Here is a 53,558-nt window from a genome sequence, read left to right as displayed (position 1 = left end):
GCCAGCGTTCGTCCTGAGCCAGGATCAAACTCTCCAAAGAATTTGATATAGCTCTTAAATTGACGAAGCTTGCGCTTCATTCAAAAATTGTAAAACTTATTTTTGCCTCATCGTTCAGTTTTCAAAGACCAATCGTTGTCGTGTTAGCGACTTTTTAATAATAGCGACTTGACTTGTGAAAGTCAACTACTTTTTATTATTTTTTTTGCTTTCTGATTATCGTTTCGTGAACAACATCAGCGACGTTTATTAATATATCAGCATCCTAAAAAACCGTCAACTGTTTTTCTAAAAAAACTTTATTTTTTTCTATTAACATCACTAAAAGAAAAAAACAGTCGTGGATCAACCCCTGACAAGGAGTAATCCACGACCGCTCGATCGTTAGGATGACTTAGAAGACATCTGCTTTTTTGTTTTCTTCTTTGCTGTTTCTGATGAAGTCGGCTCTGCAACTTGTCCAGTCTGTTGGAAACGATGAAGCATCAATACTTGATAGGCGTTCGCAAACACGAGTGTCGCGAGTGCTGGCCAAAGTAATGGGATTTCATCAGTTGTTTGAAGCGCTGGAATCCATTCGATTAACGTAATCACCGTCATTAAGAAGAGTGTCGGAATGAAAGCACTCATATTCGTTTGTTTCGCCTTACTTGCAGCAACTATCCAAGCAACAATTAATAACACGACCATCTCACCGATATAACGCCACATATGATCGTTCCCAAATGCGAGCATTCGTAAATAAACGGCATCAAAGATTGCAAAAGCAATCAGCAATACTTGAACACGATTCCATAGACGTGGTCCTCTAAACAAGTCGAGACCGACTCGGTGGATGATTAAATAGGCGAAGAAGCCCATCATGCTGATCCCGGTCCATGTACTCGAGTAACTAAGCGCCGTGACAATTGCCTCCCAGGACTGACTGACCAAATAACCCGGGTTCGCCAATAAATTCATCAGGAACCCAAACAACGTCCCAAAAACGAGCGTTGTCCAAAACAAACGTAAAAAACCTTGTACTTTCATCTCTCACCGATTCACCCTTCTATTTGTTGAATGACTGCTTGCGCCAACTCATCATACGTATGCTCAAACGGATGCCCATCACGATACACAGATGGTGCAAAGTCTTCTTCGTTGTCATACGGTTGACCGAGTGGGATTTGAGCGAGGAGTTTACTCTTCAGTGCTTCTGAGAGTTTTTCTCCACCACCATACCCAAATACGTATTCTTTCTCGCCTGTGACCTTACTTTCGAAGTAAGCCATGTTCTCAATGATGCCTAACACTTTATGGTTCGTTTTAATCGCCATTGCTCCTGCACGGGCAGCAACGAAGGCTGCTGTAGCATGAGGTGTCGTCACAATCAACTCTTGACATGATGGGAGCATAGAGTGGATATCGAGCGCGACATCTCCTGTTCCTGGTGGTAAGTCGAGCAATAGATAGTCAAGGTCTCCCCACTCCACATCATTAAAGAAGTTGTTGAGCATCTTCCCGAGCATCGGTCCGCGCCAGATAACAGGTGCATTATCTTCAACGAAGAAGCCCATCGAGATGACTTTTACACCAAATCGCTCAACTGGAATGATTTTTTCTCCACGAACGACCGGACGTTCTTCGATTCCGAGCATATCCGGAACGCTGAAACCGTAAATGTCCGCGTCAATCAATCCAACTTTCTTCCCAGCACGTGCAAGCGCAACCGCTAAGTTGACGGATACTGTCGACTTCCCTACGCCACCTTTACCTGAAGCGATAGCGATAAATGTCGTTCCTGAATTCTCACGAAGGATTGCCGGCTTCGTTGCCTCCTTCAAACTTTCATCGTTCAATGCTTCAAAGCGAAGCCCGACCGTCTTAAAGCCTTTCCCCTTGAGCAATGTGACGATCTCTTGTTGTAACTGAAGCTGTTCCCCGCTCCCTGTTTGTCCGAGTGCCACTTTCACACTGACGTAGTCTTCTTTAATGCGGATGTCTTTGACTCCCGCTGTATCTCCAAGCGTTCGGTTGATCGTTGGATCAACGAGCCCCGCCAATTCCTCGCGTACTTGCTCTACTGTAAGCATATCGCTTCCCCCTTATAACTGTTTCGATATCAGTATATCAAAAAAAGCGTTTTCTTGACGGCTTTGGAATCGACTAATTCAAACAAAAAACTCTCCACCCGAAAGGATGGAGAGTTCGAACCACTTCGCGAAGATTAACGCTTCGAGAATTGTGGTGCGCGACGTGCTGCTTTAAGACCGTATTTTTTACGTTCTTTCATACGAGCGTCACGAGTTAAGAAGCCTTTTTCTTTGAGGCTTGGACGGAATTCTGGGTCCGCTTGAAGAAGCGCACGTGATACGCCGTGGCGAATCGCTCCAGCTTGTCCAGTGTATCCACCACCGTTAACGTTAACGATTACATCGTATTTACCTTCTGTTTCAGTCAATACGAGTGGTGATTTAGCCATCATGATTAAAGTCTCATGACCGAAGTATTCTGAGATATCGCGGCCATTTACAACAACTTTACCGTCACCTGCAACGAGGTGAACGCGAGCCACCGAGTGTTTGCGGCGGCCTGTTCCGTAGTAACGTACATCTGCCATCGTTTAGTTCCTCCCTGTGTCTCGATTAACCGCGAAGTTCGTAAACTTCTGGTTTTTGTGCTTCATGCTTGTGTTCAGTTCCAGCGTAAACGTGGAGTTTGTTGAATTGTTGACGACCGAGTGATCCTTTTGGAAGCATCCCTTTGATCGCGAGTTCAAGCATACGCTCTGGACGTTTTGCGAGAAGCTCTTTTGCAGTTTGTGATTTCAAACCGCCTGGATGACCTGAATGACGGTAGTAGATCTTGTCATTCAATTTGTTACCAGTCAATTTGATTTTCTCAGCGTTGATGATGATGACGTGGTCTCCGCAATCAACGTGTGGTGTGAAAGTCGGCTTGTGCTTACCGCGAAGAAGTGATGCTACTTCACTAGTCAAACGACCGAGTGTTTTGCCTTCTGCGTCGATAAGGAGCCATTTGCGTTCTACTTCAGATGCTTTAGCCATGAATGTTGTGCGCATGTGGAATACCTCCTAAAATGTCTGTTCACTTAATTTTTTTGATGCTTTATCATAATCCTAGTTTACGGGGCTAAGATTGTGGTTCATCTCTAAATGTGAAAATGAAATGCCAATGAATATAATACGATTTTATAGAGGGAATGTCAATCTACTTTTTCATAATTCACATTCCACAAATACAAACCGTGTGGAGGCGCGGTAATCCCCGCCATACGGCGGTCTTTCGCTTCCAGCATTTCGGTGATGTCAGCTGGCTCATATTTGCCTCTCCCTACCTCAATAACCGTCCCCACCATGATACGTACTTGATTATATAAGAAACCAGAACCGACGAAACGGAATACGATCTCATCCCCCATTTCGAACACTTCTGCTTCATAGATCGTACGGACACGGTCCTCGACTTCCGCCTTTGTCACAGAAAATGACGTAAAGTCATGAGTTCCGACTAATCGTTCCATTGCCTCACGCATTCGACCAAGGCTAAGGTCATACGTCACCGTGGTAGCATAGTGCCTTCTGAATGGATCTTCGGTTTTACGGATATGATAGCGATACTCTTTTCGCTTCGCCCCATATCGCGCGTGGAACCCAGTGTCCGCTTCTTCTGCTTGTTTGACGAGGATGTCGTCGGGCAACATCGCGTTCAACGCTTTAACAAAACGCTCCGCGGGCATCTGTAACGAAGTGTCAAAATGAATCACTTGCCCTAAGGCATGGACACGAGCGTCTGTACGACCTGAGGCGACAATTTTGACGGGGTGGCGATGCATTCGTGTTAGAACTGCCTCGATCTCCGCTTGAATCGTATTCCCATTTGGCTGTACTTGATATCCCGCGTAGTGTGTCCCGTCATAGGCAACTGTCAGTTTAATCCGTCTCATCCAATCCCTCTCAATCCAAACAATATGAGTGTTAACGCGACAAAGATCAGCAATACTGCTGTATCACGCGTCTGCCACTCCATCTCACGCAACCTCGTCCGTCCTTCACCCCCACGATACCCACGAGCCTCCATCGCCGTAGCGAGGTCCTCAGCGCGCTTAAACGCCGAGATGAACAATGGAATCAATAAAGGGATGACTCCTTTTAAACGGGACTTCCATGGACCGCTCATCAAATCAACCCCTCGTGCTTGCTGGGCTTTCATGATTCGGTCTGTCTCGTCTGCAAGAGTTGGTAAGAAGCGAAGCGAGATCGATAACATCAAGGCAATCTCATGTGCCGGTACACGAATCCGCTCAAACGGTCGGAGACCTGCTTCAATCGAATCGGTCAATTCCATCGGTGTCGTCGTCAATGTGACGAGTGTCGTTAACATGACGAGATAGAAGAACCGGAGCGAGACAATCAGTCCCATCCGAATCCCTTCTGAGTAAATGGCAATCGGGCCAAATTCAAAAAGGAGTGTCCCGTCACGATTAAATAATAACTGCAAGATCAACGTGAAGACGATCAAGAAGAGAATCATCCGTAACCCATTCCATAAATAACGCCAAGATAGTTGTGATAGTTTCACCGCAAATAATGTGAACGCTAGTAGAAATAAGTTCGTCCATAAGTTATCCGCTAAAAACACGACCGGGATAAATCCTAAAATAAAGAGTGTCTTCGCACGGGCATCGAGTGAATGGAGCCAGGAATGACCCGGTATATATTGACCAATAATCATATGGCTCCCCCTCTCAAATGCTCTGCGATCCAATCCGCTAATTCGGCCTCCGTTCGTACGAGTGGAATGACCGCTTCTCCAAAAGCCGGTGCTAGATCACGGGCGAATCGGAGAACGTGCGGGATATCAAGCTGGAGACGACGTACGAGAGCTTCATCCTGAAACAACTCAAACGGATCGCCATCGAACGCTACCTGTCCACGCTCCATCACGACGACGCGTTCGGCGTAAGTGAGCACGTCATCCATATCGTGAGAAACGAGAATCAGCGTTAGATTCAGCTCTTCTCGTAATCGTTTAAATAATGCCAGCATATCTCGTCGGCCAATCGGATCGAGACCCGCTGTTGGTTCGTCGACGATGAGGACGTCGGGACGGCTCGCTAAGACACCCGCAATCGCGACGCGACGCATTTGCCCCCCGGAAAGGTCGAATGGAGAACGGTCCCATAGTGATTCATCTAAACCGACGAGACGAAGTGCCTCATGGGCACGCTCTTTTGCTTCGGCATCTGTCGCGCCAAAGTTGCGCGGACCGAACATGACGTCGCGTTCGACCGTCTCTTCAAACAATTGGTGCTCAGGATATTGAAAGACGAGCCCAACGCGACGCCGAAGCGGCAAGAGATTTTGTTTTTTATCACGACGCGTTCGAATCGGTGTGACCGTGATATCATCGACCACGACACGTCCATCAGTCGGTCGTAATAAGCCGTTCATATGTTGAACGAGTGTTGATTTCCCAGAGCCCGTATGCCCAAGAAACGCAACAAGCGCTCCCGACGGAATGGTTACATTCACATCGCGCAGCGCGGTTCGTTCAAACGGAGTATTCATTTGATATTGATATGTTACTTCTTCAATGCGTATCGGCATAGATGGTTCACCAACTCCGAATGTTGTAGCATCAGACGATCGAGTGGAATGCCACGTGCCTTCAGTTCGAGTTGCATCCGGACAATGAACGGAACATCCAATTGAATGTCACGAAGCGTATCGGGATGTTGAAACACGTCTTCAGGTGTACCGGTCATCGCAATCTTACCTTTCGATAATGCAATGATACGGTCGGCAAACAACACTTCGTCGAGCTCGTGTGTAATGGCGACAACGGTCATCCCTTCTGAGACGAGTTGTCTTACCGTTTGTAATACCTCTTGTCGCCCAATTGGGTCGAGCATCGAGGTCGCTTCATCGAGCACGAGGACACGCGGGCGCATTGCGAGAGCCGCAGCTATCGCAACGCGCTGCTTTTGTCCACCGGATAACTGATGCGGTTCACGGTCCGCTAGTTCCGATAATCCAACGCGCGCTAGACTGTCATCAATTCGACGAACCATTTCTTGACGTGGAAGTCCCATGTTTTCGAGAGAAAATGCCACATCATCGCGCACGGTCGCCCCGACAAATTGATTGTCGGGATTTTGAAAGACGACCCCGATCCGAGTTCGAACGTCCCACACGTCTGCGGCGTTCGATGGATCGAGTGTCTCGACGCGGACTTCCCCCTGTTCAGGAATAAGAAGTCCGTTCCACAACTTCGTCAGTGTCGACTTACCAGAACCATTATGGCCGACAATCGCAAGCCATTCCCCTTTATATACATCGAGCGACAGGCCGTTAAGTGCCGGCTCAGGCTGTCCAGGGTAATGAAATACGACGTCCCGTACCATAATTTGCGATTCCATAGGTCGACTCCTTTCTGATGTGGAAACAGGGCAATACGTCACCGCATGCCCTGTTGACTGCCTAATGAATTAGACGAGTTCGATGATTACAACTTCTGCACCATCACCGCGGCGTGGGCCGACTTTCATGATGCGCGTGTATCCACCTTGACGTTCAGCGTAGCGTGGAGCCACGTCTTCGAACAATTTTTGGATTGCGTCTTTTTCTCCAGCGTTCTCCTTACGAACGAATGAAGCTACTTGACGACGGGCATGAAGATCGCCACGTTTCCCAAGAGTGATCAATTTTTCAACGACTGGGCGAAGTTCTTTCGCTTTTTGTTCAGTTGTTTGAATGCGCTCGTTGATGATTAGGTCAGTTGCAAGATCACGCAAAAGCGCCTTGCGTTGCGAGCTTGTACGGCCAAGTTTCGAATAAGCCATTACATTTCCCTCCTTCGGTTGAACTTAGTCTTCTTTACGCAAGCCCAAACCGAGTTCGTCCAACTTGTGTTGAACTTCTTCGAGTGATTTACGTCCGAGGTTACGAACTTTCATCATCTCTTCCTCTGATTTGTTTGCGAGTTCTTGAACAGTGTTGATGCCAGCGCGCTTCAAGCAGTTGTACGAACGAACTGAGAGATCGAGTTCTTCAATCGTCATTTCGAGTACTTTTTCTTTTTGGTCTTCTTCTTTCTCGACCATGATTTCTGCGTTGAGAGCCTCATCTGTCAAACCAACGAAGATGTTCAAGTGTTCAGTCAAAATTTTCGCTCCTAATGATACAGCTTCTTCCGGACGAATTGAACCATCTGTCCACACGTCTAATAAAAGCTTATCAAAGCTAGCGTCTTGACCGACACGTGTTTTATCTACTTCGTAGTTCACGCGTTGAATCGGTGTATAGATCGAATCGATTGGAATGACCCCAATCGGCATATCATCACGTTTGTTATCTTCTGCCTGGACGTAACCACGACCACGGCGAGCAGTCAAACGCATGCGAAGCGTCGCATTGTCAGCGAGAGTCGCGATGTGGAGCTCAGGATTCAAGATTTCAACGTCGCTATCATGGGTAATGTCTGCCGCAGTGACAGCACCGGCACTTGAAACGTTAATCTCAAGCGTTTTCTCTTCTTCCGAGTACACTTTGAGTGCTAACTTCTTGAGGTTTAGTACGATTTGAGTAACGTCTTCGACGACACCGTCAATCGTAGAGAACTCGTGAAGCACGCCATCGATTTGAACCGCTGTTACCGCTGCACCTGGGAGCGATGACAATAGAATTCGACGTAGTGAGTTACCGAGAGTAGTGCCATATCCACGTTCAAGCGGTTCTACTACGAATTTACCAAACGTAGCGTCCTCGCTGATTTCGACCGTTTCGATCTTTGGTTTTTCAATCTCGATCATCTGAACCCCTCCTTGAGTATATCCTGCCGTGCAGTTTGAACTGCTAAAGTATAAGCTGTCGTGCTAGGTAAGCCCCTCACACGTTCAAGCGATTATACGCGGCGACGTTTCGGAGGGCGGCAACCGTTGTGCGGAACTGGAGTTACGTCACGGATTGCAGTAACTTCGAGACCAGTAGCTTGGAGCGCACGGATAGCCGCTTCACGTCCAGCACCAGGACCTTTAACGTTAACTTCTACTGTACGCATACCGTTGTCCATTGCAACTTTTGCTGCAGTTTCAGCAGCCATTTGCGCTGCGAACGGAGTCGATTTACGTGATCCTTTAAATCCAAGGTTACCAGAAGTAGCCCATGAGATCGCGTTACCTTGCGTGTCAGTGATTGTAATGATTGTGTTGTTGAATGTAGAACGGATGTGTACCACACCGACTTCAACATGTTTTTTAACTTTACGTTTAGAACGTACGTTTTGCTTACGTTTCGCCATTGTTCAATTCCCTCCTTTACTTCTTCTTGTTCGCTACTGTACGGCGTGGGCCTTTACGAGTACGCGAGTTGTTCTTCGTGTTTTGACCGCGAACAGGGAGACTACGGCGATGACGGATACCGCGGTATGCGCCGATCTCGATCAAACGTTTGATGTTAAGTGAAACTTCACGACGAAGGTCACCTTCAACTTTGATTCCGTCAATTGCTTCACGGATACGGTTGAGTTCATCTTCAGTAAGGTCGCGTGTGCGTGTCTCTTCAGAAACGTTAGCAGCCTTCAAAATTTCTTGTGCTTTTGTTTTACCAATACCATAGATGTATGTGAGCGAAATAACGATACGTTTTTCGCGTGGAATATCTACACCAGCAATACGTGCCATGTGTGCACCTCCTCTGAAATTAACCTTGTTTTTGTTTGTGTTTCGGGTTTTCGCAAATTACCATTACTTTACCCTTACGGCGAATAACTTTACATTTTTCGCAAATCGGTTTTACCGACGGTCTTACTTTCATGAGTATACCCTCCTCCTGGAAAAATCGGAGTTACTTATAACGGTACGTAATCCGCCCGCGAGTCAAGTCGTATGGAGACAACTCAACAGTTACGCGGTCACCTGGAAGGATCCGAATGTAGTGCATCCGAATTTTCCCTGAGACGTGCGCGAGCACCGTGTGGCCGTTTTCTAACTCCACTTTAAACATTGCGTTCGGAAGTGGTTCGACAACAGTGCCTTCCACTTCAATGACATCTTGTTTCGCCATCATTTATTCCCCTTTCTATATGAAGATCTTTAGGAGCACAGACGATCTATTGCCATCTACTGTGAGAGAAGGATCCAAAATGGATCAGTATGAAACAATAGAGCCTCATTCACCGGAATCGAGTTTCGTTAAAATCTCGTATCCATCGTCTGTGATGGCGATGGTGTGCTCAAAGTGGGCGCACATGCTACCGTCCACTGTGACAACTGTCCAGTTATCAGCCAGTGTTCGAACATAGCGTTGACCAGCATTAACCATTGGTTCAATAGCTAACGTCATCCCAGTCTTCAGGCGCGGCCCTTTCCCCGGTGGACCATAGTGTGGAATTTGCGGTTCTTCATGCAAATTTTGTCCAACACCATGACCGACGTATTCGCGGACGACAGAAAAATCGTGTGATTCAACATATGCTTGAATCGCATGTGAAATATCTGTCAATCGCCCTCCAGCCTTGGCGTGCTCCAATCCTTTATACAGACTTTCTTCGGTTACGTCAAGTAGCCGCTGTGTCTCTTCTGAGATTGTTCCCACTGGATAAGTCCAAGCGGAATCTCCATGGTATCCATTATAGTAGGCACCGATGTCGATTGAGATAATATCTCCATCTTTCAATACCCGTTTTCCTGGAATGCCATGAACAAGCTCTTCATTCACCGAAGCGCAAACACTACCGGTAAAACCGTTATAGCCTTTAAACGATGGCGTCGCACCTTGGCTGCGAATGTAATCTTCCGCAATCTGGTCGAGCTCAAGCGTCGTGATTCCTGGTTTTATGTGCTGTTTGAGCACCTGGTGCGTTCGAGCAACAATTTGCCCAGCCTCACGCATAATCGCAATTTCACGAGGCGTCTTCGTGATGATCATTCAGTATCACCGAGTAATGCTTTGACATCGGCATATACGACATCGATTGGACGATCTCCATCCAATGTACGAAGATACCCTTTTTCAGCGTAAAAGTCAATGAGTGGTTTCGATTGCTCGATGTTGACGTCAAGGCGACGGCGAACCGTTTCCTCTTTATCGTCTTCACGTTGCATGAGAGCCGACCCATCCACATCACAGATGCCTTCCACTTTTGGTGGGTTGAAGATCACGTGATATGTCGCACCACATGTTGGGCAGATCCAACGACCTGTCAAACGTGGAACGAGAATTTCCGCATCCACATCGATGTTGACGACGTGGTCAATCTGTTTCCCCAAATCTTTAAGCAAACTTTCGAGTGCCTCTGCTTGAGCAACAGTACGCGGGAATCCATCAAGTAAGAAACCTTTTTCAGTGTCATCTTGGCTAAGACGTTCGCGTACGATTCCGATTGTTACCTCATCCGGTACGAGTTCGCCTTTATCCATGAACGACTTGGCTTCTTTACCGAGTGGCGTTCCGCCTTTGATTGCCGCACGAAACATGTCGCCTGTCGAAATGTGAGGGATTTGGTACTCTTCTACGATTTTAGCAGCTTGAGTCCCTTTCCCAGCACCCGGTAAGCCCATGAGTACTAGATTCATCTCGGTTAGCCTCCAGTTTTGATTTTCACGAAGGGCTTGTAAACACGACAGGAAGGAAGGGTCAACCCTTCCTTCCGCTTTAACGGATAAAGCCTTTATAGTGTCGTTTTACAAGTTGACTCTCGATCTGTTTCATCGTTTCGAGGGCTACCCCGATGACGATCAATAAGCTCGTTCCTCCGATTTGAACGGAAGTTGGAAGACCGGCAAGCTTAATGAAGATTGTCGGCATGATCGCCACGAGCGATAAGAAAATCGCTCCGAAGAAAGTCAATCGATACAGCAACTTCGTGATGTACTGTTCTGTTTGCGCCCCAGGACGAATCCCAGGAATATAACCACCTTGCTTCTGCAGGTTTTCTGCCATCTGCTCTGGGTTGACCTGAACAAATGTATAGAAGTAAGAGAACGCAATGATTAACGCAACGTAAATCGACATTCCGATTGGCGCCGTCGTGTCAAAGTACGTCTGTAATTTTTGCGTTGTCTCTGGAGAAGCAATGAAGCTTGCAACAGTTGGTGGTGTTACCATGAAGGAAATCGCGAAGATTACCGGGATAACACCTGCAGCGTTTAGCTTGATCGGCAAGTGCGTCGACTGACCGCCCACTGGGGTACGGTTTGCCGTGCGTTTTGCATATTGGATTGGAATTTTGCGTGCCGCTTGTTGAACATAAATGATTCCAACCGTCACAGCCAAAATGACAAGGGCCAATACAACCAAGTAAACGATGTTAATGAACAATGCATCTCCAGCGTTTTGGAGTTTTGTTTCATAAATCTGCGTAAAGATTCTTGGGAACCCAGCGACGATACCAGCGAAGATAATGATGGAAATACCATTCCCAACACCTTTCTCCGTTGTCATCTCACCAAGGAACATCAAGAACGCTGTACCCGCAGTGAGTACAATCGCGATCACAAAGTAAGTTGCCGTTCCCCATGTTTCATTGACGAGACCTGGGTAGAGGCGGTTAAATCCAAACGACAATGAAGTCGCTTGGACAAAGCCTAAGATGATCGTCCCATAGCGCGTGACCGTCGCTAACTTTTTACGGCCCGCCTCTCCTTGTTTTGCCCATTCGGCAAACTTTGGAACGACGTCCATTTGTAAAAGTTGCACAACGATCGATGCCGTAATGTACGGCATGATCCCCATTGCGAACAAGGAGAAGTTCTGTAAAGCATTTCCTCCAAACAAGTTCAAGAAGTCAAGAAGACCTCCTGAGTCAAAACGCAACACATCCGTATTCACCATCGGCACCGGGATATGAGCCCCGATGCGGAAAATGATGATGATTGCGAGTGTGAAGAGAATACGCTGTCGAATATCTTTCACGCGCCACATATTGGAGATCGTCTGAAACATCAGATCACCTCAACTGTACCGCCAGCTGCTTCGATTGCTTCTTTCGCTGCACCCGAGAACTTGTTGGCTTTTACAGTCAATTTAGTTTCAAGCTTGCCGTTAGCAAGGACCTTGATTCCGTCTTTAGCAGAGCTGACTACACCAGTCTCGATTAAGAGTTCTGGAGTAACTTCAGTACCTGCTTCGAAACGGTTAAGCGTGTCTAGGGAAACAACCGCGTACTCTTTACGAGTTGGGTTGTTGAAACCGCGTTTTGGAAGACGACGGTAAAGTGGGTTTTGTCCACCTTCGAATCCTGGACGAACGCCACCGCCCGAACGAGCTTTTTGACCTTTGTGTCCACGGCCAGAAGTTTTACCGTTACCAGTCGCCATACCGCGACCGACACGGTTACGTTCGTGACGTGAACCTGGAGTTGGCTTCAATTCATGGAGTTTCATAGTGGCACCTCCTTATTTATTAAAATCTTTATTATTCGTTGATTTCTTTTACAGTCACAAGGTGCGACACTTTATTGATCATACCGCGCATCGCGACGTTGTCTGGGACAACGACCGTTTGATGCATTTTGCGAAGACCGAGTGTACGTACAGTAACACGCTGACCTTCCGGACGACCAATTGTGCTGCGTGTGAGGGTGATTGCGAGTTTCGCCATGTCTAGTTCCCTCCCTTAGTTAAGAAGTTCTTCTACGCTTTTACCACGTAGTTTAGCAACTTCCTCTGCTTTTTTGAGCTCAGTCAAGCCCTGTACCGTCGCACGGACGATGTTGATCGGTGTGTTTGAACCTAACGATTTCGAAAGGATGTCACCTACACCTGCAAGTTCGAGCACCGCACGAACTGGACCACCAGCGATAACCCCAGTACCTTCAGAAGCTGGTTTCATGAATACACGACCTGCTCCGAATACTCCTGTGATTTCGTGTGGAATTGTTGTACCAACCATAGGTACTTGTACCATGTTTTTCTTAGCGGCTTCAATAGCCTTGCGAATCGCTTCTGGCACCTCTTGTGCCTTACCTGTACCGAAACCGACGTGACCATTTTTGTCACCTACGACTACGAGAGCAGCAAAACGGAAGCGGCGGCCACCTTTTACGACTTTCGCGACGCGGTTTACGGTAACAACGCGTTCTTCAAGTTGTTCCATGTTAACGTCTAACTGGCGCATCGAGTGTCCCCTCCTTTTTATTAGAATTTAAGACCTGCTTCACGAGCTGCTTCTGCAACAGCTTTGACGCGGCCATGATAGAGGTATCCACCACGGTCGAACACAACTGTGTCGATACCTTTCTCGAGTGCACGTTCTGCAGCAAGTTTACCAACAGCTTTCGCTGCTTCAACGTTACCGCCATTTGTAAGATCGAGAGCTTTATCTTTCGAAGATGCAGACACAAGCGTTGTTTGTGCTGCGTCATCGATAAGTTGAACGTAAATGTGCTTGCTCGAACGGAATACGTTCAAACGTGGACGAGCTGCTGTCCCCGAGATCGTACGACGTACGCGAGCATGACGTTTTTTACGAACTGCATTTTTATCTGCCTTTGTGATCATTTATGCCACTCCTTTCCGTTCATTTCGTGACGAATTACTTACCAGTCTTACCTTCTTTACGGCGAATACGTTCATCAGAGTAACGAACACCTTTACCTTTGTAAGGTTCTGGAGCACGGTACGAGCGGATTTGAGCAGCAACGTGACCGACGCGCTCTTTGTTAATCCCTTTTACGATGATTTGCGTGTTTGAAGGAACTTCGATTTCGATACCTTCCTCAGCAACGTACTCGATTGGGTGCGAGTAGCCGAGGTTGAGGACGAGTTTGTTACCTTGCTTCGTAGCACGGTAACCAACCCCCGAGATCTCAAGTGTTTTTTGGAATCCGTTCGACACACCTTGTACCATGTTGGCAATAAGGGCACGTGTCGTACCGTGAATTGTGCGGCTTTCTTTCGATTCGTCTGGACGAACAACCGTCAATTCGTTCTCTTCAACTTTGATTTCCAATGCCGGGTTAGCTGAAAGCGAAAGTTCACCTTTAGCACCTTTTACTGTGACCGTGTTGTCATTAGCAACTGTTACAGTAACGCCAGCAGGAATCGTAACTGGTTTTTTACCAATACGTGACATTGATTACACCTCCGTTCTTGTTAGAAAAGTGACTTACCAGATGTAGGCGATCACTTCGCCGCCGACTTGTTGTTGGCGAGCTTCTTTATCAGTCATAAGACCTTTAGATGTCGAAAGAACTGCGATTCCGAGTCCTCCGAGTACTTTAGGCACTTCATCAGCTTTTGCGTATACGCGAAGACCTGGTTTCGAAATACGTTTGAGACCAGTGATTACACGTTCGTTGCTTGCTCCATATTTAAGGAAAAGACGAAGTGTACCTTGTTTAGCGTCCTCGATATATTCAACATCGCGAATGAAACCTTCACGCTTAAGGATTTCAGCGATCTCACGTTTAATGTTCGAAGCTGGAAGCTCCATTTTTTCATGGCGAACCATGTTAGCGTTACGGATACGTGTAAGCATATCTGCAATAGGGTCTGTCATTACCATGCGATGTACCTCCTTTCACACTGTTAGTGGATTACCAGCTTGCTTTTTTAACACCAGGGATTTGACCTTTGTATGCAAGATCACGGAACTTGATACGGCTGATCCCGAATTTACCCATGTAACCATGCGGACGACCTGTGATGCTGCAACGGTTGTGCAAGCGTACAGGTGACGAGTTACGTGGCAATTTGCTGAGTCCGATATAATCGCCTTCAGCTTTCAACTTCGCACGCTTTTCAGCGTACTGGGCAACGAGTTTCTCGCGTTTAAGTTCGCGATTCACCATTGACTTTTTAGCCATGTTGTCGACCTCCCTCTAGATTATTTTTGGAATGGCATACCGAGAAGTGTGAGCAATTCACGTGCTTCTTCGTCTGTGTTTGCTGTTGTAACAACAACGATGTCCATACCGCGTACTTTAGATACTTTATCGTAATCGATCTCAGGGAAAATAAGTTGCTCTTTCACGCCAAGCGTGTAGTTACCGCGTCCGTCGAATGCTTTCTTCGATACACCGCGGAAGTCACGTACACGTGGAAGTGAAACAGTTACCAATTTGTCGAGGAAATCGTACATACGCTCGCCACGAAGTGTAACCTTCGCACCGATTGGCATACCTTCACGAAGCTTGAAACCAGCGATTGATTTCTTCGCTTTCGTTACGAGTGGTTTTTGACCTGAAAGAATTGTTAATTCTTCAACTGCCATGTCAAGTGCTTTCGAGTTCGAAACAGCATCACCTACACCCATGTTGATGACGATCTTTTCGATTTTCGGTACTTGCATGACCGAGTCATAGTTGAATTTATCCATCATCGCTTTCACGATGTCGCTTTTATACTTCTCTTGCAAACGGTTCATAGTCGAATGGACCTCCTTTCGTCACGTTCTTCTTATTTATCGAGTGATTCGCCCGATTTCGCGACACGAACTTTTTTACCATCGACTACTTTGAAACCAACACGAGTTGGTTTGCCAGTTTTAGGGTCGAGTGGCATTACGTTCGAGACGTGAATTGGTGCTTCGATCTCAAGGATCCCGCCTTGTGGATTCGCTTGTGAAGGTTTTGAGTGTTTTTTCATCACGTTTACGCCTTCAACCACTACGCGGTTTTTGCTTGGCATAGCTTTGAGGATAACCCCTTGCTTGCCTTTATCTTTACCAGACATTACCTGGACTGTATCGCCTTTTTTAACATGCATCGTTTGCGCACCTCCTTATAGGATTGAAATTGGAAATTAAAGTACTTCCGGTGCCAACGAAACGATCTTCATGAATTCTTTTTCACGAAGTTCACGTGCAACTGGCCCGAAGATCCGTGTGCCGCGTGGGCTCTTGTCATCTTTGATAATGACTGCTGCGTTCTCATCGAAACGGATGTACGAACCATCTTTACGACGAGCGCCGCGTTTTGTACGAACGACAACTGCTCTGACAACGTCACCTTTTTTAACAACGCCACCTGGTGTTGCTTGTTTTACCGTAGCGACGATAACGTCACCGATGTTTGCAGTCTTACGACCAGAACCACCGAGAACCTTAATTGTCAACAGTTCACGCGCGCCAGAGTTGTCTGCTACTTTCAAGCGAGATTCTTGTTGAATCATGCGAGTGTACCTCCCTCCGGATGTTTAATAAATCCGAACTGTTATTAGATGATTACTGATTCTTCTACTACTGTTACAAGACGGAAACGTTTGTCTTTAGAAAGAGGACGTGTTTCCGCGATGCGAACGATATCGCCCACTTTAGCGACGTTGTTCTCATCGTGTGCTTTATATTTCTTCGTGTAGTTTACACGTTTGCCATAAAGTTTATGACGAACCTTTGTTTCTACTGCGACGACGATCGTTTTGTCCATTTTGTCAGACACGACGCGACCAGTGAACACTTTACGGTTGTTGCGTTCCATGAGTGTTACCTCCTCTCAAGAATCCGATGTAATTAGCCGTTGTTGATGCCGAGTTCGCGTTCACGAAGAATCGTTTTAGCACGCGCAATCGACTTGCGTACTTCACGGATACGAGCAGGATTCTCAAGCTGACCTGTAGCAAGTTGGAAGCGAAGGTTAAAGAGTTCTTCTTTCCACTCGCCCACTTTACCGTTGAGCTCTTCAGTTGTTGATTGACGGAGATCAGTTGCTTTCATTCGTATCACCACCATTTTCTTCACGTTTCACGAACTTACATTTTACTGGAAGTTTGTGCGATGCAAGACGAAGTGCCTCACGTGCCACTTCCTCAGATACACCTGCGATTTCGAACATTACTTTGCCAGGCTTAACTACAGCTACCCAGCCTTCTGGAGCACCTTTACCCGAACCCATTCGGACTTCGAGAGGCTTTTTAGTGTACGGCTTGTGTGGGAAGATCTTGATCCACACTTTACCACCACGTTTCATATAACGTGTCATTGCAATACGTGCTGATTCGATTTGACGGTTTGTAATCCAGCTCGCTTCGAGAGCTTGGAGACCGAACTCACCGAAGTGTACAGTTGTGCCGCGTTTAGCATTCCCGCGCATTTTACCACGGTGTACACGACGATATTTCACGCGTTTAGGTAACAACATAGTGTGTTGCCTCCTTCCTGAAAGAGTGTTTATTATTCAGCGTTTTTCGCTGTGTTGTTTTTTGTTGGAAGAACTTCACCGTGGTATAACCAAACTTTTACGCCGATTTTACCGTAAGTTGTGTCAGCTTCAGCTGTTCCGTAGTCGATGTCGGCACGGAGTGTGTGAAGTGGAACTGTTCCTTCCGAGTATTTCTCTGAACGAGCGATATCAGCGCCACCAAGACGACCAGAAACTTCTGTTTTGATCCCTTTGATGCCAGTACGCATCGAACGTTGAATTGATTGTTTCATTGCACGACGGAATGATACGCGACCTTCCAATTGACGAGCAATGTTTTCTGCTACAAGCTTCGCAACAGCGTCAGCGTTTTTCACTTCAACAACGTTGATGTGAACGCGTTTTCCGTCAGCGATTTTTGTAATGTGTTTACGGAGTGATTCGATTTCAGAACCACCTTTACCGATTACCATACCTGGCTTCGCAGTGTGAAGCGAAATGTTCACGCGGTTTGCAGCGCGTTCGATTTCAACTTTAGAAACACTAGCATCCTTCATTTTGTTTTCGATGTATTCACGAATAACGAAGTCTTCATGAAGGAGATCAGCGTAGTCTTTCTCAGCGTACCAACGCGAATCCCAGTCTTTGATAACACCAACGCGAAGACCGTGCGGATTTACCTTTTGACCCACTACATATCCCTCCTTATTTCTCAGTTACCACGATGTGGATGTGGCTTGTGCGTTTGTTAATACGGCTTGCGCGACCCATCGCACGTGGGCGGAAGCGTTTGAGTGTTGGACCTTCGTTTACGTAAGCTTCTGTTACAACGAGGTTCTCAATGTTCATATCGTAGTTGTGCTCTGCGTTAGCAATCGCTGATTTTAATACTTTTTCAACGACTGGCGATGCTGCCTTGTTCGTGTGAGCAAGGACAGAGAGCGCTTCGCCGACTTGTTTCCCGCGAATTAAGTCTACAACGAGACGTGCTTTGCGAGGAGCAAGACGGACCATATTAGCTGATGCTTTAGCTTGCATGGATTTGACCTCCCCTCAAATTACCGTTTCGTTTTCTTGTCTGATCCGTGACCTTTGTACGTGCGTGTTGGAGCGAATTCACCAAGTTTGTGACCAACCATGTCTTCTGTCACGAATACTGGTACGTGTTTACGACCATCGTGCACACCGAACGTGTGACCCATGAATTCTGGGAAGATCGTCGAGCGACGTGACCAAGTTTTGATGACTTGCTTCTCACCAGATTCGTTGAGTTTGTCAACTTTAGCGAGCAAGTGGTGATCTGCGAATGGACCTTTTTTCAAGCTGCGACCCATGTTAGAACCTCCCTTTGGAATGATTCGGGAACGGCCCTTTCGAACCGCCCGAGAATCATGTAGTAATTATTTCTTACGGCGACGAAGGATGTACATGTCGCTCGATTTGTTTTTCTTACGAGTCTTAAGACCAAGAGCTGGTTTACCCCAAGGAGTAAGTGGGCCCGAACGACCGATTGGCGCACGACCTTCACCACCACCGTGTGGGTGATCAACCGGGTTCATTACAGAACCACGTACTGTTGGGCGTTTGCCTAACCAACGTGAACGTCCTGCTTTACCGATATTTACGAGTTCGTGTTCTTCGTTACCAACTGAACCGATTGTCGCGCGGCAAGTGCCGAGGAACAAGCGTGATTCACCTGATTGAAGACGAACGATGACGTACTTGCCGTCACGTCCTTGGATTTGTGCCGATGCACCAGCCGCACGAACAAGCTGACCACCTTTACCAGGCTTAAGCTCGATGTTGTGGATTGTTGTACCGACAGGGATGTTTACGAGTGGAAGAGCGTTCCCCACTTTGATATCCGCTTCAGGACCAGACATGATTTCCATGCCTACTTTGATGCCCTTAGGAGCGAGGATGTAACGTTTCTCACCATCTACATAGTTGATGAGTGCGATGTTTGCTGAACGGTTTGGATCGTATTCGATCGTTGCTACGCGTCCTGCAACGCCATCTTTGTTACGTTTGAAATCGATGATACGGTATTTACGCTTGTGACCGCCACCTTGGTGACGAACAGTCAAGCGACCTTGGTTGTTACGTCCGCCTTTTTTCGAAAGCTTTTCAGTTAACGATTTTTCAGGGCGATTCGTTGTGATCTCTGCAAAGTCGAGAGATGTCATGTTACGACGACCGTTAGTGGTCGGCTTAAACTTTTTGATTGCCATCGAGGATTCCCTCCTTTTCTTCTAAGGTAGTTAATTAACCGAGGAAGTCGATTGTGTTGCCTTCTGCAAGAGTTACGATCGCTTTTTTACGGCGAGCTGTGTAACCAGCGTGACGACCGACACGTTTCGCTTTCGGTTTGTAGTTCATTGTGTTTACCGAAGCAACTTTCACATTGAAGATTGTTTCGATAGCGTGTTTCACTTGCGATTTAGTCGCTTTTACGTCGATTTCGAAAACGTATTTGTTAGCTTCCATGAGGCTAACTGAACGCTCAGTGATGATCGGACGTTTGATGATATCGTATGCTTGAGCCATTATGCAAGCACCTCCTCTACCTTCGCAACCGCATCTTTAGTGAAGATGACTTTGTCGTTAGCAACGAGGTCAAGAACGTTTACGCCTGCTGCGTCGATCACAGTCACTCCTGGGATGTTACGAGCTGCGAGAGCGATAGTCTCATTGTAGTCCGCTGTGACTACAAGAGCCTTACGTTCTACTGATAAGCTGTTGAGTACAGCAGCCATATCTTTTGTTTTTGGTGCGTCGAAAGCAAGGCCTTCGAGGACGATGATTTCGTTGTTTTGTACTTTCGACGAAAGAGCCGAGAGAAGTGCTAAACGACGAACCTTCTTAGGAAGTTTGTAAGAGTATGAACGTGGTGTTGGACCGAAGACTGTACCACCACCAACCCATTGTGGTGAGCGGATAGAACCTTGGCGCGCACGACCAGTTCCCTTTTGTTTCCATGGTTTACGGCCGCCACCGCGTACTTCCGAGCGACCTTTCGTATCGTGAGTACCTTGACGGCGTGATGCTTGTTGCATGACGATTGCGTCGTAAAGTACTGATTCGTTTGGCTCGATTCCGAAGATGGCTTCTGCCAATTCGATTTCGCCAACTTGTGAACCTGTTTGGTTAAGCAAAGCTACTTTAGGCATTCGTAATTCCTCCTTTCCGTGCAGTTAATTAGTTACCTTTGACCGCTGATTTGATGATGACGTTCGATTTACGAGCGCCTGGGATAGCACCTTTCACGAGGAGAAGGCCGCGTTCCACATCAACTTTAACGATTTCAAGGTTTTGAATTGTTTTACGCTCTCCACCCATTTGACCAGGAAGAAGTTTCCCTTTGAATACGCGGTTAGGAGCGACAGGACCCATCGAACCAGGACGACGGTGGTAGCGCGAACCGTGGGCCATTGGTCCACGTGATTGTCCGTGACGCTTGATCGCACCTTGGAATCCTTTACCTTTCGATGTACCTGTAACGTCTACTAATTCACCTGCAGCGAAAATGTCTGCCTTAATCTCTTGACCGATTTCGTATCCTTCTACTGAAGTACGAACTTCTTTGATGAAGCGCTTAGGTGTCGCGTTTGCTTTCGCAGCGTGACCTTTTGATGGTTTGTTTTGACGTGATTCTTTGATGTCTCCGAAACCAAGTTGAACTGCTTCGTAACCGTCTGTATCAACTGTTTTAAGTTGAAGAACGACGTTACCTTCTACAGCAACTACTGTTACCGGTACAACTTCGCCTGCTTCGTTGAAGATTTGAGTCATACCAAGTTTTGTTCCTAAGATTCCTTTAGCCATGAGATACACCTCCTGTTAATAATTAATTGTCTCTTCTGGCTAGTATCTACTATATGAAGAATTAAAGTTTGATTTCGATGTCTACACCTGATGGTAACTCGAGACGCATAAGCGAATCGACTGTTTTCGGTGTTGGGTTTACGATGTCGATCAAGCGTTTGTGTGTACGCATTTCGAACTGCTCACGAGCATCTTTGTACTTGTGAACCGCACGAAGGATCGTGTAAACCGATTTTTCAGTTGGGAGCGGGATTGGACCCGATACCTTTGCACCTGAACGCTTCGCAGTGTCAACGATCTTCTCAGCTGATTGATCGAGAACGCGATGGTCATATGCTTTTAAACGAATACGAATTTTTTCATTTGCCATGTTTGTTTCCCTCCTTTGTCGCCTATTTTAAAAATAGACAATTCTCCGCGGAAATTTCCACACCGGCCATGGCAATGCTGCCTGGCGTGTCATAACCTCCCGCTTCAACGCAGCGTGCTTGTGTCAGCAGAGGCATCCGATCATTGCGAATCAACGATTGGACCCATTTTCTGCTGTAAAGTCTCTCACCACTCGCACAAACACTTAATCATTATATCTAATCTGGTCATAGAATGCAAGATTAGATTTTTGAAGTTGCTGGTTGTCTGATGAGTTGCTCAACGTTCCCTAATGTAACAAGATTCGCGAGCTTTTGCAAGAGAAAATTCATTCTTTTATTGAACTATTTTTCAAACGAAGTCCCATGTCAACTCGACCTAGCGTTTCATCATCTCTCCAAATCGCTCTGTGACCGCTTCAATGACCGAATGCGGGGCTCGCTTTAGACACGCATGAACAATTCCTTCATTTATATTGTGTGTCTCAAAATAGCGAGTCAGACGTGTCAGTTTATCCTCTCTACCGATGACTGTATAAAGGACAATCCATTCTTCGAGGTGCATCCAGTTCCCTTCTGCTTCTATATAAGGATGTGTATAGATCCCGTCGGTACACTTCATGCGAAAACTAGACATGACATCCACGTCAGTCCCCTCGAAAACATACTCCCCAAAGTATGTCGTCAAGTACGCCTCATGTGGTTCAGTCGATTGTTTCTCTCCAGCACGACTCAAGATCTGGTCTAACCGTTCAAACTGATCGGGCTCTACGAAAACATCAATGTCATTCGTTACGTCGACAATCCCATGATGCTTTAACAGTTGCGAGCCACCGACACGATATGCGATTCCATTCAAGCGACAAATCGTCTCCAATTGTTTCAACATGACGCCACCCCTTTCTCGTATGCTTCATCTTACCACGCCCATCCAGAAACACAAAAAAGCAGCCCGCATATTGCGGACTGCTTGAAGTTGTTCAGTTGAATCAATCGATTACTCGATGATTTCTGTTACTGAACCAGCACCTACAGTACGGCCACCCTCACGGATAGAGAAACGTGTACCGTCTTCGATCGCGATTGTAGAAATCAATTCGACCGTCAACTCGATGTTGTCTCCTGGCATTACCATTTCAGTACCTTCTGGAAGGTGAACGATACCTGTTACGTCAGTTGTACGGAAGTAGAACTGCGGGCGGTAGTTCGCGAAGAATGGCGTGTGACGGCCACCCTCTTCTTTAGAAAGAACGTAGATTGATGCTTTGAACTTTGAGTGTGGTGTGATTGAACCTGGCTTAGCAAGTACTTGTCCACGCTCGATGTCGTCACGTGATACACCACGGAGAAGTGCACCGATGTTGTCGCCAGCTTCAGCATAGTCAAGAAGCTTACGGAACATCTCTACACCAGTACATACAGTTTTCTTAGTTTCTTCTGTAAGACCAACGATTTCGATCTCGTCGTTGACGCGGAGAACACCACGCTCAACACGACCAGTCGCTACAGTACCACGACCAGTGATTGAGAATACGTCCTCAACAGGCATCATGAAGTCTTTTTCTGTATCACGAACTGGTTCTGGGATGTACTCATCAACAGCGTTCATGAGTTCCATAACTTTTTCTTCCCACTGAGCTTCACCGTTAAGTGCGCCAAGTGCAGAACCTTTGATTACAGGGAGGTCGTCGCCTGGGAAGTCGTATTCAGAAAGAAGTTCACGGATTTCCATTTCAACGAGTTCGAGGAGCTCTTCGTCGTCTACCATGTCAACTTTGTTCATGAAGACTACGATGTAAGGAACACCTACTTGACGTGAAAGAAGGATGTGCTCACGTGTTTGTGGCATTGGGCCATCTGTTGCAGATACAACGAGGATCGCGCCGTCCATTTGAGCAGCACCAGTGATCATGTTTTTAACATAGTCAGCGTGTCCTGGGCAGTCAACGTGTGCGTAGTGACGCTTGTCAGTTTCGTACTCGATGTGAGCTGTTGCGATTGTGATACCGCGCTCGCGCTCTTCTGGAGCACCATCGATTTGGTCGAACTTAGTAGCTGTTTTACCTTGTGCACGTGAAAGTACAGCAGAGATTGCTGCAGTCAAAGTTGTTTTACCGTGGTCAACGTGGCCAATTGTACCAATGTTAACGTGCGGCTTAGAACGGTCGAATTTTTCTTTACCCATTCTAGATTCCTCCTCTATTAAACGATTAGTTTTTATTTAACTAGGAAGACGTAGGTTACTTTTAACATACGTCCTCCTTAGCTTACAACAATCAATCTAGCGATACAACCGTTATTAGCCGTTCGCTTTTTTGACGATTTCTTCAGCAATTGATTTCGGTACTTCTTCGTAGTGATCGAAGTGCATCGAGTACGTTCCACGTCCTTGTGTACGTGAACGAAGTGATGTTGCGTAACCGAACATTTCTGAAAGTGGAATCATCGCTTTAACGACTTGTGCGTTACCGCGAGCTTCCATACCTTCTACGCGTCCACGGCGTGACGTTACGTCACCCATGATGTCACCCATGTATTCTTCAGGGATAACAACTTCAACACGCATCATTGGCTCAAGGATGACAGCTTTCGCTTGGTCCTTAAGTTGTTTAACCGCCATCGAAGCAGCAACTTTAAACGCCATCTCGTTCGAGTCGACATCGTGGTACGATCCGAATACGAGGCGAGCTTTAACGTCAACTACTGGGTAACCAGCGAGGATACCGTTTTCGAGAGCTTCTTCAATCCCGTTTTGAACAGCTGGGACGTATTCACGTGGTACAACACCACCGACGATCTTGTTCTCGAACTCGAATCCAGCGCCTTCTTCGTTCGGCTCGAATTCTACGACAACGTGACCGTACTGACCGCGTCCACCAGACTGACGAACGAATTTCGAATCGATCTTCGCAGCGCCACGGATTGTTTCACGGTAAGCAACTTGTGGTGCACCAACGTTAGCTTCTACTTTGAATTCGCGACGCATACGGTCAACGAGGATATCAAGGTGAAGCTCACCCATACCAGAGATGATCGTTTGACCAGTCTCAGGGTTTGTTTCAGTGCGGAATGTTGGATCTTCTTCTGCGAGTTTCGCAAGAGCTTGACCCATCTTATCTTGGTCTGCTTTCGATTTAGGCTCGATTGCAACCGAGATAACTGGTTCTGGGAACGTCATTGACTCGAGAACGATGTTATCTTTCTCTGTGCAAAGCGTGTCACCAGTAGTCGTGTCTTTGAAACCAACAGCAGCGGCGATGTCACCAGCGTATACCATTGGAATCTCTTCACGGCTGTTTGCGTGCATTTGAAGGATACGACCGAGACGCTCACGCTTCCCTTTAGTCGAGTTCTTCACGTATGATCCTGCTTCAGCTGTACCAGAGTACACGCGGAAGAACGTCAATTTACCGACGTAAGGGTCAGTCATAACTTTGAACGCAAGTGCTGAGAATGGAGCTTCGTCAGAAGGCTCACGTGTGATTTCTTCTTCTGTATCGAGGTTGATCCCTTTGATTGACTCAACATCAACTGGTGATGGGAGGTAATCAACAACGGCGTTAAGCATGAGCTGAACACCTTTGTTCTTGAAGGCAGAACCAACGAGTACAGGGTAGAATTCAACGCTAAGTGTCGCTTGACGGATTGCAGCTTTCAATTCATCGATTGAAATCTCTTCACCTTCAAGGTACTTCATCATCAACTCTTCGTTGAAGTCAGCAACACCTTCGATCAATTGACCGCGAAGTTCTTCAGCTTGATCAGCCATGTCAGCTGGGAAGCCATCTGTTACTTCGATGTCAGTACCGAGGTCGTTGTTGTACATGTAAGTCTTCATTTCAACGAGATCGATAATCCCTTTGAAATCGTCCTCTGCTCCGATTGGGAGTTGGATCGCGTAAGCGTTCGCTTGAAGACGATCGTGGAGCGTCTTCACAGAGTACAAGAAGTCTGCGCCGATTTTATCCATCTTGTTGACGAATACGACACGTGGTACACCATATGTCGTCGCTTGACGCCATACAGTTTCAGTTTGTGGTTCTACACCTGACTGAGCGTCAAGTACAGCAACAGCACCATCAAGTACACGGAGTGAACGTTCAACTTCTACTGTGAAGTCTACGTGTCCAGGTGTATCGATGATGTTTACACGGTGGCCATTCCACTGTGCAGTTGTCGCAGCTGAAGTGATCGTGATTCCACGCTCTTGCTCCTGCTCCATCCAGTCCATTTGTGAAGCACCTTCGTGCGTTTCACCAATTTTGTGGATACGACCTGTGTAATAAAGAATACGTTCAGTTGTTGTCGTTTTACCGGCATCGATGTGAGCCATGATCCCGATGTTACGAGTATTCTTTAGGGAGAATTCTCTTGCCATACTGGGTATTCTCCTTCCGCATGTTTGATTTTCGTGTGCGCGCACACGATATGATTATACCCGAAAGCCACTCCGTTAAGCCATGCTTGGCGGAGTGGACTTTACGATTAAATTACCAACGATAGTGAGCAAACGCTTTGTTTGCTTCTGCCATCTTATGCATGTCTTCGCGTTTCTTAACAGACGCACCAGTGTTGTTGGCTGCATCCATGATTTCATTCGCGATACGTTGCTCCATCGTTTTTTCGTTGCGGAGACGAGCGTAGTTCACGAGGTAACGAAGACCAAGTGTTGTACGGCGCTCTGGACGAACTTCAACAGGAACTTGGTAGTTAGCTCCACCTACACGGCGTGCTTTAACTTCAAGTACAGGCATGATGTTGTTCATTGCTTCTTCGAACACTTCCATAGGCTCTTTGCCTGAGCGTTCAGCGATGATGCCAAATGCGTTGTAAATGATAGTTTGAGCTGTACCTTTTTTACCGTCTAACATGACACGGTTAATGAGGCGAGTTACCAATTTCGAGTTGTAGATCGGATCTGCGATAACGTCACGACGTTCTGCACGGTTTTTACGCATCCGAGTACCCTCCTTTCAAAATTTCAATTGTATTTTAGTTAGCGAGAATTACTTCTTCGCAGCTTTCGGACGCTTCGTACCGTATTTAGAACGGCCTTGCATACGTCCATCAACACCTGCAGTGTCAAGCGCACCACGAACGATGTGGTAACGTACCCCTGGTAAGTCTTTTACACGTCCTCCACGGATAAGAACAACGCTGTGCTCTTGAAGGTTGTGGCCAATACCTGGAATGTACGCAGTCACTTCGATTTGGTTAGTCAAACGAACACGAGCATACTTACGAAGCGCCGAGTTCGGTTTCTTCGGAGTCATTGTACCAACACGTGTACAAACACCACGTTTTTGTGGTGAGCTCACGTTTGTTTGTGACTTGATGAAACTGTTGTAACCTTTGTTAAGTGCTGGAGAGTCAGATTTAACGACTTTCGATTTACGTCCTTTACGGACTAACTGGTTAATAGTAGGCATCTTTGAAGATCCTCCCTTCCTGAATGTTGCTATTTTCTAGTCCCACCGACCCGGGTGGTTCATTTAAGGTCATAACGAAACGCTTTTACGAGGCGTAGGCATTCCATGACCTCGCAAAAACGTGAGTTATACCTTGAAAGTGGCAATTGTAGCAGCCAAACCTTCCCGTAGAAAGTTCGGATGGACGTCCAAGTAGCTTGCCGACTGCTGGACATCGTTGTCATCGACAACAACCGATTGGCGGCACTAAATCATAGTAGCACCGCCAACCTGCGCTGTCAAGACGTATTTTACTCGACTGTTGTATCTTCGAGTGCAACTGGCGCCTCATCTTCTTTAAGTTCGACATCGCGGTAGACAGCCATTCCAGTACCAGCTGGAACGAGTTTACCGATGATGACGTTCTCTTTGAGTCCGAGGAGGTAGTCGCGTTTCCCTTTGATTGCCGCATCTGTCAAGACACGAGTCGTTTCTTGGAACGAAGCCGCTGAGAGGAACGAGTCTGTCTCAAGCGACGCTTTCGTGATCCCGAGAAGGACTGGTTTTGCAGTCGCTGGGTGTTTTCCGTCACGAATCGCATCTTTACACGCTTCTTTGAAGACGCTGATGTCGACAAGTGAACCTGGGAGAAGTGGTGTGTCACCAGACTCGATGACTTTGACACGACGAAGCATTTGGCGAACCATAACCTCAACGTGCTTATCACCAATTTCTACCCCTTGCATCCGGTATACTTTTTGAACTTCTTGGAGAAGATAGTTCTGAACACCAGACACACCACGGACGGCGAGCAATTCTTTCGGATCGATCGAACCTTCCGTGAAGACTTCACCGGCTTCTACTGTATCGCCGATTTGAACACGGAGACGCGCTCCGAATGGAATCGTGTAAGAACGTGTTTCACTGAATCCTTCGACAGTGAGTTCACGCTTGTCACGCGATTCCGTGAAGTCGATGACCGTACCAGAGATTTCCGAGATGACCGCTTGACCTTTCGGGTTACGGGCTTCGAATACCTCTTGGATACGTGGAAGACCTTGTGTGATATCGTCTCCGGCAACCCCACCTGTGTGGAAGGTACGCATTGTAAGCTGCGTTCCTGGCTCACCGATTGATTGTGCGGCGATGATACCGACGGCTTCTCCGACTTCAACGTTTGATCCAGTAGCCAAGTTACGTCCGTAACACTTCTTACATACGCCGTGTGACGTGTTACATGTGAAGGCTGTACGGATTTCTACTTGCTCAACACCCGCATCAACGATGACGCGTGCGATGTCTTCTGTGATCAATTCGTTCTTATCAACCAACACTTCGCCCGTTTCAGGGTGTGTGACTGTTTCAAACGATGTACGTCCGACGAGACGGTCGTACAAGTTTTCGATTTCTTCCGTACCTTCGCGGAGTGCAGATACACGGATCCCGCGGTCTGTTCCACAATCTTCTTCACGGATGATGACATCTTGCGCAACGTCAACGAGACGACGCGTCAAGTAACCTGAGTCGGCTGTCTTCAAGGCTGTATCGGCAAGACCTTTACGAGCCCCGTGAGTCGAGATGAAGTACTCTTGAACCGTCAGACCTTCACGGAACGACGATTTGATCGGAAGTTCGATGATGCGACCAGATGGAGCGGCCATCAAACCACGCATACCCGCAAGCTGCGTAAAGTTAGATGCGTTACCACGGGCACCAGAGTCAGACATCATGAAGATCGGGTTCAAGCGGTTGAGGGATTTCATCAATCGAGATTGAATTTCATCCTTCGCTTCGTTCCAAGCACGTACAACGCGCTCGTAACGCTCATCCTCTGTGATGAGACCACGACGGAACGACTTCATGATTTGGTCGACTTGTTTTTGTGCCTCATCCAAGATTTCCTGTTTATCAGGAAGTACGATGATGTCGGCGATCCCAACTGTCACACCGGCTTTCGTCGAGTGTTTGAAGCCGAGATCTTTCATACGGTCAAGCATGCGGCTTGTTTCAGTCGTTTCAAACTTCTGGAACACTTCCGCGATGACTTTTCCGAGGAATCCTTTTTTGAACGGGTCGATGATTGGACGTGATGCGATTTCTTCCGCAACGTTCGCCCCTTTGTCGATGAAGTACTTATCAGGAGTTGCTTCCTGCAAGTTTTCCATCGTCGGTTCGTTCAAGTATGGGAACGTGTTTGGCAAGATCTCGTTGAAGATCATCTTACCAACAGTCGTAATGAGCAATTTCTCGTTCTGCTCGTCTGTGAACGTCGGGTTGTTGAGCGTACGTGCCGGAAGTGCCACACGCGAGTGCAAGTGGACATATCCGTTTTGGTAAGCGATCAACGCCTCGTTGACGTTCGAGAACACTTTCCCTTGACCGACGGCATCTTCACGTTCGAGTGAGATGTAGTAGTTACCGAGGACCATATCCTGCGATGGTGTAACAACCGGTTTTCCGTCTTTCGGGTTCAAGATGTTCTGTGCAGCGAGCATGAGAAGACGTGCTTCCGCTTGTGCTTCTGCAGAGAGCGGAACGTGGACGGCCATTTGGTCACCATCGAAGTCGGCGTTATAAGCCGTACATACGAGTGGGTGAAGGCGAATCGCACGACCTTCAACAAGAATCGGTTCGAATGCTTGAATACCAAGACGGTGAAGTGTCGGGGCACGGTTCAAGAGAACCGGATGCTCACGGATGACTTCTTCAAGGACGCCCCAGATTTCAGGTTGCATCTTCTCGATTTTGCGTTTTGCGTTCTTGATGTTCGAAGCGATGCCACGACCGACAAGTTCTTTCATCACGAACGGTTTGAAGAGCTCAAGTGCCATCTCTTTTGGAAGACCACACTGATACATCTTCAAGTTCGGTCCGACGACGATAACCGAACGTCCTGAGTAGTCGACCCGTTTACCAAGAAGGTTTTGACGGAAGCGACCTTGTTTCCCTTTCAACATGTGTGAAAGTGATTTGAGCGGACGGTTACCAGGACCTGTTACCGGACGACCACGACGACCGTTGTCGATGAGGGCGTCAACCGCTTCTTGAAGCATACGCTTCTCGTTTTGCACGATGATGTTCGGCGCGCCGAGGTCGAGCAAACGTTTGAGACGGTTGTTACGGTTGATGACTCGACGATACAAGTCGTTCAAGTCAGATGTTGCAAAGCGTCCACCGTCGAGCTGTACCATTGGGCGAAGCTCTGGTGGGATGACAGGAAGTACTTCAAGGATCATCCAATCCGGATTGTTCCCTGATGTGAAGAACGCATCGAGAACTTCCAAACGCTTGATCGCACGTGTACGACGTTGACCTTGGACAGTTTTCAACTCTTCACGAAGCTCGCTCACTTCTTTTTCAAGATTAACGTCTTGAAGGAGTGTACGGATGGCTTCAGCACCCATGTCTGCTTTGAAGTCGCTACCGTATTTTTCACGATAGAGACGGAATTCTTTTTCCGAGAGAAGTTGTTTCTTCTCGAGCGGTGTATCACCTGGCTCTGTGACCACGTAAGAAGCGAAGTAAATCACTTCTTCGAGTGCACGTGGTGACATATCGAGAACAAGCCCCATGCGGCTTGGAATCCCTTTGAAGTACCAGATGTGCGAAACTGGTGCCGCGAGCTCGATATGGCCCATTCGCTCGCGACGCACTTTCGCTTTCGTCACTTCAACGCCACAGCGGTCACAAATGACTCCTTTATAACGGATACGTTTGTACTTCCCGCAGTAACATTCCCAGTCTTTCGTAGGACCGAAGATTCGTTCACAGAATAATCCGTCCTTCTCTGGTTTAAGTGTACGATAGTTGATCGTTTCCGGCTTTTTGACTTCACCGTAAGACCACGAACGGATCTTCTCTGATGAAGCCAAGCCGATTTTCATATATTCAAATCGATTAACATCTACCAAGGGGCCGACCTCCCTTTTCGCCTTATTCCTCTTCCGTAACAGTCGGTTGAACGACTTGTTCTAACGCCGATGTTGCGTTCGGGATGTTGTCGTCATCTTCATCTTTCATTTCGACTTCTTCATCATCCGCTGACATCATCTTGACTTCCATACCGAGCGCTTGAAGCTCTTTGATCAAGACGCGGAATGATTCAGGAACGCCCGCTTTCGGAACGCTCTCGCCTTTCACGATGGCCTCATATGCTTTCACACGACCAACCGTGTCATCCGACTTGATTGTCAAGATTTCTTGGAGCGTGTAGGCTGCGCCGTACGCTTCAAGAGCCCAAACTTCCATCTCCCCGAAGCGCTGACCACCGAACTGTGCTTTACCACCGAGCGGTTGTTGCGTAACGAGTGAGTATGGTCCAGTCGAACGAGCGTGAAGTTTATCATCAACCATGTGCGCGAGTTTGATCATGTACATGACACCGACAGAGACACGGTTATCGAACGGTTCACCCGTACGACCGTCATAGAGACGCGTTTTCGCATCTTTATCCATACCAGCCTCTTCAATCGTTGCCCATACGTCTTCCTCACGCGCTCCATCGAATACAGGTGTCGCCACTTTGATGCCGAGCTTCTTCGCCGCCATCCCTAAGTGAAGTTCAAGAACCTGACCGATGTTCATACGAGATGGTACCCCAAGCGGGTTGAGCATGATGTCAACCGGTGTACCGTCTGGCATGTATGGCATATCTTCTTCAGGGAGGATCCGCGAGATAACACCTTTGTTACCGTGACGTCCCGCCATCTTATCCCCTTCGTGAATCTTACGTTTTTGAACGATATAGACACGTACCATCTGGTTGACGCCTGGAGACAACTCGTCGCCGTTTTCACGGTCGAACACTTTGACATCCAAGATAATTCCGTCTCCACCGTTTGGTACACGAAGTGACGTATCACGTACTTCACGTGCCTTCTCACCGAAGATTGCGTGCAAGAGACGCTCTTCCGCCGTCAATTCCGTAACTCCCTTAGGCGTTACTTTACCGACGAGGATATCGCCATCCTTGACTTCAGCTCCGATGCGGATAATTCCACGATCGTCCAAGTTACGAAGCGCGTCATCCCCGACGTTTGGAATATCACGTGTGATTTCCTCTGGTCCGAGTTTCGTATCACGTGATTCTGACTCGTACTCTTCGATATGAATCGATGTGTACACGTCATCTTTCACGAGACGCTCACTCATGATGATCGCATCCTCATAGTTGTAACCATCCCAAGTCATGAAGGCAACGACGACGTTACGGCCGAGCGCGAGCTCACCCATATCCATCGACGGACCGTCTGCGAGGATTTCTCCTTTTTCGACACGATCGCCAGCTGCAATGATTGGTTTTTGGTTGTAGCATGTCCCTTGGTTAGAACGGACATATTTTTGAAGTTTGTAGCGATCCAAGTCACCTGAAACCTCAGAACCGTTGACGTCAGACGTACGGCGGATCAAGATTTCACGCGCTGTGACACGCTCAACAACACCTGGGTATTTCGCAACGATTGCTGCCCCAGAGTCTTTCGCAGACACGTACTCCATTCCAGTACCGACGATCGGTGAATCTGGTTGGAGAAGTGGTACTGCTTGACGTTGCATGTTCGCTCCCATGAGGGCACGGTTCGAGTCATCGTTCTCAAGGAACGGGATACATGCTGTCGCAGCAGAAACAACCTGTTTCGGCGAAACGTCCATGTAATCGACTCGGCTTGGCTCAACTGACAAGTTTTGTCCGCGGAAACGGCAAAGAACTTGTTCGTCTGCAAAGTGACCGTCTTCTGTGAGCGGCATGTTCGCCTGTGCGACGACGTAGAGGTCTTCCTCATCAGCCGTCATATATTGGATATCGCCAGTGACAAGACCTGTTTCCGGGTCGACGCGACGATACGGTGCTTCGATGAAACCGTACTCGTTCACTTTCGCATAAGACGAGAGTGAGTTGATGAGTCCGATGTTCGGTCCCTCTGGTGTTTCGATTGGACACATCCGACCGTAGTGCGAATAGTGAACGTCTCGAACTTCGAAACCAGCACGCTCACGTGTCAAACCACCCGGTCCAAGTGCAGAGAGACGACGTTTGTGCGTCAACTCAGCGAGCGGGTTCGTCTGGTCCATGAACTGTGACAATTGCGAGCTACCGAAGAACTCTTTCAATGATGCGATAACCGGGCGAATGTTGATAAGCGCCTGCGGTGTGATCGCGTTTTGATCTTGAATCGACATACGTTCTTTTACGACACGTTCCATACGAGAAAGCCCGATACGGAATTGGTTTTGGAGAAGTTCTCCGACTGAACGAAGACGACGGTTTCCTAAGTGGTCGATGTCATCTGTTGTTCCGACTTCGTGAAGTAAGTTGAAGAAGTAGTTGATTGAAGCGATAATATCAGCCGGCGTAATATGCTTGATACTACGGTCGATATTGCCATTTCCGATGATGTTCAAGACACGCTCTCCATCTGGGTCATCTGGTGAGATGACTTTGATTGATTGAAGACCGAACGGTTCACCTTCAGCGACACCACCAGTTGGTTCCGCATCGACATAACCGAGGCCGCTCTCCAAGTGTGGGAGGATACGATCTAAGTTACGGCGGTCGAGGACTGTTCCAGCTTCAGCGAGTACTTCGCCTGTTTCTGGGTCCACGAGCGTTTCCGCCAATTTTTGACCGAACAAACGGTTCTTAAGATGAAGCTTTTTGTTCATCTTGTAGCGACCGACGTTCGCTAAGTCATAACGTTTCGGGTCGAAGAAACGTGACACGAGAAGTGATTTCGCATTTTCTACCGTTGGTGGTTCACCAGGGCGGAGACGCTCATAAATCTCGATCAACGCTTTCTCTGTAGACTCTGTATTATCTTTTTCAAGGGTGTTACGAAGGTATTCGTCATCCCCGAGAAGGTCGATAATCTCTTGGTCCGTACCGAATCCGAGGGCACGCAACAACACCGTTACCGGGATTTTACGGGTACGGTCGATACGAACATAAACGATATCTTTGGCATCTGTCTCGAGTTCGAGCCAAGCACCACGGTTCGGGATGACGGTTGCGCCAAATCCACGTTTACCGTTTTTATCGAGTTTAGCGTTATAGTACACGCTCGGTGAACGGACAAGCTGGGAAACGATGACGCGTTCTGCACCATTAATGATAAACGTTCCCGATTCTGTCATGAGTGGGAAATCCCCCATGAACACTTCTTGTTCCTTAAGCTCACCTGTCTCTTTGTTTTGGAGACGTACTTTTACGCGAAGTGGCGCAGAATAAGTAACGTCGCGCTCCTTCGATTCATCGATTGAATACTTCGGCTCACTGAGCGAGTAATCGATGAACTCCAATACGAGGTTTCCTGTGAAGTCGGAAATCGGTGAAATGTCCGTAAACATTTCCTTCAATCCTTCACGCAAGAACCACTCATAAGAAGCAGTTTGAATTTCAATCAAATTCGGAAGCTCTAATACCTCACTGATACGGGCAAAGCTTCTTCTCTGACGGTGACGACCGTACTGAACAAGTTGACCAGTCAACTGATTCACCTCTCAGACCCCCAATTCTTTAGCGAATTTTTCGGGCGTAGTAATCGAACATTGTCATTGAATGTCGCTCGTTTTCCGTCTCTAAAAAGCAGCAGACACGGCAGTTTCAAGCGAATTCCATTCCAATGGCATTTTATAATGTTAGCATATACGTTATGGCGAGTCAACAAGACTTCACCGTTTGTCAAGACCGAATTGCTCGGAAAATAAAGTAACCTTTTTCTTTCGCAATCGTTTCGACTTGACCAAACACCTCTTCTAATAATTTCTTAGCAGAAGGCGCTCCTTGTTTTTTCTGAATGACGACATAGATTGCTCCTCCATCGACCAAATGCGCATGTGCTTCACGCAAGATCGTATGGACGACTTGTTTCCCCGCACGAATCGGCGGATTGGTGACAATGGCGGCAAACCGTTCTCCCCCCACCGCGTCATACGCGTGAGAAAGTCGTGTTTCGACCGTCACTCCATTACGGGCGGCGTTTTGCTCAGAGAGCGCCAGCGCACGCTCATTCACATCGATGAGCAAGGCTTCACGCCCAGAGGCATCGGCAAGCGAGATCCCCATCGGACCATAGCCACAGCCTACATCTAAAATACGTCCTGAGACATCAGGCACTTCAAACGACTCAATTAAAAGACGCGACCCAAAATCGACTGATCCTTTCGAGAACACACCGCGGTCCGAAGTGAAATGATACTGTTTCCCTCGCAACTCGTACGTCCATGTCTCCGGGGCACTTTCCGAACGTGGATCGTTCGTATAGTAATGATCTCCCATGCGTTGAACCTCCTAACCCTTTCTTCAAGGAAATAAAAGAAGCTCGCCATGGCGAGCTTCTATAGGTTGTGAAGTTGAATTACTTAACTTCAACAGATGCGCCAGCTTCTTCAAGCTTAGCTTTGATTGACTCAGCGTCTTCTTTAGAAACGCCTTCTTTGACTGGAGCTGGAGTTCCGTCAACGAGTGCTTTTGCTTCTTTAAGGCCGAGACCTGTGATTTCACGAACAGCTTTGATGACGTTGATTTTACCAGCGCCAGCGTTTGTGAGTACTACGTCGAATTCAGTTTTCTCTTCAGCTGCTGCGCCTGCGCCAGCACCTGCAACTGCTACTGGAGCTGCTGCTGATACGCCGAATTCTTCTTCGATTGTTTTTACGAGTTCGTTAAGTTCGAGAACCGTCATTGATTTGAGGTCTTCGATGAATTGCTCTTTGTTGAAAGCCATTATGGTTTTCCTCCTTTGATGTTGTGAAAAAGTTTTTTAAGTTACGCTACGCGACAAAAATTAAGCTGATTGCTCTTCTTTTTGTTCTGCGATTGCGTTTGTTGCGACTGCGAGCCCACGGATTGGAGCTTGAAGTACGCTGAGAAGCATCGAGAGAAGACCATCGCGTGATGGAAGTTCTGCAAGGGCTTTGATTTCTTCGAGTGAAGTCACTTTGCCTTCGATGATTCCGCCTTTAAGTTCGAGCGCTTTGTGCTCTTTCGAGAAGTCGTTCAAGATCTTCGCTGGAGCAACAACGTCTTCGTTAGAGAAGGCGATTGCTGTAGGACCAGTGAAGACTTCGTCAAGACCTTCGAAGTTCGACTGAGTAGCTGCGCGGCGAAGAAGACCGTTCTTGTAAACTTTGAACTCGATTCCAGCGTCACGGAGTGATTTACGGAGTGTAGTCACTTCTTCAACTGTAAGTCCACGGTAGTCAACAACAACTGTTCCAACGCTCGCTTGCATTTTCTCAGCGATTTCATCGACGAGTGCCGATTTCTGAGCTACGATTTTTTCGTTTGCCATGTGTTTGCACCTCCTAGTCAATTCTTATACCGGACGAGAGGCTGCTCTCCAAAAGAAATCCCTCGTATGAAGACATACGAGGGCGTAATTGTTTGAAAGTAAACCTGTGACAACAGGCTCAAGTTCGAGCAAAGACACCTCGGAAGGGTTTACGGACCGATGTCCACCTTCTGTCTACGGTAATCCAACATATTCGGTTGAACGTGTATTACTTTAACAGCGGCGTCACACGTTGTCAACAATTTATTTCAACAAGATTACTTAAGGAAATCCGCAGTCGCTACACGGATCCCAGGACCCATTGTAGATGAAAGCGCGATGTTTTTAAGGTAAGTTCCTTTTGCAGTAGCAGGCTTCACTTTCATGAGTGTTTCGAGGATTGTCTCGATGTTCTCAGTAAGTTTAGATGCTTCAAATGATTTCTTACCAACTGGAACGTGGATGTTACCAGCTTTATCAACACGGTATTCAACTTTACCAGCTTTGATATCCGCGATTGCTTTTTCTACGTCAAAAGTAACTGTTCCTGTTTTCGGGTTAGGCATGAGGCCTTTAGGTCCGAGAACACGACCGAGTTTACCAACTTCACCCATCATGTCAGGTGTCGCAACGATTACATCGAAGTCGAACCATCCTTGTTGGATTTTGTTGATGTACTCAGCGTCGCCAACGTAGTCTGCACCAGCAGCTTCCGCTTCTTTCACTTTCTCACCTTTTGCGAAGACGAGAACTTTTTGTGTTTTACCAGTACCGTGTGGAAGTACAACGGCACCACGGATTTGTTGGTCTGCTTTCTTCGGATTTACGCCGAGACGGACAGCAACTTCGATTGTTTCATCGAATTTAGCAGTAGCTGTTTTTTGAACGAGTTCGACAGCTTCAGCGAGGTCGTATGACTTCGTGCGGTCAACAAGCTTAGCTGCTTCTTGGTGTTTTTTACCCATGATCTTTTCCTCCTTGTGGTTAGCGGAATTTCCTCCCACATAATGAAGGGATTGAAGGTGAGCAGTATTCACCGACAACCCCAGAGACTAACAATTAGTCTTCGATTACAATACCCATACTACGTGCAGTACCTTCAACCATAAGCATCGCTGTTTCTACAGATGATGCGTTAAGGTCAGGCATTTTAAGTTCAGCGATTTCGCGAACTTTGTCACGCTTAACCGTTGCTACTTTCTTACGGTTTGGTTCACCAGAACCACTCTCGATACCAGCAGCTTTCTTCAAGAGAACTGCAGCTGGTGGAGTTTTCGTAATAAATGTAAACGAACGATCTTCGTATACCGTGATGACTACAGGAATAATCAATCCGGCTTGGTCTTGTGTACGAGCGTTGAACTCTTTACAGAATCCCATGATGTTAACACCTGCTTGACCAAGTGCTGGACCTACTGGTGGTGCTGGGTTAGCTTTACCAGCTGGGATTTGAAGTTTAACGAGTTTAGAAACTTTTTTCGCCACGAGACACACCTCCTTAAGTCTAAAATGTGGTTTCTTGGACGTTGTGCGCCCTCCCACTCAATCTATTAGGTCGAGTTTGTACCGAAATATAGCACAACATCAAACATTTTCGATTGTACCATCCGTTTCACGGATTAGCAAGTGGGTTTAGTTAATTTTCTGAACTTGTTCGAAATCAAGCTCAATTTTTGTTTCGCGACCGAACATGTCGACCACGACTTTGAGCTTCTCTTTGTCGGCTTCAATCTCGTCGATTGTCCCCTCAAAGTTCTCGAACGCGCCTTCTTTCACGCGGACAAGGTCACCGAGCTCGTAGTTGTAACGATCTTTCTTCTCGATGAGTCCCATTTGTGACAAGACGTTTGTCACTTCGTCCGGTTGGAGCGGGATCGGTTTTGCCCCGCCGCCCGTTGAACCGAGGAAGCCGGTGACGTTAGGCGTGTTGCGGACAACATACCATGAATCGTCAGTCATGACCATCTCTACGAACACATAGCCCGGGAAACTTTTGACTTCACGCTCTTTAATTTTCTTTTCGCCACTCTTTAATGTGACTTCTTCTTGCGTCGTTTCAGTCGGGACGAGGACGCGGAAAATTTTATCTTCCATGTTCATCGAACCGATTCGACGTTCTAGGTTTTCTTTGACGTTATTCTCAAAACCTGAGTACGTCTGGACAACAAACCATTGTTTCTCCACGGCTTTCACCTCTTCCTTAGTTAATCAATAAATTGACGAGATAGCTGACTCCAGTATCTACGCCGAACACGAACAGGCCAATCACGACAACAGTCGCGATGACGGTAACGGTATATTTCGTGAGTTCTTTACGAGTTGGCCAACTCGTTTTTTTCAACTCTTTCCATACGTCGCGCAAAAAGTTCATGGTAGCTTCCTCCTACATTGAATGCCAATCTACGTTACTTTGATTCTCGATGCATCGTATGCGCGTTACAGCGGCGACAAAACTTTTTCATTTCAAGCCGTGTCGACACACCGTCTTTTTTTGTCGTCGAATACTCCCGAGACCCGCATTCTGAGCAAGCGAGACTTACTTTCTTTGCCATTCATAAGCGCCCCTTTCGACTACTCCCTCTTAAAAAAGAGCGAAAAAAAAACGCCTCCTGTAAATGGCGTCTACGGACAAGGCGCTGCTTTTAAAGTATCACATAGGAGGCACGCGGTCAATCATCGGTTAGCTCGTGAGCATCCGGACGTCAACATGACGTTCGAATTTCTTCTTCACACGCTGTAACGCATTATCAATCGATTTAACATGACGGTCGAGGTCGTCTGAAATCTCTTGATAAGAACGTCCGTCTAAATAAAGACGCAACACTTTCCGCTCGAGATCACTTAAAATCTCATCCATCTTCGCTTCCATAAACGTCTGTTCTTCTTGTGTCACGATGAGTTCTTGTGGATCCGTCGGATGTGGTGGCAAGATGACATCGAGTAACGTCCGGTCGGACTCCTCGTCGAAAATCGGTTTATCGAGTGACACATATGAGTTGAGCGGAATATGCTTTTGACGTGTCGCCGTCTTGATTGCCGTGATCATCTGGCGTGTGATGCACATTTCGGCAAAACTTTTGAACGAGGCGAGTCGCTCGTCTTTATAGTCCCGCACCCCTTTATAGAGACCGATCATGCCTTCTTGGACGATGTCCTCATGATCTGCACCAATCAAGAAATAAGATCGTGCTTTCGCGCGTACAAAATACCGGTATCGTTCAATCAAAAACTCGAGCGCGTCGCTATCCCCTTCGTTGCGCGCCAATAAGACCAACTCTTCGTCTGACATTTTTTCAAACTGTTCGTACGGCCATCCGTTCATGCTCGTTACCCCCCGGCGATTGATCCTGAACTATGTAAGGTTGTGTCCCATTATAGGACTCCCTACTCCTATGCGTCAAACAAATTTCTAAAAATTCCGTCAATTAAATACTGTGTAACTCATATATGTAATAGTATACAACATTCCTCTGCAAAAAAATGTCAAAATCGAAACAAAGACGAGTCCATTTCATGAACTCGTCCGTGATTTCAATCACCTTTTGATTTACGACGTCGCATTTCTTCAAATCGTTCTTGAATATGCGGAGGAATATCAATCGTTTTTCGATTCGATTGTTCCTTCTCTAACGAGAGGCGTTGTTGCTCAATCAGTGTTTTCGCATGCTTCCAATCTTTTAATAACTCGGTCGCGGGGACACGTAAGGCACCTTGGCCGAAAATGACCCACTGCTCGGTGAAATCGTTCGTCGCGACGAATAGTGTGACGAGTCGGTTATCCACCAGTTCGTGCGCTCGCCGCTCAATCCACTCGTCTGCCGTCTCGTTCTCTTTCGTATAGACGACATCGACACGACTTCGTTTTTCTTTCGATTCACGACCGTAACGCATATGGGCATCAAAGACGACGGTGACTTCTTTTCCAGATACGGCCTGATATTCCGCCATCGCTTCAATTAACAAATTGCGCGCTTGATCAAAATCCATATCGCGCAAACTTCTCAAATGTGGCCACGCCCCGATGATGTTATATCCGTCGACAAGAAGGAGCTCGCGTTTTTGGATACTCATGCTAACGGGTTACGTGAGCGATGCACTTCATACAGAAGGAGTGCCGCTGCAACAGATGCATTGAGTGACGTGACATGACCAACCATTGGTAAATGAACGAGGAAGTCGCATGATTCACGCACGAGACGGCTCATTCCTTTTCCTTCACTTCCGATGACCACGACAAGTGGCATATTCCCATCTAATCGACGATAGTCCTGACTCTCTTTCGCATCGGTCCCGACGACCCATAGTCCTTTTTCTTTCAATTCTTCAAGTGTCCGCGTCAAATTCGTCACGCGCGCAACCGGGATATGCTCAATCGCCCCAGTCGAAGCTTTGGCGACCGTTTGAGTTAAACCAACCGAGCGGCGTTTCGGGATGATGATTCCATGTGCGCCGACAGCATCCGCGGTCCGTAAAATGGAACCGAGGTTATGTGGGTCCTCGAGTTCATCTAGTAAAATAAAGAGCGGTGTCTCTTCTTTTGAAGCGGCGAGCGCGAACATGTCCTCGATGGTTTTATATTCATAGGCCGCGACGGCTGCCACGACACCCTGATGATGTTCACTGCCGGCCATCTTCTCAAGCTTTGTTTTCGGTACGAATGACACTTGAACGGATGCTTCATTCGCCATCGCAATGATTTGAGCGAGCGGGCCTTTTTGTTGCCCTTCCATGATAAATACTTTGTTCATGTCGCGACCGCTTCGAAGTGCTTCGAGTACAGGGTTTCGCCCGTAAAGGAAATCAATCCCTTCCTCCATCACGTCTACTTCCTTATAGTCCGGTCGTTCCGACTTTTGATGGCGCGAACGCTCTGAACGTTCCCCACGTGGGCGGTCAAACGTTCGTTTTTCCGCACCTCGTTTTCCGTCATGTCGTTTCGGTCGACTCGGCTTCGAGTCGTTCGAACGCTTGTTTGATGAGTTCTTCAAGACGATCCCTTCTTTCTGTTAAGTAGATATAGCCAATCAATGCCTCGAATGCTGTGGAATAACGATACGTATGGACGTCGACCCGCTTCGGAATCGAGCCTGATTTTGCATTTTTGCCACGTCTGACGACGGCTTGTTCTTCTTCCGTCAACACATCCGTCTCTAGCCAATAGGTCACGACGCTCGCTTGCGCCCGCGCATTCACATAACGGACGGCACCCCGATGCAAATCGTTCGGGCGCGTCAATCCTTGCTCGAGCAGTCTTTCTCGTACGGCCAATTCATATACCACGTCACCCATATAGGCGAGTGCGAGGGCATTCATTTGTTTCGGTTGCATCATAACCGCTTCCACCGAACCCCTTGGGCCGTGTCTTCGAGTTGGATGTTTTGTTCTTTTAGTAAATCACGAATCTCGTCAGCCCGGGCAAAGTTACGTGCTGCGCGTGCGTCGTTTCGTTCTTGAATCAATTGATCGATTTCAGCATCAAGCAGTTCTTTCTCTTCAGCGAGCGTCAATCCGAGCACACCTGTCAATTCGTCGAATAACGAGAGAACTTGTTCGAGTGTCGCTTTTGCCACATGGTCCGCCTTGGCGTAAATGTTCGCTTCTCGTGCCAAGTCAAAGAGGACAGTCATCGCATTGGCCGTATTGATATCGTCATCCATCGATTCGATGAACGACGTCTTGATTGCTTCAAGTTTCCGCTCCATCGACTCGCTCGGTTCACCAAGTCCAGCCGTTACCGATAAACGATATTCGATGTTTTGATACGCTTCTTTGATTCGACTCCAACCGTTTGCCGCTTGTTCAATCAATTCACGGCTATAGTTGATCGGATGACGATAATGGACGGACAACATGAAGAAACGAAGAACCATTGGATCTACTTCTTTCAGCGCTTCGTGGACGAGAAGGAAGTTTCCAAGCGATTTGGACATTTTCTCATTTTCAATGTTGATGAATCCGTTATGCAGCCAGTAGTTGGCGAACTTCGCATGGTTGCAAGCTTCTGACTGGGCAATCTCATTCTCGTGGTGTGGGAATTTTAAATCGTGACCTCCCGCATGGATGTCGATCGTTGCCCCGAGATGCTTTTTCGCCATCGCCGAGCATTCGATATGCCAACCTGGTCGCCCTTGGCCCCACGGACTATCCCAAGAAGGTTCGTCCGGTTTAGCGGCCTTCCATAGAACGAAGTCGAGCGGGTCTTCTTTCTTTTCGCCGACATCGACACGCGAGCCTGCCCGTAAATCTTCGATCGATTGTTGACTTAACTTCCCGTACGTCTCAAACTTCTTCGTCCGGAAATAAACGTCGCCTTCTGATTCATAAGCGAACCCTTCCGTCTCTAGCTGACGGATGAACTCGATGATCTCTTCCATCGTATCGGTAACACGCGGGTGAACGTCTGCCGGTTGCACGTTCAATGCTCCCGTATCGGCTAAATAAGCCTCAATATAACGATTCGTCAACGTTTCAGTGTCTTCCCCAAGTTCGTTCGCGGTACGAATGATCTTGTCGTCTACGTCCGTGAAGTTTAGGACGTATTTCACCTCATACCCACGATATGTCAAATAACGACGAACCGTATCGAAGGCGATGGCCGGACGGGCATTCCCGACATGGATGTAGTTGTAGACGGTCGGTCCGCACACATACATGGATACTTTCCCCGGAACAATCGGGACAAACGGTTCTTTTTTATTCGTGAGACTGTTGTACAGCTGAATCATGCGTTTTCTCCTCCATCCGCTTTTCAAGCGTCGCTAATTTTTGTTGTAGTTCATCCACTGCCGCTTCTAAACGTTCTTGACACTCGCGGTCCGGATCTGGGAAACGATGATCGAGGTCATGTTGCTTCACACGCTTCCCGTTTCGAATGACGACACGTCCTGGAATCCCGACAACGGTCGAATCAGACGGTACATCGTTCAAGACGACAGAGCTCGCTCCGATTTTGACGCAATCGCCAACCGTAATGTTTCCGAGCACTTTCGCTCCTGCTGAGATGAGTACGTCACTCCCAATCGTCGGGTGACGCTTCCCTTTTTCTTTCCCCGTTCCACCAAGTGTGACGCCTTGATAAATGGTTACATCGTTTCCGATAATCGCCGTCTCTCCGATGACGACACCGAAACCATGATCGATGAATACACGGTCGCCGAGAACTGCTCCCGGATGAATTTCAATCCCGGTCAACCAACGACTGAACTGGGCCAATAGCTTGGCCACCAGCTTCACGTTACGTTTCCATAATCCGTGCGCGATGCGATGTGCCCATATGGCGTGTAGTCCCGGATACGTCAGTGCCACCTCAACTTTCGAGCGGGCGGCAGGGTCTAGTTCCAGGACAGTTCGCAAGTCTTCGCGTACACTGCTCCAAAATCCCATAATTGATATCTCCTTTTCGTATACAAAAACAAAGACGCCCCTGTGCCAAGGCACAGAGACGCCGTAAGCGCGGTTCCACTCTGTTTGGGAAAAAGTGTTCCCCTCTCAAGTCTCGTTAACGCCGAGTCACGGCCTCGACTACATATCGCCGAGACGGCTCCGAGGTGCACTTCTTCGGGGGACACATCTAGAACTCCCAGCCTAGGTTCTAGTCTCTGCAAAGTGTCATACCGCTTACTTTCCTCATCGATGCCTTTATGCCAATAAAGTTGTCAGACGTTTCAAGACACGCTCTTTTCCGATTAACGAAATCGCGTTCGGGAGCTCTGGTCCATGTGTTTGTCCTGTCGTCGCGACACGGATTGGCATGAACAAGTTCTTCCCTTTTTGACCAGTCGCTTTTTGCGTCGCTTTCGTTGCCGCTTTAATCGCTTCTGGTGTGAAGTCTTCGATTCCTTCGAGTTGTTGTTTGAACTCTGCAAGGACAGCGGGAACCGTTTCCCCTGAAAGGACAGCGTTCGCTTCCTCGTCATACTCGATTTCATCTTTGAAGAACAAGTCTGTCAACGCGACAATCTCCGCCCCGTGCGTCATTTGTTCTTTATACAATGCGATCAAGTTTGTAGCCCAATCTGCCTCCTCGACAGATACCGCCTCGGGTAATCGTCCTGCTTCTTGTAAGAATGGTAAACTGAGTGCCACTACTTCGTCAAGCGTGGCCTTCTTCATGTATACACTGTTGATCCAAGAAAGTTTTTGTTGGTCAAATACAGCCGGACTCTTCGACAAACGGTTCGCATCAAACATTTCAATAAACTCTTCTTTCGAGAAGATTTCTTCTTCTCCGACTGGTGACCAGCCAAGAAGAGAAATGAAGTTGAAGAGCGCTGCTGGCAAGTAACCGAGATCCGCATATTGTTCAATGAACTGGATGATTGATTCATCACGTTTTGACAATTTCTTATGTTGATCGTTATAGATGAGCGTCATGTGACCGAACTCAGGATATTCCCATCCGAGTGCGTCATATACCATCATCTGTTTTGGTGTGTTTGCGATGTGGTCGTCTCCACGCAAGACGTGGCTGATCTTCATCAAGTGGTCGTCGACAACAACAGCGAAGTTGTAAGTCGGAATCCCATCTTGTTTCACGATGACCCAATCACCAAAGTCTTTCGACTCGAATGAAACATCACCTTTGACGACATCCGTCCATTTATACGTCACGCCTTCAGGCACGCGAATTCGAATTGACGGCTTGCGGCCCTCTGCTTCAAACGCTTCACGTTCTTCGACAGTCAGGTTGCGGTGCGCACCAGAATAACGCGGTGCTTCGCCGCGCGCGATTTGTGCTTCACGCTCTGCTTCGAGCTCCTCTGATGTCATATAGCATTTATAAGCAAGACCTTTGCTCATCAATTCGTTGACGTATTTCTCATAAAGTGAAAGACGTTCCATTTGATAATATGGGCCGTAGTCTCCATCACGACCTGGACCTTCATCCCAATCGATTCCGAGCCACTCCAAATACTTCATTTGACTCTCGACACCGTTTAATACATTTCGTTTCTGGTCAGTATCTTCAATTCGAAGAATCAATTTCCCGCCTGCATGACGAGCAAATAAGTAGTTAAACAACGCAGTCCGCGCATTTCCGATGTGGAGATGCCCCGTCGGACTAGGCGCATAGCGTACACGCACTTCACTCATAATAGTTCCACCTTTCTTCTCTTCTGCCCAAATAGTATACCATTTCTGTCAAGCCCGGTTGAGTAAGATGACCGCTTGCGCCGCGATTCCTTCTTCACGTCCTGTGAAGCCGAGCTTCTCCGTCGTCGTCGCCTTCACGTTCACCTGTTCGATGTCCGCTTCGAGTAGGTCGGCAATGACCGCTCGCATCTCATCAATATAAGGACGTAGTTTTGGACGTTGTGCCATGACGGTCGCGTCCACATTTCCGAGGACATATCCCTCATCCTTCACAAGTTGCCATACGTGGCGAAGCAATTCTTTCGAATCCGCATCTTTAAATTCCGGGTCCGTATCAGGGAAATGCTTCCCGATGTCACCTGCCGCAATCGCTCCAAGCGCTGCATCGGCAATCGTATGGAGTAACACATCCGCATCGGAATGACCGAGTAGACCACGTTCATGTGGAATCTCAATTCCTCCTAAAATTAATGGACGTCCTTCCGCAAATGCGTGTACATCAAATCCTTGACCAATTCTCATTGTAAGTCCTCCCTCGCTAAAATCGCTTCACCAAACAGTAAATCCTCTGGCGTCGTCATCTTAATATTATGATAGTCTCCAAGAACGACTTGTACCGTCTCACCAAGCCATTCGAATAAGCTCGCATCGTCCGTTCCCATCATCTGTTGTTCGACCGCTCGTTCATGTGCCGTTAAGATTGCCTTGGCCTGAAAAGCTTGCGGCGTTTGCGCCAACCATAGATTTTCACGAGGAACTGTTCGTTCGATTTGATGACGTTCGACTTGTTTGACTGTGTCTTTGACCGGTACCGCTAAAATGGCGCCACCTTGTAACGCCGCTTCTGCCACTTGATGCAGCTGTTCACGTTTTACAAACGGACGGGCACCGTCATGAATCATCACAATCGTGTCTGGTGCAACCACCTTGAGCCCCTCATGGACACTCTGTTGTCGTTCTTCCCCACCTGTTACATATGTAATCGGTGTTTCGACTTGTGCCGTGATCGCTTCAAACCAGTCACGTTCCTCTGGACGAATCGCCAAAACAATCCGTTCACACCACGGATCGGTATCGAACGCTTGTAACGTCCACGCGATAATCGGTTTGTCACGGAGCGACAACATGAGTTTGTTCGCATCCGCTCCCATTCGTTTCCCTCTTCCCGCAGCCGGGATCACAACTGTATAAGATACTATGTCAAACACCTCTCTTCGTGAAAAAAGAGAGCGCTCACGCGTCTCTTTTTTGTTCGTTATTCAGGACGAGCAAAAATCATTCGGCCTGCAGATGTCTGCAGCACGCTCGTCACGACGACAGGAAGCGTCTTCGAGATCAACTTACGTCCACCTTCCACGACGACCATCGTCCCGTCTTCGAGATAGGCAACACCTTGATTTTGTTCTTTCCCTTCTTTAATGACAGTGACGACCATCTCTTCGCCAGGGATGACGATTTGTTTGACGGCATTCGCTAAGTCATTGATGTTCAAAACTGGAACATTTCGCACTTCACAGACTTTGTTTAAGTTGTAGTCGTTCGTGACGACAATCCCATTTTTCAACTCTGCCAATTTGATTAATTTGATATCGACTTCTGGTACATCTTCAAAGTCCCCATCGTAAATTTCAACTTGGATTCGTTTGTTCTCTTGAAGCTCTTTTAAAATATCGAGCCCACGGCGACCACGGTTTCGTTTCAACGTATCCGATGAATCCGCGATATATTGAAGTTCTCCGATGACGAACTGCGGAACGATCAATGTACCTTCCACAAATCCAGTCGTGGCGATATCTGCGATTCGACCGTCAATAATGACGCTCGTATCTAAGATTTTATCATTCGAACGTTGCACCGGTTCAGCCGCAGGTTTCTCCCGCTCACTCTTTACAAATAGTTTGATCCATTCGTTACGCTTCCGATATCCGACCGCGAAACCGAAGTAACCAAACAGCGCCGTGACAAAGATCGGAACGATCTTACTCAGTAAGAAAATGTTCGTTACTTCAAGCGAGACACTGATCAAAAAGGCGATCAAGAGCCCGATAATGAGGCCAATCGAACCGAATAAAATATCCCCTACCGGTAAACGGACGAGCCGTTCTTCGACAAAACGAATAAATGCAACAACACCATCGGTTAAGAATAAACTAAGAATGAAGAAGATAAGTCCACCAATCAAACTTGCTACGTATGGAATCGTTAACCACTCCGGCACATTCATGCCGAGGTCTCCTAATAATAACGTCGCTTCGATAATTCCGAACCAACCTACGACGAGACCAATCAAAATAAATCCGATTCGTACAGCAATCTTCACTCATTCCACCTCCTTCTATATGAAATAAAATTTCAAAAATAACACTTTCATTGTAACATGCTTTTTTCAATCACGTTCGTTACAAAGCGTTAAAAACTGCCATTGGCGACCCGTTAAAACGGAATCGCCAACTGCAGTGCTTCGTCCACCGTTCCGACGCCGACTACTTCAATCCCTGCCGGAGCGGTCCATCCACCCATGTTGTTTTTCGGAATGATGGCACGTGTGAATCCTAGTTTTGCGGCTTCAGCGACACGTTGTTCAATCCGTGATACGCGTCGCACTTCTCCAGTCAATCCGACTTCACCGATACAAACATCCGTCGGACGGGTTGGACGATCACGGAAACTCGAGGCAATCGAGACACAAATCGCAAGGTCGATCGCAGGCTCATCTAGTTTGACGCCACCCGCCGCTTTCAAGTAGGCGTCTTGTGTCTGAAGCAATAAGCCAGAGCGTTTCTCAAGGACGGCCATCAGAAGCGCGACCCGGTTTTGGTCGATTCCCGTCGCCATACGTCTCGGGTTACCGAATGATGTTGGCGAGATGAGCGCTTGTAGTTCGACGAGCACTGTCCTTGTCCCTTCCATCGAAGCGACGACCGTCGAACCGGAAACACCGGCAGTTCGTTCTTCTAAAAAGATTTCGGACGGGTTGAGGACTTCTTCTAGCCCACTCTCTTTCATCTCGAAGATCCCGATTTCGTTCGTTGAACCGAAACGGTTTTTCACCGCGCGTAAAATACGGAACGTATGATGGCGCTCCCCTTCAAAGTAAAGTACCGCATCGACCATATGCTCGAGTAAACGTGGACCCGCAATCGATCCTTGTTTCGTTACGTGACCGACGATGAACACAGCAATCCCTCGTGTTTTTGCAATCTTCATGAGCGCTGCTGTACATTCTCGTACTTGTGACACACTTCCTGGCGCCGATTGAATTTCATCCATATATACCGTCTGAATCGAGTCGATGATGACAAACCCGGGTTGTTCTTCATCAATGACGCGTTCGATCATCAACATGTCTGTCTCAGCTAGCACAAACAAGTCTTCGGTCGGTAAGCCGAGACGTTCCGCTCGCAGTTTCGTCTGTTTGAGTGATTCTTCACCTGAGATATAGAGCACCTTTTTACCACTATGGGCTAGATGTGCACTGACCTGTAAAAGAATTGTCGACTTCCCGATTCCCGGGTCCCCGCCGACTAAGACGAGTGAACCCGGAACAATCCCACCACCGAGCACACGGTCAAATTCACGACTATTCGTGTGCACGCGTGTCTCTTCTTGTGAGACGACGTTTGCGAGTCGTTCTGGCTTTAATTGTCGAGATGAACTATGCACAAACGCTGCGCCGCGCTTGGCCTTCTTCTCTTCGACAAACTCCTCAACGAGCGTATTCCATTCATTACAACCTGGACAACGCCCCATCCATTTGGCTGATTCATATCCACACGATTGGCAGACGTATTTCGTTTTAATTTTGGCCATAAGTTTCCTTCCTGTCTAAAAAAAGCTCCCTCATAAACAACGAGGGAGCTGAATGATTTACTGAACCACACCTTCGTTACGAACGACAAACTCTCCATCTTGTACATCGAGCGCAACTTTACTACCTTTAGCGATTGTGCCGCCAAGCATTGCTTCTGAGAGGCGATCTTCCACTTCTCGTTGAAGGGCACGACGGAGAGGGCGAGCCCCGTATTCCGGATCGTAGCCGACTTCGGCAATCTTGTCGAGCGCCGCATCCGTCAAGCTGAAATCAACACCTTGTTCGGCAAGACGTTTCTTAAGTGTCTCTGCCATAAGTTTGATGATTTCTTGAATGTGCTCTTTTTGAAGTGAATGGAAGACCGTGATTTCGTCAATTCGGTTCAAGAACTCAGGTCGGAACGCCTTTTTCAATTCCTCGAGTACTTTATCCTTCATTTCCGTATACTCCCGCTTCACATCATCTTCGACTGTGAATCCAACATATTTATTACGTTGAAGCGCTGCGGCTCCGACGTTTGACGTCATGATGATGACCGTGTTTCGGAAGTCGACCGTGCGACCTTTTGAATCCGTCAAGCGACCGTCGTCAAGCACTTGAAGTAAGATGTTGAACACTTCAGGGTGCGCTTTTTCAATTTCATCGAGAAGGATGACCGAGTATGGTTTCCGGCGTACTTTCTCTGTCAATTGACCGCCTTCTTCGTAACCAACATAACCAGGAGGCGAACCAACGAGACGGCTCGTCGCATGTTTTTCCATGTACTCTGACATGTCGATTCGAATAATCGCATCCTCATCCCCAAACATCGCTTCGGCAACTGCGCGAGCGAGTTCGGTTTTCCCGACTCCGGTAGGTCCAAGGAAGATGAATGAACCGATTGGACGTTTTGGATCTTTCAAGCCAGCACGAGCCCGACGAATGGCGCGGGAAATTGATTTCACCGCATCGTCTTGACCGATGACACGGTTGTGAAGAATTGATTCGAGTTTGAGGAGACGGTCTGTCTCTTCTTCGGCAATCTTCGTGACCGGCACACCTGTCCAGTTTGCGACAACTTGAGCGATATCTTCTTTCGTCACTTCAAGTTTTTCGTTTCCTTGCTTGTTCTGCCATTCTGCTTTTAACTCTTCTAACTCATCGCGTAACTTTTGTTCTGTATCACGGAGAGAAGCCGCTTTTTCAAACTCTTGGCTTTGAACAGCAGAGTCTTTTTCTTTACGAATCGATTCAAGGCGTGACTCCAACTCTTTCAAGTTCGGTGGTGCCGTGAACGAACGAAGTCGTACTTTTGATGCCGCCTCATCGACGAGGTCAATCGCTTTGTCCGGTAAGAAACGATCTGAAATGTAACGGTCAGACAGAACGACCGCCTCGTGAATCGCTGTGTCCGTAATCGTTACGCGGTGATGCGCTTCATAACGATCGCGCAAACCGAGTAGGATTTGCTCAGCTTCTTCTGTTGTCGGTTCATTTACTTGAATCGGTTGGAAGCGTCGTTCAAGCGCTGCATCTTTTTCGATGTACTTCCGGTATTCATCAAGTGTAGTCGCCCCGATACATTGAAGTTCGCCACGAGCCAATGACGGCTTGAGGATGTTCGACGCATCAATCGCACCTTCTGCACCACCCGCACCAATCAATGTGTGCAACTCGTCAATGAAGAGAATGACGTTTCCTGCCTGACGAATTTCGTCCATTACTTTTTTCAATCGATCTTCGAACTCACCACGATATTTCGTACCTGCTACGAGTGTACCCATGTCGAGTACCATCACTCGTTTATTGCGAAGTGTTTCAGGTACTTCGTTGTTAATGATTTGTTGAGCGAGACCTTCGACTACTGCCGTTTTCCCGACACCTGGCTCTCCAATAAGAACCGGGTTGTTTTTCGTACGACGAGATAAGACTTCAATGACACGTTGAATCTCACCTGCGCGGCCGATGACCGGGTCTAAACGTGACTCACGTGCTTGTTGCGTCAAGTCGCGTGCCAATCCATCAAGTGTTGGGGTTGCAGCGCTCGCGCCTGGTTGCGAAGCATTTGAAGAAGACTCCGTGTTACCGAGAAGCTGTAATACTTGTTGACGCGCTTTCGTCAAACTGATTCCAAGGTTATTGAGGACACGTGCTGCGACACCTTCGCCTTCACGAATCAATCCAAGAAGGATGTGCTCCGTTCCAACATATGAATGTCCTAGTTTTCGTGCCTCATCCATCGAGAGTTCAATGACCTTTTTCGCACGTGGTGTGTAGTGAATCGTCGATCCATTCTCAGAACCGCGTCCAATCAATGATTCTACTTCTTGTTGAATTTTTTCAGAAGTCAATCCGAGAGCGAAGAGCGCTTTTGCCGCAATCCCTTCTCCTTCACGAACCAATCCTAATAAAATATGTTCTGTACCAATATTATGATGGCCAAGACGTACTGCTTCCTCTTGTGCTAAAGCTAATACGCGCTGTGCTCGTTCTGTAAATCGTCCAAACATCATTGACAAAACCTCCTTGTAGTTGGATCAAACTAAGCCTTGATCTAACGTTCGACGAACGAGGGTCGCTCGTTCTCGATCCCGTTCTTGCGTAGATAATGTTTTCCCGAAATGTTTTTGTAGAAAACCTGATTGTAGCCGAACAATGAGTTCATGGAACTTTGGTGGACTCCAATCAGACAAAATCCCTAGGTCACTCGCTAAATGTAAATCAGATAATCGTTCGACGGCTTCAGTAGAAGATAGTAATTTAGCATATCGCAAAATACCATATGATCGATAAAATCGATCTTCCAACTCTTCCTGTCGATTCGCAACGAGTTCTTCGCGCGCATGACGCTCTGCTTGAATCACTTGTTCTGTCACTTCCATAAAGTCAGCCAGTAACTGTGACTCGTGACTCCCTAATGTCCGTTGATTCGACAGTTGGAACAAGCGACCCGCCGCATCACTACCTTCACCATAACGACCTCGAATCGTATAGCCAAGTTTTCGAAGTTCTCGCAAGATTGGACTGATTCGTCCCGTTAAGGTGAGTCCCGGCAAGTGTAACATGACCGAGGCACGAAGTCCTGTTCCGATATTGCTTGGACATGTCGTCAAATAACCTAACTGTTCATCAAACGCATACGATAGGGATTCTGCACATAATGCGTCAACTTGTTTCGCTAATTCAAACGCCTCTTTCACTTGATATCCTGGAAGTAGCGTTTGAATGCGTAAATGGTCTTCCTCATTAATCAATACACTAATTGTTTCATCTTCACTTAAGAAGACCGCACTCTCTTCATTGGTTGCAACGGCTGGGCTAATGAGGTGTTTCTCCATCAACGCCTGTCGTGTCACTTCATCATAATCACGCATATGAAGATATTCGAATCCTTTCAACCCACGTAGACGCCCTTCTAGACGATCACAAAGCTGACGTTCTCCTTCTTTAGAAAGTACGGGAGAGAATACCGTGTCTTTGACATTACGTGCCAGTCGAATTCTTGTAGAAACAACCAAATCATCGAGCTTGGCACGTTCTTTCATTTTTGGACCAAGTGGATGTGTTAGGAAAGTTTCCATCAGACATCTCCCTGCCCTTCTAATTGCTTCATTTCTTTTTGAATGCGTGCTGCCCGTTCATAATCTTCTTGTTCGACAGCGCGGTTCAACTCCCCTGCCAACTTTTCGAGCCGTTCTTCAATTCGTTCATGTGGCGTGCGTAACTGGTCAGGGATTGAACCGATATGATGATCGTGTCCTTGTTGATATTGACGAGTGATTTTAATCAATTCATCCCGAAATACGGTATAACATGTAGCGCATCCTGCTTTTCGTACGCGCAATAGGTCTTGGCGTGTCATCTGACAAGTCGGGCATCGCTTCACGACTGGTACATATCCTGTCATCAGTTCTACCGTACATTGTCGACATAATCGTTTTTTTACGGGTACATCTTGTTCCATCACAACGACTTCATTGACAGCAGGTCGTTGTTTACAACGTTCGCATAACATACGACTTATCCCCCATTACGATAACGAAGTACTTTCATCAGTGCCAGCAATTGTTGACGTCGAATAAAAGAGCGATCATCAACTTGTAAGTTTAATGCTTCATCTGATAAGAGATGGTAAATCAATTGCGCTTCTTGTTCGTGCATCATTTGTTCTTCCACTAATCGCACGAGCACATTTTCAACGAGCTGTTCATTCAGACGTGGATGCTCATGAATGACATCCATCAAACTAGAGAGCACATCCTGTTTTTCATGTAAGATGACGCGTCGGATTCGAATATATCCACCCCCACCTCGTTTACTTTCTACTAAATATCCTTTTTCGACGGTAAAACGTGTGTTGATGACATAATTGATTTGGGATGGGACACATTCGAATCGTTGCGCGATATCTTGGCGTTTAATCTCGATTGCATTTGCCTGACTTTCCTTCAATACTTGCTTCAAATACTGTTCGATAACATCCGAAATATTTCTCATCTCCACCACCCTCTGACCATCTTTGACTTTTGACTATATTTTATCATTGATTTAAAAAAAGGCAAACGAAAAGCGATGCTCTCATAGAGAGCACCGCCAATCAATAAAAAAACGACCGAGCGTATGCTCGGTCGTCCTCTCTGTTGTTGCCTGGCAACGTCCTATCCTCACAGGGGGAGATCCCCCAACTACTTTCGGCGCTGAGACGCTTAACTTCCGTGTTCGGCATGGG

Annotated in this window: 68 protein-coding genes, 1 rRNA gene and 2 other annotated features; all 69 genes read right to left on the bottom strand. The window is 47.3% G+C overall.

The window, feature by feature from the left end; all coding sequences use genetic code 11:
* Window positions 1-384: 384 nt before the first annotated feature.
* Complete coding sequence (locus KNP04_RS14670) at window positions 385-1,029, bottom strand: KinB-signaling pathway activation protein (protein WP_214876987.1); 645 nt, start codon at window positions 1,027-1,029, stop codon at window positions 385-387.
* Between the two features lie 11 nt (window positions 1,030-1,040).
* The gene (locus tag KNP04_RS14665; RefSeq protein ID WP_074032486.1) at window positions 1,041-2,072 is read right to left on the bottom strand and encodes a P-loop NTPase; all 1,032 of its coding nucleotides are present in this window, start codon (window positions 2,070-2,072) and stop codon (window positions 1,041-1,043) included.
* A 134-nt stretch (window positions 2,073-2,206) separates the two neighbouring features.
* The gene (rpsI, locus tag KNP04_RS14660) at window positions 2,207-2,599 is read right to left on the bottom strand and encodes a 30S ribosomal protein S9 (RefSeq protein WP_012727644.1); all 393 of its coding nucleotides are present in this window, start codon (window positions 2,597-2,599) and stop codon (window positions 2,207-2,209) included.
* A 25-nt stretch (window positions 2,600-2,624) separates the two neighbouring features.
* Entirely contained in the window at window positions 2,625-3,062 is a 438-nt protein-coding gene (rplM, locus tag KNP04_RS14655; RefSeq protein WP_026824852.1) for a 50S ribosomal protein L13, read from the bottom strand.
* Window positions 3,063-3,205: 143 nt separating this feature from the next.
* Window positions 3,206-3,946, bottom strand: a complete 741-nt coding sequence (truA, locus tag KNP04_RS14650; RefSeq protein ID WP_214876985.1) for a tRNA pseudouridine(38-40) synthase TruA — start codon at window positions 3,944-3,946, stop codon at window positions 3,206-3,208.
* Entirely contained in the window at window positions 3,943-4,734 is a 792-nt protein-coding gene (locus KNP04_RS14645) for an energy-coupling factor transporter transmembrane component T family protein (protein ID WP_214876983.1), read from the bottom strand. Before KNP04_RS14645 ends, truA begins: the two co-directional genes overlap by 4 nt.
* On the bottom strand, window positions 4,731-5,609 hold the full coding sequence (locus KNP04_RS14640; protein ID WP_214876981.1) for an energy-coupling factor transporter ATPase: 879 nt from the start codon (window positions 5,607-5,609) through the stop codon (window positions 4,731-4,733). The genes KNP04_RS14645 and KNP04_RS14640 overlap by 4 nt, the downstream gene beginning before the upstream one ends.
* Window positions 5,585-6,421, bottom strand: a complete 837-nt coding sequence (locus KNP04_RS14635) for an energy-coupling factor transporter ATPase (protein ID WP_214876979.1) — start codon at window positions 6,419-6,421, stop codon at window positions 5,585-5,587. Before KNP04_RS14635 ends, KNP04_RS14640 begins: the two co-directional genes overlap by 25 nt.
* Before the next feature lie 69 nt (window positions 6,422-6,490).
* Window positions 6,491-6,844 (bottom strand): 50S ribosomal protein L17, encoded by a 354-nt coding sequence (gene rplQ / locus KNP04_RS14630; protein ID WP_012727650.1) that lies wholly within the window; start codon window positions 6,842-6,844, stop codon window positions 6,491-6,493.
* 24 nt (window positions 6,845-6,868) lie between these two features.
* On the bottom strand, window positions 6,869-7,813 hold the full coding sequence (locus KNP04_RS14625; protein WP_012727651.1) for a DNA-directed RNA polymerase subunit alpha: 945 nt from the start codon (window positions 7,811-7,813) through the stop codon (window positions 6,869-6,871).
* A gap of 92 nt (window positions 7,814-7,905) precedes the next feature.
* Window positions 7,906-8,301 (bottom strand): 30S ribosomal protein S11, encoded by a 396-nt coding sequence (rpsK, locus tag KNP04_RS14620; protein WP_012727652.1) that lies wholly within the window; start codon window positions 8,299-8,301, stop codon window positions 7,906-7,908.
* 16 nt (window positions 8,302-8,317) lie between these two features.
* Entirely contained in the window at window positions 8,318-8,683 is a 366-nt protein-coding gene (gene rpsM, locus KNP04_RS14615; RefSeq protein ID WP_012727653.1) for a 30S ribosomal protein S13, read from the bottom strand.
* A 19-nt stretch (window positions 8,684-8,702) separates the two neighbouring features.
* Window positions 8,703-8,816 carry a 50S ribosomal protein L36 gene (gene rpmJ / locus KNP04_RS14610; RefSeq protein WP_003156543.1) on the bottom strand — a complete coding sequence of 38 codons (114 nt, stop codon included), beginning with the start codon at window positions 8,814-8,816 and terminating at the stop codon, window positions 8,703-8,705.
* 30 nt (window positions 8,817-8,846) lie between these two features.
* Window positions 8,847-9,065, bottom strand: coding sequence for a translation initiation factor IF-1 (gene infA, locus KNP04_RS14605; protein ID WP_021066622.1), 219 nt, complete (start codon window positions 9,063-9,065; stop codon window positions 8,847-8,849).
* A 105-nt stretch (window positions 9,066-9,170) separates the two neighbouring features.
* Complete coding sequence (map, locus tag KNP04_RS14600) at window positions 9,171-9,929, bottom strand: type I methionyl aminopeptidase (RefSeq protein WP_074032461.1); 759 nt, start codon at window positions 9,927-9,929, stop codon at window positions 9,171-9,173.
* On the bottom strand, window positions 9,926-10,576 hold the full coding sequence (locus KNP04_RS14595; protein ID WP_012727656.1) for an adenylate kinase: 651 nt from the start codon (window positions 10,574-10,576) through the stop codon (window positions 9,926-9,928). Before KNP04_RS14595 ends, map begins: the two co-directional genes overlap by 4 nt.
* A 79-nt stretch (window positions 10,577-10,655) precedes the next feature.
* Window positions 10,656-11,945, bottom strand: a complete 1,290-nt coding sequence (gene secY / locus KNP04_RS14590; RefSeq protein ID WP_214697130.1) for a preprotein translocase subunit SecY — start codon at window positions 11,943-11,945, stop codon at window positions 10,656-10,658.
* On the bottom strand, window positions 11,945-12,385 hold the full coding sequence (rplO, locus tag KNP04_RS14585) for a 50S ribosomal protein L15 (RefSeq protein ID WP_012727658.1): 441 nt from the start codon (window positions 12,383-12,385) through the stop codon (window positions 11,945-11,947). The genes secY and rplO overlap by 1 nt, the downstream gene beginning before the upstream one ends.
* 31 nt (window positions 12,386-12,416) lie before the next feature.
* Window positions 12,417-12,602, bottom strand: coding sequence for a 50S ribosomal protein L30 (gene rpmD / locus KNP04_RS14580; protein WP_012727659.1), 186 nt, complete (start codon window positions 12,600-12,602; stop codon window positions 12,417-12,419).
* 15 nt (window positions 12,603-12,617) lie between these two features.
* Window positions 12,618-13,118: a 30S ribosomal protein S5 gene (gene rpsE / locus KNP04_RS14575; protein WP_012727660.1), complete on the bottom strand. Its 501-nt coding sequence runs from the start codon at window positions 13,116-13,118 to the stop codon at window positions 12,618-12,620.
* A 20-nt stretch (window positions 13,119-13,138) separates the two neighbouring features.
* Window positions 13,139-13,501: a 50S ribosomal protein L18 gene (rplR, locus tag KNP04_RS14570; RefSeq protein ID WP_074032453.1), complete on the bottom strand. Its 363-nt coding sequence runs from the start codon at window positions 13,499-13,501 to the stop codon at window positions 13,139-13,141.
* A gap of 34 nt (window positions 13,502-13,535) precedes the next feature.
* Window positions 13,536-14,075, bottom strand: a complete 540-nt coding sequence (gene rplF, locus KNP04_RS14565; protein ID WP_012727662.1) for a 50S ribosomal protein L6 — start codon at window positions 14,073-14,075, stop codon at window positions 13,536-13,538.
* Window positions 14,076-14,108: 33 nt separating this feature from the next.
* Window positions 14,109-14,507, bottom strand: coding sequence for a 30S ribosomal protein S8 (gene rpsH / locus KNP04_RS14560; protein WP_012727663.1), 399 nt, complete (start codon window positions 14,505-14,507; stop codon window positions 14,109-14,111).
* A 31-nt stretch (window positions 14,508-14,538) separates the two neighbouring features.
* Window positions 14,539-14,808, bottom strand: a complete 270-nt coding sequence (gene rpsN / locus KNP04_RS14555; protein WP_012727664.1) for a 30S ribosomal protein S14 — start codon at window positions 14,806-14,808, stop codon at window positions 14,539-14,541.
* A 20-nt stretch (window positions 14,809-14,828) separates the two neighbouring features.
* Window positions 14,829-15,368: a 50S ribosomal protein L5 gene (rplE, locus tag KNP04_RS14550; RefSeq protein ID WP_012727665.1), complete on the bottom strand. Its 540-nt coding sequence runs from the start codon at window positions 15,366-15,368 to the stop codon at window positions 14,829-14,831.
* A gap of 32 nt (window positions 15,369-15,400) precedes the next feature.
* Window positions 15,401-15,709: a 50S ribosomal protein L24 gene (rplX, locus tag KNP04_RS14545; protein WP_074032448.1), complete on the bottom strand. Its 309-nt coding sequence runs from the start codon at window positions 15,707-15,709 to the stop codon at window positions 15,401-15,403.
* A gap of 36 nt (window positions 15,710-15,745) precedes the next feature.
* Complete coding sequence (rplN, locus tag KNP04_RS14540) at window positions 15,746-16,114, bottom strand: 50S ribosomal protein L14 (protein WP_026824839.1); 369 nt, start codon at window positions 16,112-16,114, stop codon at window positions 15,746-15,748.
* Between the two features lie 44 nt (window positions 16,115-16,158).
* The gene (gene rpsQ / locus KNP04_RS14535; protein ID WP_012727668.1) at window positions 16,159-16,419 is read right to left on the bottom strand and encodes a 30S ribosomal protein S17; all 261 of its coding nucleotides are present in this window, start codon (window positions 16,417-16,419) and stop codon (window positions 16,159-16,161) included.
* A 32-nt stretch (window positions 16,420-16,451) separates the two neighbouring features.
* Window positions 16,452-16,655 carry a 50S ribosomal protein L29 gene (gene rpmC, locus KNP04_RS14530; RefSeq protein WP_012727669.1) on the bottom strand — a complete coding sequence of 68 codons (204 nt, stop codon included), beginning with the start codon at window positions 16,653-16,655 and terminating at the stop codon, window positions 16,452-16,454.
* A complete protein-coding gene (gene rplP, locus KNP04_RS14525; RefSeq protein ID WP_012727670.1) occupies window positions 16,642-17,079 on the bottom strand; it encodes a 50S ribosomal protein L16 in 438 nt (145 codons plus the stop codon). Before rplP ends, rpmC begins: the two co-directional genes overlap by 14 nt.
* A 32-nt stretch (window positions 17,080-17,111) precedes the next feature.
* Window positions 17,112-17,771, bottom strand: coding sequence for a 30S ribosomal protein S3 (gene rpsC / locus KNP04_RS14520; protein WP_012727671.1), 660 nt, complete (start codon window positions 17,769-17,771; stop codon window positions 17,112-17,114).
* 13 nt (window positions 17,772-17,784) lie between these two features.
* The gene (rplV, locus tag KNP04_RS14515) at window positions 17,785-18,117 is read right to left on the bottom strand and encodes a 50S ribosomal protein L22 (RefSeq protein ID WP_012727672.1); all 333 of its coding nucleotides are present in this window, start codon (window positions 18,115-18,117) and stop codon (window positions 17,785-17,787) included.
* 20 nt (window positions 18,118-18,137) lie between these two features.
* Window positions 18,138-18,413 carry a 30S ribosomal protein S19 gene (gene rpsS, locus KNP04_RS14510; RefSeq protein WP_012727673.1) on the bottom strand — a complete coding sequence of 92 codons (276 nt, stop codon included), beginning with the start codon at window positions 18,411-18,413 and terminating at the stop codon, window positions 18,138-18,140.
* A 66-nt stretch (window positions 18,414-18,479) separates the two neighbouring features.
* Window positions 18,480-19,310, bottom strand: a complete 831-nt coding sequence (rplB, locus tag KNP04_RS14505) for a 50S ribosomal protein L2 (protein WP_012727674.1) — start codon at window positions 19,308-19,310, stop codon at window positions 18,480-18,482.
* 34 nt (window positions 19,311-19,344) lie between these two features.
* Window positions 19,345-19,626 (bottom strand): 50S ribosomal protein L23, encoded by a 282-nt coding sequence (gene rplW / locus KNP04_RS14500; protein ID WP_026824834.1) that lies wholly within the window; start codon window positions 19,624-19,626, stop codon window positions 19,345-19,347.
* Window positions 19,626-20,249, bottom strand: a complete 624-nt coding sequence (gene rplD / locus KNP04_RS14495) for a 50S ribosomal protein L4 (RefSeq protein ID WP_012727676.1) — start codon at window positions 20,247-20,249, stop codon at window positions 19,626-19,628. Before rplD ends, rplW begins: the two co-directional genes overlap by 1 nt.
* Window positions 20,250-20,277: 28 nt before the next feature.
* Complete coding sequence (gene rplC, locus KNP04_RS14490) at window positions 20,278-20,904, bottom strand: 50S ribosomal protein L3 (RefSeq protein WP_074032441.1); 627 nt, start codon at window positions 20,902-20,904, stop codon at window positions 20,278-20,280.
* A 61-nt stretch (window positions 20,905-20,965) separates the two neighbouring features.
* The gene (gene rpsJ / locus KNP04_RS14485; RefSeq protein WP_074032438.1) at window positions 20,966-21,274 is read right to left on the bottom strand and encodes a 30S ribosomal protein S10; all 309 of its coding nucleotides are present in this window, start codon (window positions 21,272-21,274) and stop codon (window positions 20,966-20,968) included.
* A gap of 377 nt (window positions 21,275-21,651) precedes the next feature.
* Window positions 21,652-22,161, bottom strand: coding sequence for a hypothetical protein (locus KNP04_RS14480; RefSeq protein ID WP_214876977.1), 510 nt, complete (start codon window positions 22,159-22,161; stop codon window positions 21,652-21,654).
* A gap of 108 nt (window positions 22,162-22,269) precedes the next feature.
* On the bottom strand, window positions 22,270-23,457 hold the full coding sequence (tuf, locus tag KNP04_RS14475; RefSeq protein WP_074032430.1) for an elongation factor Tu: 1,188 nt from the start codon (window positions 23,455-23,457) through the stop codon (window positions 22,270-22,272).
* A 114-nt stretch (window positions 23,458-23,571) separates the two neighbouring features.
* Window positions 23,572-25,650, bottom strand: a complete 2,079-nt coding sequence (gene fusA, locus KNP04_RS14470; protein ID WP_214697122.1) for an elongation factor G — start codon at window positions 25,648-25,650, stop codon at window positions 23,572-23,574.
* A 112-nt stretch (window positions 25,651-25,762) separates the two neighbouring features.
* Complete coding sequence (gene rpsG / locus KNP04_RS14465; RefSeq protein ID WP_012727682.1) at window positions 25,763-26,230, bottom strand: 30S ribosomal protein S7; 468 nt, start codon at window positions 26,228-26,230, stop codon at window positions 25,763-25,765.
* Window positions 26,231-26,278: 48 nt separating this feature from the next.
* Complete coding sequence (gene rpsL / locus KNP04_RS14460) at window positions 26,279-26,701, bottom strand: 30S ribosomal protein S12 (RefSeq protein ID WP_012727683.1); 423 nt, start codon at window positions 26,699-26,701, stop codon at window positions 26,279-26,281.
* A gap of 290 nt (window positions 26,702-26,991) precedes the next feature.
* The gene (gene rpoC / locus KNP04_RS14455; protein ID WP_214697121.1) at window positions 26,992-30,591 is read right to left on the bottom strand and encodes a DNA-directed RNA polymerase subunit beta'; all 3,600 of its coding nucleotides are present in this window, start codon (window positions 30,589-30,591) and stop codon (window positions 26,992-26,994) included.
* Window positions 30,592-30,613: 22 nt separating this feature from the next.
* Window positions 30,614-34,162 (bottom strand): DNA-directed RNA polymerase subunit beta, encoded by a 3,549-nt coding sequence (rpoB, locus tag KNP04_RS14450; protein ID WP_214697140.1) that lies wholly within the window; start codon window positions 34,160-34,162, stop codon window positions 30,614-30,616.
* A gap of 193 nt (window positions 34,163-34,355) precedes the next feature.
* Window positions 34,356-34,952 (bottom strand): class I SAM-dependent methyltransferase, encoded by a 597-nt coding sequence (locus tag KNP04_RS14445; RefSeq protein ID WP_074032423.1) that lies wholly within the window; start codon window positions 34,950-34,952, stop codon window positions 34,356-34,358.
* 79 nt (window positions 34,953-35,031) lie between these two features.
* Entirely contained in the window at window positions 35,032-35,400 is a 369-nt protein-coding gene (rplL, locus tag KNP04_RS14440; protein WP_074032420.1) for a 50S ribosomal protein L7/L12, read from the bottom strand.
* Window positions 35,401-35,460: 60 nt separating this feature from the next.
* The gene (gene rplJ / locus KNP04_RS14435) at window positions 35,461-35,967 is read right to left on the bottom strand and encodes a 50S ribosomal protein L10 (RefSeq protein ID WP_214697119.1); all 507 of its coding nucleotides are present in this window, start codon (window positions 35,965-35,967) and stop codon (window positions 35,461-35,463) included.
* Between the two features lie 44 nt (window positions 35,968-36,011).
* Window positions 36,012-36,165 (bottom strand) — a sequence feature (ribosomal protein L10 leader region).
* A gap of 59 nt (window positions 36,166-36,224) precedes the next feature.
* On the bottom strand, window positions 36,225-36,911 hold the full coding sequence (gene rplA, locus KNP04_RS14430; RefSeq protein WP_214876975.1) for a 50S ribosomal protein L1: 687 nt from the start codon (window positions 36,909-36,911) through the stop codon (window positions 36,225-36,227).
* Between the two features lie 94 nt (window positions 36,912-37,005).
* Window positions 37,006-37,431 (bottom strand): 50S ribosomal protein L11, encoded by a 426-nt coding sequence (gene rplK / locus KNP04_RS14425; RefSeq protein WP_012727690.1) that lies wholly within the window; start codon window positions 37,429-37,431, stop codon window positions 37,006-37,008.
* Window positions 37,432-37,578: 147 nt separating this feature from the next.
* A complete protein-coding gene (nusG, locus tag KNP04_RS14420) occupies window positions 37,579-38,130 on the bottom strand; it encodes a transcription termination/antitermination protein NusG (protein WP_012727691.1) in 552 nt (183 codons plus the stop codon).
* 16 nt (window positions 38,131-38,146) lie between these two features.
* Window positions 38,147-38,317, bottom strand: coding sequence for a preprotein translocase subunit SecE (gene secE, locus KNP04_RS14415; RefSeq protein ID WP_074032412.1), 171 nt, complete (start codon window positions 38,315-38,317; stop codon window positions 38,147-38,149).
* A gap of 34 nt (window positions 38,318-38,351) precedes the next feature.
* Window positions 38,352-38,498 (bottom strand): 50S ribosomal protein L33, encoded by a 147-nt coding sequence (rpmG, locus tag KNP04_RS14410; protein WP_026824819.1) that lies wholly within the window; start codon window positions 38,496-38,498, stop codon window positions 38,352-38,354.
* A gap of 128 nt (window positions 38,499-38,626) precedes the next feature.
* Window positions 38,627-39,268, bottom strand: coding sequence for an RNA polymerase sporulation sigma factor SigH (gene sigH / locus KNP04_RS14405; RefSeq protein ID WP_031421852.1), 642 nt, complete (start codon window positions 39,266-39,268; stop codon window positions 38,627-38,629).
* A 209-nt stretch (window positions 39,269-39,477) separates the two neighbouring features.
* Entirely contained in the window at window positions 39,478-40,017 is a 540-nt protein-coding gene (locus KNP04_RS14400; RefSeq protein WP_214761567.1) for an NYN domain-containing protein, read from the bottom strand.
* Complete coding sequence (gene rlmB, locus KNP04_RS14395; protein WP_074032495.1) at window positions 40,014-40,763, bottom strand: 23S rRNA (guanosine(2251)-2'-O)-methyltransferase RlmB; 750 nt, start codon at window positions 40,761-40,763, stop codon at window positions 40,014-40,016. Before rlmB ends, KNP04_RS14400 begins: the two co-directional genes overlap by 4 nt.
* A 109-nt stretch (window positions 40,764-40,872) precedes the next feature.
* A complete protein-coding gene (locus KNP04_RS14390; RefSeq protein ID WP_074032405.1) occupies window positions 40,873-41,277 on the bottom strand; it encodes a Mini-ribonuclease 3 in 405 nt (134 codons plus the stop codon).
* Window positions 41,274-42,671: a cysteine--tRNA ligase gene (cysS, locus tag KNP04_RS14385; RefSeq protein ID WP_214876973.1), complete on the bottom strand. Its 1,398-nt coding sequence runs from the start codon at window positions 42,669-42,671 to the stop codon at window positions 41,274-41,276. The genes KNP04_RS14390 and cysS overlap by 4 nt, the downstream gene beginning before the upstream one ends.
* Window positions 42,640-43,329 carry a serine O-acetyltransferase gene (gene cysE / locus KNP04_RS14380; protein ID WP_012727699.1) on the bottom strand — a complete coding sequence of 230 codons (690 nt, stop codon included), beginning with the start codon at window positions 43,327-43,329 and terminating at the stop codon, window positions 42,640-42,642. The genes cysS and cysE overlap by 32 nt, the downstream gene beginning before the upstream one ends.
* 51 nt (window positions 43,330-43,380) lie before the next feature.
* Window positions 43,381-43,588, bottom strand: a binding site (T-box leader).
* Complete coding sequence (gltX, locus tag KNP04_RS14375) at window positions 43,585-45,042, bottom strand: glutamate--tRNA ligase (RefSeq protein ID WP_214786184.1); 1,458 nt, start codon at window positions 45,040-45,042, stop codon at window positions 43,585-43,587. (Overlaps the previous feature by 4 nt.)
* 45 nt (window positions 45,043-45,087) lie before the next feature.
* Window positions 45,088-45,561 (bottom strand): 2-C-methyl-D-erythritol 2,4-cyclodiphosphate synthase, encoded by a 474-nt coding sequence (gene ispF / locus KNP04_RS14370; protein ID WP_074032390.1) that lies wholly within the window; start codon window positions 45,559-45,561, stop codon window positions 45,088-45,090.
* Window positions 45,558-46,238: a 2-C-methyl-D-erythritol 4-phosphate cytidylyltransferase gene (gene ispD / locus KNP04_RS14365; protein ID WP_214876989.1), complete on the bottom strand. Its 681-nt coding sequence runs from the start codon at window positions 46,236-46,238 to the stop codon at window positions 45,558-45,560. Before ispD ends, ispF begins: the two co-directional genes overlap by 4 nt.
* Window positions 46,239-46,294: 56 nt before the next feature.
* Entirely contained in the window at window positions 46,295-47,359 is a 1,065-nt protein-coding gene (locus tag KNP04_RS14360) for a PIN/TRAM domain-containing protein (RefSeq protein WP_074032388.1), read from the bottom strand.
* A gap of 113 nt (window positions 47,360-47,472) precedes the next feature.
* Entirely contained in the window at window positions 47,473-48,849 is a 1,377-nt protein-coding gene (radA, locus tag KNP04_RS14355) for a DNA repair protein RadA (protein WP_074032385.1), read from the bottom strand.
* Between the two features lie 57 nt (window positions 48,850-48,906).
* Entirely contained in the window at window positions 48,907-51,342 is a 2,436-nt protein-coding gene (clpC, locus tag KNP04_RS14350) for an ATP-dependent Clp protease ATP-binding subunit (protein ID WP_214697112.1), read from the bottom strand.
* Window positions 51,343-51,366: 24 nt separating this feature from the next.
* Window positions 51,367-52,410 carry a protein arginine kinase gene (locus tag KNP04_RS14345; RefSeq protein WP_214876971.1) on the bottom strand — a complete coding sequence of 348 codons (1,044 nt, stop codon included), beginning with the start codon at window positions 52,408-52,410 and terminating at the stop codon, window positions 51,367-51,369.
* Window positions 52,410-52,844, bottom strand: a complete 435-nt coding sequence (locus tag KNP04_RS14340; protein WP_214697108.1) for a UvrB/UvrC motif-containing protein — start codon at window positions 52,842-52,844, stop codon at window positions 52,410-52,412. The genes KNP04_RS14345 and KNP04_RS14340 overlap by 1 nt, the downstream gene beginning before the upstream one ends.
* 5 nt (window positions 52,845-52,849) lie before the next feature.
* The gene (locus KNP04_RS14335; RefSeq protein WP_214697106.1) at window positions 52,850-53,326 is read right to left on the bottom strand and encodes a CtsR family transcriptional regulator; all 477 of its coding nucleotides are present in this window, start codon (window positions 53,324-53,326) and stop codon (window positions 52,850-52,852) included.
* Between the two features lie 148 nt (window positions 53,327-53,474).
* Window positions 53,475-53,558, bottom strand: a 5S ribosomal RNA gene (gene rrf, locus KNP04_RS15550); the annotation flags it as partial.

The sequence above is a fragment of the Exiguobacterium sp. CH10 genome (assembly GCF_018617635.1).
Lineage (GTDB): Bacteria > Bacillota > Bacilli > Exiguobacteriales > Exiguobacteriaceae > Exiguobacterium > Exiguobacterium aestuarii_A.
This window is presented reverse-complemented; position numbering and strand designations above follow the sequence as displayed.

What these genes read in the sequence shown, in the direction of transcription:
- rplV (WP_012727672.1), bottom strand. Translation starts at nt 18,117, where the DNA reads ATGCAAGCTAAAGCATCAGCTAATATGGTCCGTCTTGCTCCTCGCAAA.
- tuf (WP_074032430.1), bottom strand. Translation starts at nt 23,457, where the DNA reads ATGGGTAAAGAAAAATTCGACCGTTCTAAGCCGCACGTTAACATTGGT.
- KNP04_RS14670 (WP_214876987.1), bottom strand. Translation starts at nt 1,029, where the DNA reads ATGAAAGTACAAGGTTTTTTACGTTTGTTTTGGACAACGCTCGTTTTT.
- rpmD (WP_012727659.1), bottom strand. Translation starts at nt 12,602, where the DNA reads ATGGCGAAACTCGCAATCACCCTCACACGCAGCACAATTGGTCGTCCG.
- sigH (WP_031421852.1), bottom strand. Translation starts at nt 39,268, where the DNA reads ATGAACGGATGGCCGTACGAACAGTTTGAAAAAATGTCAGACGAAGAG.
- KNP04_RS14480 (WP_214876977.1), bottom strand. Translation starts at nt 22,161, where the DNA reads ATGTTGAAACAATTGGAGACGATTTGTCGCTTGAATGGAATCGCATAT.
- rplB (WP_012727674.1), bottom strand. Translation starts at nt 19,310, where the DNA reads ATGGCAATCAAAAAGTTTAAGCCGACCACTAACGGTCGTCGTAACATG.
- cysS (WP_214876973.1), bottom strand. Translation starts at nt 42,671, where the DNA reads ATGATTCAGCTGTACAACAGTCTCACGAATAAAAAAGAACCGTTTGTC.
- rplP (WP_012727670.1), bottom strand. Translation starts at nt 17,079, where the DNA reads ATGTTGTTACCTAAACGCGTGAAATATCGTCGTGTACACCGTGGTAAA.
- radA (WP_074032385.1), bottom strand. Translation starts at nt 48,849, where the DNA reads ATGGCCAAAATTAAAACGAAATACGTCTGCCAATCGTGTGGATATGAA.
- rplR (WP_074032453.1), bottom strand. Translation starts at nt 13,501, where the DNA reads ATGATCACAAAGGCAGATAAAAATGCAGTTCGTAAAAAACGTCATGCT.
- rpsJ (WP_074032438.1), bottom strand. Translation starts at nt 21,274, where the DNA reads ATGGCAAATGAAAAAATTCGTATTCGTTTAAAAGCATATGACCATCGC.
- rpsK (WP_012727652.1), bottom strand. Translation starts at nt 8,301, where the DNA reads ATGGCGAAACGTAAGCAAAACGTACGTTCTAAACGTAAAGTTAAAAAA.
- rplX (WP_074032448.1), bottom strand. Translation starts at nt 15,709, where the DNA reads ATGCATGTTAAAAAAGGCGATACAGTCCAGGTAATGTCTGGTAAAGAT.
- rplJ (WP_214697119.1), bottom strand. Translation starts at nt 35,967, where the DNA reads ATGGCAAACGAAAAAATCGTAGCTCAGAAATCGGCACTCGTCGATGAA.
- rlmB (WP_074032495.1), bottom strand. Translation starts at nt 40,763, where the DNA reads ATGGAGGAAGGGATTGATTTCCTTTACGGGCGAAACCCTGTACTCGAA.
- cysE (WP_012727699.1), bottom strand. Translation starts at nt 43,329, where the DNA reads ATGGGATTTTGGAGCAGTGTACGCGAAGACTTGCGAACTGTCCTGGAA.
- map (WP_074032461.1), bottom strand. Translation starts at nt 9,929, where the DNA reads ATGATCATCACGAAGACGCCTCGTGAAATTGCGATTATGCGTGAGGCT.
- rpsH (WP_012727663.1), bottom strand. Translation starts at nt 14,507, where the DNA reads ATGGTAATGACAGACCCTATTGCAGATATGCTTACACGTATCCGTAAC.
- rplF (WP_012727662.1), bottom strand. Translation starts at nt 14,075, where the DNA reads ATGTCACGTATTGGTAAAAAACCAGTTACGATTCCTGCTGGCGTTACT.
- rplD (WP_012727676.1), bottom strand. Translation starts at nt 20,249, where the DNA reads ATGCCTAAAGTAGCTTTGCTTAACCAAACAGGTTCACAAGTTGGCGAA.
- infA (WP_021066622.1), bottom strand. Translation starts at nt 9,065, where the DNA reads ATGGCGAAACAAGATGTCATTGAAGTGGAAGGCACTGTTGTCGAACCA.
- rpmJ (WP_003156543.1), bottom strand. Translation starts at nt 8,816, where the DNA reads ATGAAAGTAAGACCGTCGGTAAAACCGATTTGCGAAAAATGTAAAGTT.
- KNP04_RS14595 (WP_012727656.1), bottom strand. Translation starts at nt 10,576, where the DNA reads ATGAATCTAGTACTCATGGGCTTACCGGGTGCTGGGAAAGGGACTCAA.
- rpmC (WP_012727669.1), bottom strand. Translation starts at nt 16,655, where the DNA reads ATGAAAGCAACTGATCTCCGTCAATCAACAACTGAAGAGCTCAACGGT.
- rplC (WP_074032441.1), bottom strand. Translation starts at nt 20,904, where the DNA reads ATGGCTAAAGGAATCTTAGGAACAAAACTTGGTATGACTCAAATCTTC.
- secE (WP_074032412.1), bottom strand. Translation starts at nt 38,317, where the DNA reads ATGAACTTTTTGCGCGACGTATGGAAAGAGTTGAAAAAAACGAGTTGG.
- KNP04_RS14335 (WP_214697106.1), bottom strand. Translation starts at nt 53,326, where the DNA reads ATGAGAAATATTTCGGATGTTATCGAACAGTATTTGAAGCAAGTATTG.
- rpsS (WP_012727673.1), bottom strand. Translation starts at nt 18,413, where the DNA reads ATGGGTCGCAGCTTGAAAAAAGGTCCATTCGCAGATCACCACTTGCTC.
- rplN (WP_026824839.1), bottom strand. Translation starts at nt 16,114, where the DNA reads ATGATTCAACAAGAATCTCGCTTGAAAGTAGCAGACAACTCTGGCGCG.
- rplQ (WP_012727650.1), bottom strand. Translation starts at nt 6,844, where the DNA reads ATGGCTTATTCGAAACTTGGCCGTACAAGCTCGCAACGCAAGGCGCTT.
- secY (WP_214697130.1), bottom strand. Translation starts at nt 11,945, where the DNA reads ATGTTTCAGACGATCTCCAATATGTGGCGCGTGAAAGATATTCGACAG.
- KNP04_RS14640 (WP_214876981.1), bottom strand. Translation starts at nt 5,609, where the DNA reads ATGCCGATACGCATTGAAGAAGTAACATATCAATATCAAATGAATACT.
- KNP04_RS14345 (WP_214876971.1), bottom strand. Translation starts at nt 52,410, where the DNA reads ATGGAAACTTTCCTAACACATCCACTTGGTCCAAAAATGAAAGAACGT.
- KNP04_RS14390 (WP_074032405.1), bottom strand. Translation starts at nt 41,277, where the DNA reads ATGATGCAACCGAAACAAATGAATGCCCTCGCACTCGCCTATATGGGT.
- rpsL (WP_012727683.1), bottom strand. Translation starts at nt 26,701, where the DNA reads ATGCCTACTATTAACCAGTTAGTCCGTAAAGGACGTAAATCGAAAGTC.
- KNP04_RS14635 (WP_214876979.1), bottom strand. Translation starts at nt 6,421, where the DNA reads ATGGAATCGCAAATTATGGTACGGGACGTCGTATTTCATTACCCTGGA.
- rplE (WP_012727665.1), bottom strand. Translation starts at nt 15,368, where the DNA reads ATGAACCGTTTGCAAGAGAAGTATAAAAGCGACATCGTGAAAGCGATG.
- truA (WP_214876985.1), bottom strand. Translation starts at nt 3,946, where the DNA reads ATGAGACGGATTAAACTGACAGTTGCCTATGACGGGACACACTACGCG.
- rpsM (WP_012727653.1), bottom strand. Translation starts at nt 8,683, where the DNA reads ATGGCACGTATTGCTGGTGTAGATATTCCACGCGAAAAACGTATCGTT.
- KNP04_RS14665 (WP_074032486.1), bottom strand. Translation starts at nt 2,072, where the DNA reads ATGCTTACAGTAGAGCAAGTACGCGAGGAATTGGCGGGGCTCGTTGAT.
- rpsQ (WP_012727668.1), bottom strand. Translation starts at nt 16,419, where the DNA reads ATGGAACGCAACAACCGTAAAGTGTTCACTGGTCGCGTCGTGTCTGAC.
- rplW (WP_026824834.1), bottom strand. Translation starts at nt 19,626, where the DNA reads ATGGCTCAAGCATACGATATCATCAAACGTCCGATCATCACTGAGCGT.
- rpmG (WP_026824819.1), bottom strand. Translation starts at nt 38,498, where the DNA reads ATGGCAAAGAAAGTAAGTCTCGCTTGCTCAGAATGCGGGTCTCGGGAG.
- ispF (WP_074032390.1), bottom strand. Translation starts at nt 45,561, where the DNA reads ATGAGAATTGGTCAAGGATTTGATGTACACGCATTTGCGGAAGGACGT.
- rplM (WP_026824852.1), bottom strand. Translation starts at nt 3,062, where the DNA reads ATGCGCACAACATTCATGGCTAAAGCATCTGAAGTAGAACGCAAATGG.
- rplL (WP_074032420.1), bottom strand. Translation starts at nt 35,400, where the DNA reads ATGGCTTTCAACAAAGAGCAATTCATCGAAGACCTCAAATCAATGACG.
- KNP04_RS14400 (WP_214761567.1), bottom strand. Translation starts at nt 40,017, where the DNA reads ATGAGTATCCAAAAACGCGAGCTCCTTCTTGTCGACGGATATAACATC.
- rpsI (WP_012727644.1), bottom strand. Translation starts at nt 2,599, where the DNA reads ATGGCAGATGTACGTTACTACGGAACAGGCCGCCGCAAACACTCGGTG.
- rpsN (WP_012727664.1), bottom strand. Translation starts at nt 14,808, where the DNA reads ATGGCTAAAAAGTCAATGGTGAATCGCGAACTTAAACGCGAGAAACTC.
- KNP04_RS14340 (WP_214697108.1), bottom strand. Translation starts at nt 52,844, where the DNA reads ATGTTATGCGAACGTTGTAAACAACGACCTGCTGTCAATGAAGTCGTT.
- KNP04_RS14625 (WP_012727651.1), bottom strand. Translation starts at nt 7,813, where the DNA reads ATGATCGAGATTGAAAAACCAAAGATCGAAACGGTCGAAATCAGCGAG.
- rplA (WP_214876975.1), bottom strand. Translation starts at nt 36,911, where the DNA reads ATGGGTAAAAAACACCAAGAAGCAGCTAAGCTTGTTGACCGCACGAAG.
- fusA (WP_214697122.1), bottom strand. Translation starts at nt 25,650, where the DNA reads ATGGCAAGAGAATTCTCCCTAAAGAATACTCGTAACATCGGGATCATG.
- KNP04_RS14445 (WP_074032423.1), bottom strand. Translation starts at nt 34,952, where the DNA reads ATGGGAGATCATTACTATACGAACGATCCACGTTCGGAAAGTGCCCCG.
- clpC (WP_214697112.1), bottom strand. Translation starts at nt 51,342, where the DNA reads ATGATGTTTGGACGATTTACAGAACGAGCACAGCGCGTATTAGCTTTA.
- KNP04_RS14645 (WP_214876983.1), bottom strand. Translation starts at nt 4,734, where the DNA reads ATGATTATTGGTCAATATATACCGGGTCATTCCTGGCTCCATTCACTC.
- rpsG (WP_012727682.1), bottom strand. Translation starts at nt 26,230, where the DNA reads ATGCGTAAAAACCGTGCAGAACGTCGTGACGTTATCGCAGATCCGATC.
- rpsE (WP_012727660.1), bottom strand. Translation starts at nt 13,118, where the DNA reads ATGCGCCAGTTAGACGTTAACATGGAACAACTTGAAGAACGCGTTGTT.
- rplO (WP_012727658.1), bottom strand. Translation starts at nt 12,385, where the DNA reads ATGAAACTCCATGAATTGAAGCCAACTCCAGGTTCACGTCACGAACGT.